The sequence below is a fragment of the Microcoleus sp. A2-C3 genome (genome assembly GCF_036706065.1).
Classification (GTDB): Bacteria; Cyanobacteriota; Cyanobacteriia; order Cyanobacteriales; family Microcoleaceae; genus Microcoleus.
In genome coordinates, this window is sequence record NZ_JAUBVX010000046.1 from 1 (window position 1) to 53017 (window position 53017).

At 46.1% G+C, this 53017-nt stretch carries 47 protein-coding genes and 2 pseudogenes; 18 read left to right on the forward strand and 31 right to left on the reverse strand.

Annotated elements, in window-relative coordinates; genetic code table 11:
* Nucleotides 1-151: 151 nt before the first annotated feature.
* Together QUB66_RS22210 and QUB66_RS22215 are read right to left on the reverse strand one after the other, a co-directional pair.
* Complete coding sequence (locus QUB66_RS22210) at nucleotides 152-1219, reverse strand: NAD(P)/FAD-dependent oxidoreductase (protein ID WP_332969764.1); 1068 nt, start codon at nucleotides 1217-1219, stop codon at nucleotides 152-154.
* 205 nt (nucleotides 1220-1424) lie between these two features.
* A complete protein-coding gene (locus QUB66_RS22215) occupies nucleotides 1425-2186 on the reverse strand; it encodes a class I SAM-dependent methyltransferase (RefSeq protein WP_265234365.1) in 762 nt (253 codons plus the stop codon).
* A 213-nt stretch (nucleotides 2187-2399) separates the two neighbouring features.
* On the opposite strand from QUB66_RS22215, the gene QUB66_RS22220 reads away from it, so the two are divergent.
* The 3 genes from QUB66_RS22220 to QUB66_RS22230 all read left to right on the forward strand — a co-directional run bounded on the left by QUB66_RS22220 (nucleotide 2400) and on the right by QUB66_RS22230 (nucleotide 5164).
* The gene (locus QUB66_RS22220) at nucleotides 2400-2543 is read left to right on the forward strand and encodes a hypothetical protein (protein WP_332969765.1); all 144 of its coding nucleotides are present in this window, start codon (nucleotides 2400-2402) and stop codon (nucleotides 2541-2543) included.
* Between the two features lie 182 nt (nucleotides 2544-2725).
* Nucleotides 2726-3571: a YaaW family protein gene (locus QUB66_RS22225; RefSeq protein WP_265234363.1), complete on the forward strand. Its 846-nt coding sequence runs from the start codon at nucleotides 2726-2728 to the stop codon at nucleotides 3569-3571.
* 36 nt (nucleotides 3572-3607) lie between these two features.
* Nucleotides 3608-5164 carry an O-antigen ligase family protein gene (locus QUB66_RS22230; protein WP_332969766.1) on the forward strand — a complete coding sequence of 519 codons (1557 nt, stop codon included), beginning with the start codon at nucleotides 3608-3610 and terminating at the stop codon, nucleotides 5162-5164.
* 125 nt (nucleotides 5165-5289) lie between these two features.
* On the opposite strand, the gene glmS is transcribed toward QUB66_RS22230, so the two are convergent.
* From glmS to QUB66_RS22245, 3 genes are all read right to left on the reverse strand, one after another.
* Nucleotides 5290-7233, reverse strand: coding sequence for a glutamine--fructose-6-phosphate transaminase (isomerizing) (gene glmS / locus QUB66_RS22235; protein ID WP_265234361.1), 1944 nt, complete (start codon nucleotides 7231-7233; stop codon nucleotides 5290-5292).
* 309 nt (nucleotides 7234-7542) lie between these two features.
* Complete coding sequence (gene psaC / locus QUB66_RS22240; protein ID WP_015175986.1) at nucleotides 7543-7788, reverse strand: photosystem I iron-sulfur center protein PsaC; 246 nt, start codon at nucleotides 7786-7788, stop codon at nucleotides 7543-7545.
* A gap of 599 nt (nucleotides 7789-8387) precedes the next feature.
* Nucleotides 8388-9704 (reverse strand): chloride channel protein, encoded by a 1317-nt coding sequence (locus QUB66_RS22245; protein WP_332969767.1) that lies wholly within the window; start codon nucleotides 9702-9704, stop codon nucleotides 8388-8390.
* 79 nt (nucleotides 9705-9783) lie between these two features.
* On the opposite strand from QUB66_RS22245, the gene QUB66_RS22250 reads away from it, so the two are divergent.
* Nucleotides 9784-9984, forward strand: a complete 201-nt coding sequence (locus QUB66_RS22250) for a hypothetical protein (protein ID WP_332969768.1) — start codon at nucleotides 9784-9786, stop codon at nucleotides 9982-9984.
* Between the two features lie 213 nt (nucleotides 9985-10197).
* On the opposite strand, the gene QUB66_RS22255 is transcribed toward QUB66_RS22250, so the two are convergent.
* Nucleotides 10198-11103, reverse strand: coding sequence for a CoB--CoM heterodisulfide reductase iron-sulfur subunit B family protein (locus tag QUB66_RS22255; RefSeq protein ID WP_265234359.1), 906 nt, complete (start codon nucleotides 11101-11103; stop codon nucleotides 10198-10200).
* Between the two features lie 547 nt (nucleotides 11104-11650).
* Here QUB66_RS22255 and acpP point away from each other — a divergent pair.
* From acpP to QUB66_RS22275, 4 genes are all read left to right on the forward strand, one after another.
* Entirely contained in the window at nucleotides 11651-11905 is a 255-nt protein-coding gene (gene acpP, locus QUB66_RS22260) for an acyl carrier protein (RefSeq protein ID WP_265239487.1), read from the forward strand.
* Between the two features lie 97 nt (nucleotides 11906-12002).
* Nucleotides 12003-13256 carry a beta-ketoacyl-ACP synthase II gene (gene fabF, locus QUB66_RS22265; protein ID WP_265239486.1) on the forward strand — a complete coding sequence of 418 codons (1254 nt, stop codon included), beginning with the start codon at nucleotides 12003-12005 and terminating at the stop codon, nucleotides 13254-13256.
* A 205-nt stretch (nucleotides 13257-13461) separates the two neighbouring features.
* Nucleotides 13462-13839 carry a papain fold toxin domain-containing protein gene (locus QUB66_RS22270; RefSeq protein ID WP_332969769.1) on the forward strand — a complete coding sequence of 126 codons (378 nt, stop codon included), beginning with the start codon at nucleotides 13462-13464 and terminating at the stop codon, nucleotides 13837-13839.
* Nucleotides 13840-14217, forward strand: a complete 378-nt coding sequence (locus tag QUB66_RS22275) for a hypothetical protein (protein WP_332969770.1) — start codon at nucleotides 13840-13842, stop codon at nucleotides 14215-14217.
* Between the two features lie 50 nt (nucleotides 14218-14267).
* Here the strand turns inward: QUB66_RS22275 and QUB66_RS22280 are convergent, their stop codons facing one another.
* The 7 genes from QUB66_RS22280 to QUB66_RS22310 form a co-directional block, all read right to left on the reverse strand.
* Nucleotides 14268-15011 carry a hypothetical protein gene (locus tag QUB66_RS22280; protein ID WP_332969771.1) on the reverse strand — a complete coding sequence of 248 codons (744 nt, stop codon included), beginning with the start codon at nucleotides 15009-15011 and terminating at the stop codon, nucleotides 14268-14270.
* A 126-nt stretch (nucleotides 15012-15137) separates the two neighbouring features.
* Nucleotides 15138-15917: a DUF6816 family protein gene (locus tag QUB66_RS22285; RefSeq protein ID WP_332969772.1), complete on the reverse strand. Its 780-nt coding sequence runs from the start codon at nucleotides 15915-15917 to the stop codon at nucleotides 15138-15140.
* Between the two features lie 225 nt (nucleotides 15918-16142).
* Nucleotides 16143-16553, reverse strand: a complete 411-nt coding sequence (locus QUB66_RS22290) for a ChuX/HutX family heme-like substrate-binding protein (protein ID WP_332969789.1) — start codon at nucleotides 16551-16553, stop codon at nucleotides 16143-16145.
* A 225-nt stretch (nucleotides 16554-16778) separates the two neighbouring features.
* Nucleotides 16779-17732: a PhoH family protein gene (locus QUB66_RS22295; RefSeq protein ID WP_265234820.1), complete on the reverse strand. Its 954-nt coding sequence runs from the start codon at nucleotides 17730-17732 to the stop codon at nucleotides 16779-16781.
* 351 nt (nucleotides 17733-18083) lie between these two features.
* Complete coding sequence (locus tag QUB66_RS22300) at nucleotides 18084-18599, reverse strand: KH domain-containing protein (protein WP_332969773.1); 516 nt, start codon at nucleotides 18597-18599, stop codon at nucleotides 18084-18086.
* Complete coding sequence (gene rpsP / locus QUB66_RS22305; RefSeq protein WP_265234822.1) at nucleotides 18538-18822, reverse strand: 30S ribosomal protein S16; 285 nt, start codon at nucleotides 18820-18822, stop codon at nucleotides 18538-18540. The genes QUB66_RS22300 and rpsP overlap by 62 nt, the downstream gene beginning before the upstream one ends.
* An 81-nt stretch (nucleotides 18823-18903) precedes the next feature.
* Nucleotides 18904-20238: a D-alanyl-D-alanine carboxypeptidase gene (locus tag QUB66_RS22310; RefSeq protein WP_332969775.1), complete on the reverse strand. Its 1335-nt coding sequence runs from the start codon at nucleotides 20236-20238 to the stop codon at nucleotides 18904-18906.
* Nucleotides 20239-20715: 477 nt separating this feature from the next.
* Between QUB66_RS22310 and plsX the strand changes: the two genes are divergently transcribed.
* From plsX to QUB66_RS22335, 5 genes are all read left to right on the forward strand, one after another.
* A complete protein-coding gene (gene plsX, locus QUB66_RS22315; RefSeq protein ID WP_265234824.1) occupies nucleotides 20716-21765 on the forward strand; it encodes a phosphate acyltransferase PlsX in 1050 nt (349 codons plus the stop codon).
* 339 nt (nucleotides 21766-22104) lie between these two features.
* A complete protein-coding gene (locus QUB66_RS22320) occupies nucleotides 22105-23106 on the forward strand; it encodes a beta-ketoacyl-ACP synthase 3 (RefSeq protein WP_265234825.1) in 1002 nt (333 codons plus the stop codon).
* A 519-nt stretch (nucleotides 23107-23625) separates the two neighbouring features.
* A complete protein-coding gene (gene fabD, locus QUB66_RS22325; RefSeq protein WP_265234826.1) occupies nucleotides 23626-24507 on the forward strand; it encodes an ACP S-malonyltransferase in 882 nt (293 codons plus the stop codon).
* 457 nt (nucleotides 24508-24964) lie between these two features.
* A complete protein-coding gene (locus QUB66_RS22330) occupies nucleotides 24965-25138 on the forward strand; it encodes a hypothetical protein (protein WP_332969776.1) in 174 nt (57 codons plus the stop codon).
* A 179-nt stretch (nucleotides 25139-25317) separates the two neighbouring features.
* Nucleotides 25318-25956: a lysophospholipid acyltransferase family protein gene (locus tag QUB66_RS22335; protein WP_332969777.1), complete on the forward strand. Its 639-nt coding sequence runs from the start codon at nucleotides 25318-25320 to the stop codon at nucleotides 25954-25956.
* Between the two features lie 95 nt (nucleotides 25957-26051).
* Here the strand turns inward: QUB66_RS22335 and QUB66_RS22340 are convergent, their stop codons facing one another.
* The 6 genes from QUB66_RS22340 to QUB66_RS22365 all read right to left on the reverse strand — a co-directional run bounded on the left by QUB66_RS22340 (nucleotide 26052) and on the right by QUB66_RS22365 (nucleotide 34925).
* Nucleotides 26052-26621: a GAF domain-containing protein gene (locus tag QUB66_RS22340; protein ID WP_332969778.1), complete on the reverse strand. Its 570-nt coding sequence runs from the start codon at nucleotides 26619-26621 to the stop codon at nucleotides 26052-26054.
* Nucleotides 26622-26910: 289 nt separating this feature from the next.
* Entirely contained in the window at nucleotides 26911-27501 is a 591-nt protein-coding gene (locus QUB66_RS22345; RefSeq protein ID WP_332969779.1) for a YdcF family protein, read from the reverse strand.
* A gap of 564 nt (nucleotides 27502-28065) precedes the next feature.
* The gene (locus tag QUB66_RS22350; RefSeq protein ID WP_265234831.1) at nucleotides 28066-28899 is read right to left on the reverse strand and encodes a GUN4 domain-containing protein; all 834 of its coding nucleotides are present in this window, start codon (nucleotides 28897-28899) and stop codon (nucleotides 28066-28068) included.
* A 347-nt stretch (nucleotides 28900-29246) separates the two neighbouring features.
* Nucleotides 29247-30389, reverse strand: coding sequence for a sensor histidine kinase (locus tag QUB66_RS22355; RefSeq protein WP_332969780.1), 1143 nt, complete (start codon nucleotides 30387-30389; stop codon nucleotides 29247-29249).
* 150 nt (nucleotides 30390-30539) lie between these two features.
* Nucleotides 30540-33212: a GAF domain-containing protein gene (locus tag QUB66_RS22360; RefSeq protein ID WP_332969781.1), complete on the reverse strand. Its 2673-nt coding sequence runs from the start codon at nucleotides 33210-33212 to the stop codon at nucleotides 30540-30542.
* 579 nt (nucleotides 33213-33791) lie between these two features.
* Nucleotides 33792-34925: a glycosyltransferase gene (locus QUB66_RS22365; RefSeq protein WP_332969782.1), complete on the reverse strand. Its 1134-nt coding sequence runs from the start codon at nucleotides 34923-34925 to the stop codon at nucleotides 33792-33794.
* Here QUB66_RS22365 and QUB66_RS22370 point away from each other — a divergent pair.
* Complete coding sequence (locus tag QUB66_RS22370; RefSeq protein WP_332969783.1) at nucleotides 34906-35094, forward strand: hypothetical protein; 189 nt, start codon at nucleotides 34906-34908, stop codon at nucleotides 35092-35094. The genes QUB66_RS22365 and QUB66_RS22370 overlap by 20 nt on opposite strands.
* 167 nt (nucleotides 35095-35261) lie before the next feature.
* On the opposite strand, the gene QUB66_RS22375 is transcribed toward QUB66_RS22370, so the two are convergent.
* From QUB66_RS22375 to QUB66_RS22385, 3 genes are all read right to left on the reverse strand, one after another.
* Nucleotides 35262-35546, reverse strand: a complete 285-nt coding sequence (locus tag QUB66_RS22375) for a hypothetical protein (RefSeq protein ID WP_332969784.1) — start codon at nucleotides 35544-35546, stop codon at nucleotides 35262-35264.
* Nucleotides 35547-35854: 308 nt separating this feature from the next.
* Nucleotides 35855-37006, reverse strand: a complete 1152-nt coding sequence (locus QUB66_RS22380) for an NAD-dependent epimerase/dehydratase family protein (RefSeq protein WP_265234837.1) — start codon at nucleotides 37004-37006, stop codon at nucleotides 35855-35857.
* Between the two features lie 114 nt (nucleotides 37007-37120).
* Nucleotides 37121-37711 carry a chromophore lyase CpcT/CpeT gene (locus QUB66_RS22385; protein ID WP_265234838.1) on the reverse strand — a complete coding sequence of 197 codons (591 nt, stop codon included), beginning with the start codon at nucleotides 37709-37711 and terminating at the stop codon, nucleotides 37121-37123.
* 614 nt (nucleotides 37712-38325) lie between these two features.
* On the opposite strand from QUB66_RS22385, the pseudogene QUB66_RS22390 reads away from it, so the two are divergent.
* Together QUB66_RS22390 and QUB66_RS22395 are read left to right on the forward strand one after the other, a co-directional pair.
* Nucleotides 38326-39516 (forward strand): annotated as a pseudogene (locus tag QUB66_RS22390) (RNA-guided endonuclease InsQ/TnpB family protein).
* 518 nt (nucleotides 39517-40034) lie between these two features.
* Nucleotides 40035-41252, forward strand: coding sequence for a sensor histidine kinase (locus tag QUB66_RS22395; protein ID WP_265234840.1), 1218 nt, complete (start codon nucleotides 40035-40037; stop codon nucleotides 41250-41252).
* Between the two features lie 299 nt (nucleotides 41253-41551).
* Here QUB66_RS22395 and petL read toward each other — a convergent pair whose 3' ends face one another.
* Nucleotides 41552-41653, reverse strand: coding sequence for a cytochrome b6-f complex subunit PetL (gene petL, locus QUB66_RS22400; RefSeq protein ID WP_265234841.1), 102 nt, complete (start codon nucleotides 41651-41653; stop codon nucleotides 41552-41554).
* Nucleotides 41654-41730: 77 nt separating this feature from the next.
* Between petL and aroB the strand changes: the two genes are divergently transcribed.
* Complete coding sequence (aroB, locus tag QUB66_RS22405; RefSeq protein WP_265234842.1) at nucleotides 41731-42825, forward strand: 3-dehydroquinate synthase; 1095 nt, start codon at nucleotides 41731-41733, stop codon at nucleotides 42823-42825.
* A gap of 95 nt (nucleotides 42826-42920) precedes the next feature.
* On the opposite strand, the gene QUB66_RS22410 is transcribed toward aroB, so the two are convergent.
* Nucleotides 42921-43688: a tetratricopeptide repeat protein gene (locus QUB66_RS22410; RefSeq protein ID WP_332969786.1), complete on the reverse strand. Its 768-nt coding sequence runs from the start codon at nucleotides 43686-43688 to the stop codon at nucleotides 42921-42923.
* A gap of 190 nt (nucleotides 43689-43878) precedes the next feature.
* Between QUB66_RS22410 and QUB66_RS22415 the strand changes: the two genes are divergently transcribed.
* On the forward strand, nucleotides 43879-44718 hold the full coding sequence (locus QUB66_RS22415; RefSeq protein ID WP_265234844.1) for an SPFH domain-containing protein: 840 nt from the start codon (nucleotides 43879-43881) through the stop codon (nucleotides 44716-44718).
* Here QUB66_RS22415 and folP read toward each other — a convergent pair.
* The 7 genes and pseudogenes from folP to QUB66_RS22450 all read right to left on the reverse strand — a co-directional run.
* Entirely contained in the window at nucleotides 44709-45572 is an 864-nt protein-coding gene (gene folP, locus QUB66_RS22420) for a dihydropteroate synthase (protein WP_332969787.1), read from the reverse strand. The two genes, QUB66_RS22415 and folP, sit on opposite strands and share 10 nt — an antisense overlap.
* Before the next feature lie 233 nt (nucleotides 45573-45805).
* The gene (gene tpiA / locus QUB66_RS22425; protein WP_265234846.1) at nucleotides 45806-46531 is read right to left on the reverse strand and encodes a triose-phosphate isomerase; all 726 of its coding nucleotides are present in this window, start codon (nucleotides 46529-46531) and stop codon (nucleotides 45806-45808) included.
* Nucleotides 46532-46599: 68 nt separating this feature from the next.
* Nucleotides 46600-46785: a PCP reductase family protein gene (locus tag QUB66_RS22430; RefSeq protein ID WP_265234847.1), complete on the reverse strand. Its 186-nt coding sequence runs from the start codon at nucleotides 46783-46785 to the stop codon at nucleotides 46600-46602.
* 196 nt (nucleotides 46786-46981) lie between these two features.
* Nucleotides 46982-50809, reverse strand: a complete 3828-nt coding sequence (locus tag QUB66_RS22435; protein WP_332969788.1) for a GAF domain-containing sensor histidine kinase — start codon at nucleotides 50807-50809, stop codon at nucleotides 46982-46984.
* Nucleotides 50810-51096: 287 nt separating this feature from the next.
* Nucleotides 51097-51219: a hypothetical protein gene (locus QUB66_RS22440; protein ID WP_265234849.1), complete on the reverse strand. Its 123-nt coding sequence runs from the start codon at nucleotides 51217-51219 to the stop codon at nucleotides 51097-51099.
* A 115-nt stretch (nucleotides 51220-51334) separates the two neighbouring features.
* Nucleotides 51335-52714 (reverse strand): photosystem II reaction center protein CP43, encoded by a 1380-nt coding sequence (gene psbC / locus QUB66_RS22445; RefSeq protein ID WP_265234850.1) that lies wholly within the window; start codon nucleotides 52712-52714, stop codon nucleotides 51335-51337.
* Between the two features lie 162 nt (nucleotides 52715-52876).
* Nucleotides 52877-53017: pseudogene (locus QUB66_RS22450) on the reverse strand (photosystem II D2 protein (photosystem q(a) protein)); the annotation flags it as partial.

The following is a 53017-nucleotide window of genomic DNA, read 5'->3' on the forward strand; positions in this document are numbered from 1 at the left end:
TTTTGAGTAACAGCTTGCCTGCTCTTCAAAGCCAGCTACTTTTAGCTGCGACTATTTTTTAGTCTAAACTACAGTCAATAAATCAGCCAGATAGACCACAATTAAAAGGGTTATTATTGAGGAATTTAATCCCACTAATAACCCTTTTAATTCAGTCAGTTTGAATTAAATTAAAAGGCAAATTCTGCAATTGAAAATTCACCCAAGCAGCCGCCGCCACTCCCGATCGCAAAGCAGCATCAATTTGACCATCCCCGCACAAATCCCCCGCACAAACCAGCGGCAAAGTCCCCTCAGCGGGCAAACAAGAAACAGGCAAAGGATTTCGACAAAAAGCATAGCGCCAGCGGTGAACCTGCAACCATTCCGGCTGATTCAGCCAAGGCATTAAATGTTCAGAAGTGCGATCGAGCAATTCTTGACCGATAATATTTAAATCAGTAGCTTCTAAATAGCGATCGGCAAAATTAGCAGTGCTGTGAACCACAAACACAGGCTGCTGCGGATCGAATCGCTTGCTGCTGTCGAGGCCAACCCAAGCTAAATCAGAATCATCGGGAAAAGAAACCGATTTCCACTGCGGATTGAGATTGCTCAACTCTGAATTTCGTTCCGCAGGATAGCCAGCCATAACTGTAATGCAAGGGTCATATTCTACAGAACGCAATTTGTCAATAAAATCTGGCGACAAACCGATTTCCGAATCCAAAAACATTAAAGCTTGAGGAGCAGGAATTGCTACAACCACAGCCTTAGCAATCAATTCTTGAGGTATCTCTAAATTGTCGTCGGTAACTTCTAGGGAAAGTTGCCACAATTGGTGATCTGTAGCAGACATAGCTTGGACTCGACGGCCATACCAAATGTCTAAATCCTCAGCCAGATACTTACCGACAGCATTCATCCCAGCAGGTGCGACATAACAGGAAGTGGGAATCGATAAAATTTCTCCTTGTCGGAATTCTCCCACACTATCCGTCCAGAGTTTCAGAATGTGGCGATCGAGCAAAACCTCAATTAACCCCTGCACCGCATCTCCCTGCGGCTCCAAATAGCGAGCCCCGTGATCTGCCCTAGTGCCGTGCACACGGCGAGTAGCGACTCGTCCGCCGGGGCCGCGAGATTTCTCCACAACTACCACAGAATAGCCCGCGAGGCGCAACTGCCGAACACAAATCAGCCCCGCCATCCCCGCACCGATGACCGCAACATCGAACATAGTTTAAATTTCAGTTGTTTAGATTTAGTTGAGTCTTGGATACATCAATGCCCAATAAACCTGGTTTTCTACCACACTTAAAGGCCTTAATGCACTTTTTTTGTTTAGGAAAACCAGTTTCTGCGTCCATGACTATAGTTATCAGCTTGAAACTAGATATCAAGACGCGGAATTTTTAGACCAGGTTTTGGCGAACAAAAAACCTTTAGCAAACCCCTAAACTTGGAGTTAGTTTGCGATAGCAACGAGCCGTGATTAAGTGAGGATGAAAAACTTCGATAAAATTAGACTGAAGTTTATAAAAAAATGTGTCTATTGCTTCCCGATCTTCTAGGTGAAAAGGAAATTCTTGATTAAAACCTTTGAAAAAATACCAATTAAGGATCAGTTGTCCTGACGGGGACAGCATCTTGTGAAAATCCAACAACTGCTGACTGGGATTTGGTAAATGTTCAATCACATCTAAACAAATAATCGTATCAAAAACTTCCGTGGGGGATATTTCCAGACAACAGGAAATTTTGTCACTCAATCCTAACTTAGCAGCTCGGCTTTGAACTAAATTGCAATTTATGGGGTTAATATCGCAATAAACTACTTGTTCTACTTCAGGGCAAAGGGCGGCTGCAATAGCATGAGTTCCAATACCGCCGCCAAAATCTAATACCCGACCGCGAGCGATATCGGAGATCAATGTTAAAGTACCTCCTATGTACTCCTGACTTGACAAATGCCAAGCCCCAAGATCGAACAGGTAAGCTTCTCCTACTCGATCGCGATAAAACTCGCTAGCTTCTTCCCAGTCAAAATCCCGATGACCTAGTTCTGCCAAGGATTGTTGACTAAATTCCATCCTTTGTTCAATTGCTTCTGCATCTAAGTTTAAAAAATCCTGTAGATGCTGCTTTAAACTGAAAGCATCTTGCCAATATCCCTGTAAAAAAGACGGTGCGACAGCAGAAGACATAATTTACTAGCTCACAAAAAATCCCCATCTATTATATGATTAACTGACATTCTTTTACAGAAACACACTCCCCACAAAATCCTTCGTTGATAACTAATAAAATAGTGTGGGTTCACGGTGAATTTGGGAGTCCTGAAGAGGCTGGGTTGTAGCTAGCCAGAGGCTGTGCTGCTATGGGGGTTTGGGTGACAAAGCCGATCGATAAATGTTGAGTTGAAAACGAATGATCTCGATCGCGATCGCAAAATCTACGCACAAAAACTAAAGCTTTCCGGGTTCCGCAAGCGGGGCGATGGCTGTAACGATGTTTTTTTGTACAAAAAGCAGGTTTCTGTGCAAGTCCTAATTCTGCCTTGATGCCGAATGCTTTGCCTGCGATCGGCGATCGCCCGTCGCGCCAGGTAGTAGAATAGGGAACAGCACGAATCTACAGGTAAGATTAGTTGAAAAAAAAATGTAGCGCTCGGCAAGTTCCAAAGTGCGCTACTCAGCGACAATCTAAATCTAAAATCTAAAATGGTATATGGGAGGGCAAAATCTTGGACGAACTAAGAGCAGCACTAGAATTGACAACAGAAGAAGAATTGCAGCAACTAACCGAACTGTTGTTTAGCCGCAAGTTTAACCCTTTAGATTACGTGCAAACCCCCGCACCGATAGACGTACAAAGTCGCGATCGCGAAGCATGGCTAGACGCCGTAGAACAGCGGTTTCGGTATCTTGCGGCCGACGGGTTGACGGTACTCAGAGGGCGAACCGAACAAGTAACTTACAGACAAGCACTAATTCAAGTTTGCCGCTATCTCAAAATCCCTTATCCCAAACAATTGTCAACCACCGACTTAGAAGCCGAAGTATTTCTGCACTTAATGGGCCGCGCGTGGAAGCGTTTGCCGGCAGATGAACAGCAAGCGCTGACAGTGCGCGTACAGCGAGCAATTGTTGATTCTAAACTCTCTGAACCCTTGCCAATTTCTGCTGAAAAAGACCCGCTGGGTTTGCTGTTCAAAGGTGGTAGCGCTTTAGCTGTGAGTTCCATCTTAAAACCCATGTTGCTGAAAGTGATGGCGAATCAATTTGCGCTGCATTTTGCCACCTATCAAATGGCCAGACAAGGAGTGCTTGCAGGGACTGTAACCGCAGCAACCCAGTTTCAAAATTATGTCGCAATTCAGACGGCGCGGCGCGGTATGGCCGTGAGTGCGGCTCGTTACGGTGCGACGCGGAGCGTGTTTTCGTTGCTCGGCCCGGTGATGTGGACTTGGTTTTTAGCGGATTTGGGTTGGCGATCGATTTCCACGAACTACGGGCGCATTATCCCGACCATTTTTGCCTTGGCTCAAATTCGATTAACGCGATCGGAATGCGCTTGGGAATTAGCTTAACAATTTTAGATTTTAGATTTTAGGTTTGGAGTGTGAGTGAATATCGAAAATCGGTTTAAATTAGCTGCCAAACAGACAGCCAAAAATCTTAAGTCTCGCCTGCAAAAACATCCCGATCGCCAACTGCAAATCCCTTGGAATTGCACTCAATTGGGGACGCTAATTTTTCCGATAGTTCCGATTTTGGGAGCATTAGGTTTATTCCTGGGATTGGCGGGCACTTGGAAGCAAAAGTTCCGCCAAATTAGCCGCCGCCCGCTGCATCGAGGATTCGCAATTCTGAGCGCACTGCTAGTCATCACTGTGGTTTTTGCCAACAACCGCATTGAGGCTGTTTTAGGCTTGTTTAATTTCTTACCATATTTCATATTGTTTGCTGCTTTCAGCAGTTTAATTCAAACTCCGGCTCAGTTGCGACAATTGTCTTGGATGATTGTAATTAGTTCAATTCCCGTGATAATTTTGGGTTTGGGACAGCAATTTTTAGGTTGGAGTGGCATCGATCAATTGCAGCCTGTTTTTGGCTGGGTACTAGAACCTAAAGGCAATCCCCCTGGCCGCATGGCTTCTGTATTTATGTATGCTAATATTTTAGCTTGCTATCTGACAATTGCTTTTATTTTAACACTGGGATTGTTGATGGAAGAAGGGTTCAGAAGGAAGAAGGAAGAAGGAAGAAGGAAGAAGGAAGAAAGAGGGAATAAGGAAATAATTAATCAATTCCCAATTACCGATTCCCAATTACCAATGCCCAATGCCCAATGCCCAATGCCCAATGCCCAATTCCTATTTTTAAGTTTGGCTGTGCTGGGAAATGCTGTTGCTTTGATTTTTACTAATTCTAGAAATGCGTGGGGATTGGCCGTTTTAGCAGTTTTGGCTTTTGCATTTTATGCGGGTTATAAAAAAATATTAGCTGCGGTATTTAGTGGGGTTGGTGCAGTGTTTTTGTCGGCGTTTGGGCCGGAACCGCTGCGGCAATATTTACGAAGAATTATCCCGGCTTTTTTCTGGGCCAGACTTACCGATGAGATGTTTCCAAATCGGCCGACTGCTACTTTGAGAACTACTCAGTGGGAGTTTGCTTGGTCGATGACTCAGCAGCGTCCTTGGACTGGTTGGGGACTGCGAAATTTTACCTCTCTCTATCAAACTCAAATGCACGAATGGCTTGGTCATCCTCACAGTTTGATATTGATGCTGACTGCGGAAAATGGAATACCCGCAACGCTTTTATTTTTGGGTTTAGTTGGCTGGGTTTTGGCTAGAGGTGTTTTGTTGTTGATGAATTGGCCTGTTTCTGCGGCGGACATCCAACAAGAGCAAATAGCAACAGAGGAAGTAGGGGAAAATGCTTTATTGCTCAATCAAAACTCTCTAGTAATTAGCACAACTCAGGTATTTTGTCAAGAAAAACAAGCGGACGATCGCCTAATTTTCTTCAGTTATTTATTAGCCTTCGCCGCCTGTACGCTGTTTAACACTGTAGACGTGACGCTGTTTGATTTCCGAGTCAATACAATAAGCTGGTTGCTGTTAGCGGCGATTTGCGGTGTTGGCGATCGGGCATCGGGAATTGGGCATCGGGCATAGGGTATTGGTTATTGGTTATTAGAGCGAACAACCAACAACCAACGAATAACTAATGACTAATGACTAATGACTAATGACTAATGATTAATGACTAATGACTAATGACTAATGACTAATGACTTCCTTTATTCCACCGTCACCGACTTCGCCAAATTGCGCGGCTGATCCACATCCAAACCCCGACGCGCTGCAATGTGATAGGCCAACAATTGCAGCGGAATCACTGTCACAATCGGCGACAACAATTCATCCACCAAAGGCACCGGCAAAACGTGGTCAAAAATATCGGCTTCCGCTTCGCCCTGCTTCGGGGTAACGCCAATTAAACGGGCGTCGCGCGCCTTGGCTTCCTGAGCGTTGGAAAGGACTTTTTCGTAGACGCTTCCGGGCATCGCGATCGCCACTACAGGCACTTTAGCATCCAAAAGGGCGATCGGGCCGTGTTTCATTTCTCCCGCCGGATATCCTTCAGCGTGAATGTAGCTAATTTCCTTCAATTTCAGCGCCCCTTCCAAAGCAATCGGAAAGTTAATTCCCCGCCCCAAAAATATAAAATCTTGGGTTTCGGTAAACTGGTGGGACAATTCCTCCACATACTGTTCTTGAATCTCCAAAAACTTCTCAATTTGGCCGGGCAAATGGCGTAAACCAGCAATAATTTCTGCCAATCTCTCGGTGCTGATTGTTTGCCGCTGGTGTGCCAAATCCAAAGCTAAGAAATAGAAAGCCATCAACTGACTGACAAAAGTCTTAGTTGCAGCCACGCCGATTTCTATACCAGCGTGGGTATTTATGACGTGCGGCATCATGTGGGCGATCGAGCTTTCTGTCCTGTTAGTAATGCCCAACATTCGCGATCGAAATTTATCGGTAAAACCCGCGCGGCGCTGCTGTTCCATCCCCAAAGCAGCCAACGTGTCCGCCGTTTCTCCCGACTGAGTTACCCCAATAATTAAAGTATTTGCTGTTAGTGGCGCCGGTGCGTAACGGTACTCAGAAGCGTACTGCACCGCAGTAGGAATATTCGCTAACTGTTCCAACAAATATTTGCCAATTAGCGAGGCGTGCCAGCTCGTTCCGCAGGCGAGAATTGAAATTTGTTCGACATCGGCGCAAAGTTCATCTGGCAAGTTGAGATTGATGGGAGAGCGCAGATTTCCCGGCTGCCAATCGCTGTCTAAATAAGCATCCAAACAAGCTCGGACTACGGCAGGCTGTTCGTAAATCTCCTTGTGCATGAAGTGTTTGAAGCCTTGTTTTTCGACTAAAACCGGACTCCAACCAAGGATGCGCGGGCTTTTTTTGAGCCTTTCCCCTGTAAAATTGTAAACTTCGACTCCCATCGGAGTTAGCCTAGCCAATTCGCCATTTTCTAAAGATAAAACGGCGCGGGTGTGAGATATTAAGGCTGGCGTGTCGGAAGCGCAGAAAAATTCGCCGGCACCAAACCCAATCACCAAAGGAGCTTGCTGTCTGGCAAGAATTATTTCGTCTGGAAAGTCGGCGCAAATAACGGCGATCGCAAAAGCTCCTTCTAACCGATTTACAGCCTTAGAAACCACTTCCAAAAACGACAAATCTGCAAGTTCATCGGCTGTTTGATCTTTTCCTTCTTCCTTCTTCCTTCTTCCTTCTTCCTTCTTCCTTCTTCCTTCTGCAAAAAATTCAGCGATTAAATGAGGAATAACTTCTGTATCCGTATCCGAGACAAATTTATGTCCCTTCGCTGTCAATTCTTGCCGCAACTCGCGATAATTTTCGACAATTCCATTTTGAACTACGGCAATTCGCCCGCTATTATCCATGTGAGGATGAGCGTTATATTCCTCTGGTTTGCCGTGAGTTGCCCAGCGGGTGTGCCCGATGCCGATGGGAGCCGGAGAGTCTATCTCTGCTAGCTTTTCCCGGAGGTTGTGCAATTTGCCCTTGGCTCGGATGCAGGTAATTTCTCCTTCGGAGATGGTAGCGAGGCCCGCTGAATCGTAGCCCCGGTATTCTAGTTTCTCCAATCCTGCTAGCAAAATCTCGCTTGCTGCTTGCGTGCCGATATAGCCAACGATTCCGCACATTTAAGATAAAACTCCTGCTTAGCGATCGTAATTAAAACCCAGTTTTATTATTGAGGACTTATGGGCGATCTGCCAAAAACCTGTTTTTTTTGCTGACTCTTGGTGACTCCACAGACGATTTTTGGTAGAAAAACCAGGTTTCTGGGTAAGTCGTAAATCGAGATTAACCCAGAAAATCTATTTTTAGGGCAAGCTCCATCTTACACAAAGGCCTAGTCCCGCTGGCTGGATGTCGCAGCAAAAAGAGAGGGGGCAATTTAATCGCCCCCTCTCTTGTGCCGGTAATTCGATCGACAATTCGATCGATATTTAGTAAGCTAGACCCATACTGCGAGTGGTTTCGGCTCCCAGGTAAACCCGGATGCTCAGAAAATCGGTAGGACAAGCTGTTTCGCAACGTTTGCAACCTACACAGTCTTCTGTGCGGGGAGAGGAGGCAATCTGAGCTGCTTTGCAGCCATCCCAGGGCACCATCTCCAAAACGTCAGTCGGACAAGCGCGGACGCACTGAGTGCAGCCGATGCAGGTATCGTAAATTTTGACTGAATGAGACATTGAATAAAGGCTCCCAACGAGTCACTAAAAATTTGCTGATTCTGTGAGTTAAAAGATTTGACGGCTTGATGCCACCGCTATAACCTGCACAGAGAATTAAAGGCTAGTCTACCGCAGTGGCTGGAAGCACTTCGCCAAAAAGCGACAAAACTTCACAGTTATTCACGCTTCCACTCCCATAGAAGTAGCTTGAAGAGCGCTGTCCCGACTCGGATACGCGACTGGGGACAGCACTAGGGTATGATTTCGATCGCCGGATTCGGTCTTAACGCGAGATCCCGATGGCACTAGGGTATGATTTCGATCCGCCGGATTGGATCTGAGCAAAAACTCAAATTCTGACTGCAAAACCGCGCCAATCGATCGACTCAAAGCCGAATTCGTCGAAACTTGTATCCGTTTTTAGGCGGACTCGGCGGAAACAGTGGCTTTTGTGCAGATAAAAAACCGCAAACTGACTAATATCAACGGCAAGATATTGTTTGATGCAAACAGTCCATTTGTAATGGCATAAACCTTGAAGCCTTGAGACTCTACACTCGCAATTTGCAAGCATTGCTTACCGCTACATGAGCTATTAGAGGAATTTTACCCGTTTGTCAATCTACTTTACGCTGTGAGGCAATGAAGGGAGATCGGGGAGCCAAGAAGAAACCCACGAGACTAGCAAATAGAATCGGTGTAAAAGTGCTTAACCCTGTCAACTTCGCGAGAAGCAGAGTTGTACTAATTGGAGTGCGAGTAACCGTTGAATTAAGAGCCGCCATTACACAAATCATTGCCAAAGTCTCATTCGATCCGACGGGATTAATGATAGTGATTGCCTTTCCCAAACAGGCTCCTATAAAAAATAGCGGAATGATTATTCCCCCTCGCCAGCCCCCATTGATAGTCACACTAATGGCCAATACTTTAACAACAACTAAAGTCAAGAGAAATGCAAAAGAAAATTTTCCATCAACAATTTTTTCAATTTGATGTTCCCCAAAGAAACGAGTGAGCGGAAAGTAAGCTGATAAACCACCAAGTGCTAGTCCGGCTAAAGTAGTTCGCACATAAATGGGACTGTGTATCGAATCAAACAACCGACCAACACCGCGAAATATAGCGATAAAAAACCATCCCATAATCGCCCCTACGATTCCATAAGCAATCGCTGCGCCAAAGTCATAAAGGCTTTCCACATTGTACTGAGGAAAATTCCATGTAGGCCCAAGCCCAAGCTGAGTAATTGCGACAAAGATGGTGTAACTTGCACAACTTGCCACTACCGCAGGCAATATTGCTTCAAAATACTCTACAACATTCTGATGATGCAGGATTTCTAAAGCAAAAAAAGTACCGCCTAAAGGAGCACCGAACAAAACTGTAAAACCAGATGCCATACCAGCAAGACTCAAAGTTCGTAGTGCTTCTCCGCTTAATTTAAAGCGATCGGCTAACCAGGTACCAATTGAACCTGTGACTTGCACCATTGGTGATTCTGGGCCCGCACTGCCTCCACTGGCAATACTGATTAGCGACGACAGAATCATCGAAGGATTTTCATTCATTGGTAATCGCCCACCCTTGAGATGAATATTGTCAATAATCAACCCAATTTCTCCAGGATTTCCCAGCCAATGAATGATCAAACCGATGAGCAAACCAGCAAGGGGCATGACGATTAGTAGAGAAACTCCACTAAAATTTTCAAATCCCCGCATCAGGTAAGACAAACATATCCAATAACTTGCAGCAAATAAACCACAAATTATTCCTAGCATTGCCCATATTAATACCGAACGTGTGAGATTTATTGGGTTTCGTTTCATTGTTTTTTCTTTGTCTCTAACTAGGAAGTTAGGAAGTATTAAAACTATTTTGTATAATAGTATACAGCTTTTGTGGTCTGCATATGAATCTAACCACCACACTTGCTTTTGAGTGTCAATCTGGCGATCGAATGCGCTCTAGCAATCGCAGTCGCACAAGGGCTTGTAAGGGAACTGAGGCATGGTCGATCGCTCAGTTCGATCGCGCGTGCGTCCTGGTGTCCGCAATCCCGGAGCGGACACCAAAACGCACGCGCGAACCAATCGCGAGATCTGTCAATTGACAGAACATGATATTAAACGCACTTCAACTCTTAGCGGTGTCAATATAGCAATCCTTGCAGGATTTACTCGTTACCAAGAAGAGCCTGGTAACGAGTAGCTAGTAGTCCCACAAATCCTGCAAGGATTGCTATATAAGTCCTAAATTACTCATAACTAAAAATCCCAGCATACCCGATTTTTCGCTCGAAAGGCTATATATCTGCTGCATTCCCAAGCTCTAAATTCCTGAAATCATCTGCGTTGATCTGTGTTTATCTGCCTGAAATCTGCGGTTAAAAGTCATTACTACAAAACCGCGCCAATCGATCGACTAAAAGCCTAATTTTTCTAACACCGGCTTAGTGGAAACAATATGCCGATCGAGTCCCAGTTTTTTGGGCTCCACACCCAAAGCCAAAGCCACCAATTGCGGCAAATGCAGCACCGGCAAACCCAATTTGCGATCGATCGCTTTTTCCACCTCCGGCTGCCGCGAATCCAAATTTAAATGACAAAGCGGACAAGGAGTTACCATACAATCAGCGCCATTGTCAAGAGCATCTTGAATATGTTTTCCAGCCATCTGAAAAGATTGGTTAGTGGCATAACTCGCCAGCGGCCAGCCGCAGCACTGCGTCCGCCCTCGATAGTAAACGGGAGTTGCGCCGATCGCCCGAAACACATTTTCCATCGATTCAGGTTGGTGCGGGTCATCGTAAAGCAGCTTATCCTGAGCTCGCAGCAGATAGCATCCGTAAAAAGAGGCGCACTTCAAACCGGAAAGCTTGCGGGTGACTCGCTTCTGCACTTCCTCCAGGCCGTAATCTGCAACGATCGCCCACAATAGATGTTTCACCTCGGTAGTGCCTTGGTAAGGCGAACAGCCTTGTTTTTCCAGCAAACCGTTGACTTTTTCGAGGTAAGGTCGATCGGTCTTTTGGGATTCCTTGAGGCGATCGTCCACATGACCAATTACGCCTTGACAAGTGCTGCAATGCGTCAGCAAAGGCAGATTCAGTTGCTCAGCCAAGGCAATATTGCGGGCGTTGACAGTATCTTCGAGCAACTGCGAATCTTCCTTAAAAGTACCAGAACCGCAGCAGGAAGCTTTTTTGAGTTCCACCAGTTCAATGCCCAAAGCTTGAGTTAGCGCCATTGTAGACAGGTAAAGTTCGCGGGCCGCCCCTTGGGCTACGCAACCGGGAAAATAAGCATATTTGAGAGTTTGGGATGGCATAGTCGTTTTTTGTGGGAGACAAGGTTCAGGACAATGGACAAGAGCGATCCTCTTCGAGGGCTGCGCTAACGGATTTCATCTCTATAATTACCGTATCAGAGCCTAGCTAGCGGTGAATTGTCAGCTTTTCTCAAGAATTTTGAGACCGATTCACCCAAAAAATGCAACTGTATAAAAACTTAAAACCCATATCCAGCAAGTAATCCCAATCTCAAATCTCAAATCTCAAATGGTATGAGTAAGTTGCTACTACATTGAAATTGTATATTTCGATGACTTGAGCAAAAATCCTCTTCCCATCTCCCAATCTCCCAATCTCCCCCTCTCCCAATCTCCCAATCTCCCAATCTCCCCCTCTCCCAATCTCCCCCTCTCCCAATCTCCCCATCTCCCCCTCTCCCCCTCTCCCCATCTCCATCTCCCCCTCTCCCCATCTCCCCATCTCCCCCTCTGCCTCGTGTCACTTAGAAAAGCGGCAAGCCTTTTTCTTGCAGATCCCCCTTTCGGATAAGATTAGATACGCAGCAACCAATGAGGACACGATGTTATGAGTCAAGACGACATTTTTGCCAGAGTCAAGAAAATTGTGGCCGATCAACTCGAAGTCGATCCGAGCGAAGTCAAGCCCGAAGCCAACTTTGCTAACGATTTAGGAGCAGACTCCTTAGATACAGTAGAGTTGGTCATGGCCTTGGAAGAAGAGTTTGATATTGAAATTCCCGACGAAGACGCCGAAAAAATTACCACGGTTCAAGCTTCTGTAGATTTCATCAGCGAGAAACTTGCAGCTCCAAAAGCATAAAATACCTCTCTTTTCCCCTAAGAGGAGAAAAGTTAAAAAACTAACAACTCCTCTTTTGTTCTGCGTTCTGGGTGTTTAATTTTTTGAAACTGAAATCATGACAAATTTAGAGCGTAAGCGCGTTGTTATCACTGGTCTCGGCGCGATTACACCGATCGGCAATACCTTGTCTGAATATTGGGACGGGTTGCTTGCTGGGAAGAATGGCATCGGCCCGATCACCTTATTCGATGCGTCGCGGCACGACTGCCGGATTGCTGGAGAGGTAAAGGGTTACGACCCACACGACTATTTAGAGCGCAAAGAAGCAAAGCGGATGGATCGCTTTGCTCAATTTGGGGTGTCAGCGAGCAAACAAGCTCTAGCTGATGCAAAGTTTGAGATTAATGACCTGAACGCAGAACAGGTGGGTGTCATTCTTGGCACCGGCATTGGCGGCCTCAAGGTTTTAGAAGACCAGCAAGAAATCTATCTGAATCGCGGCCCCGATCGATGCAGCCCGTTTATGATTCCGATGATGATTGCGAATATGGCCGCAGGCCTGACAGCGATTCACACTGGCGCCAAGGGGCCGAACTCTTGCACGGTGACGGCTTGTGCTGCGGGGTCAAATGCGGTGGGCGATGCGTTTCGCATGGTTCAGGGAGGTTACGCGCAAGCGATGATTTGCGGGGGTACGGAAGCTGCGGTGACACCTTTGTGTGTAGCAGGTTTTGCTGCGGCGAGGGCGCTTTCGACTCGTAATGATGACCCGACTCATGCTTGCCGTCCGTTCGATCGCGATCGTGACGGTTTTGTCGTCGGCGAAGGTGCTGGCATTCTGATTTTAGAAGAAATGGAATACGCTTTGGCACGCGGCGCCAGAATTTACGCAGAAATCGTCGGCTACGGTTTAACCTGCGATGCGTATCACATGACATCCCCAGTACCGGGGGGTGAGGGTGCGTCGCGGGCGATCGCTTTAGCGCTCAAGGATGGCGGTTTAACGCCGGATATGGTGAGCTATATCAATGCTCACGGCACGAGCACGCTTCCCAACGATTCTACGGAAACGAATGCGATTAAAAAGACCTTGGGCGAAAGCGCTTACAAAGTAGCAATTAGTTCTACCAAGTCAATGACTGGTCATCTGTTGGGCGGTTCTGGGGGAATTGAAGCGGTGGCGACGGTAATGGCGATCGCCAATGACAAAATCCCACCGACAATCAATCTGGAGAATCCCGATCCTGAGTGCGATTTGGACTATGTTCCGCATACAAGTCGCGATCTAAAAGTTGATGTAGCGCTGTCCAATTCCTTTGGATTTGGCGGCCACAACGTGACGCTGGCCTTCAAAAAGTTTGTTCCGTAACCGGAAGTCAGAAACTCGCAAGTTAGAAGGTGAAAATTCAAGTTTTCACCTTCTGATTTTTTTAGATCAATTTTAAATTGGGCGCAGTGCGACGAAGAAACCGGGTTTGTTACCAAATCTGCTGGCTACAGCGAATTATTTTCGTCAAAAACCCGGTTTCTGGCCACCCGTGCGTAAGTCATAAATTTGTTGGCATTGGCGGGATATGATTGAGATTACTGCTGAGCAAATACTGCAAATCAAGGCTATTGTCGATCGTTATGAAAACTTTAAATGTGTTGAGTGCGCCACCAATATCAAAGATTACTTGATAAGTCAAGGAATTCATGGAAAGCGCATAAAACTGTACACAGGAGAGGCAATAGGTTGGAACGGCAACATTTATGATGATAGCGTGCCGGGAGAGGCTATTTCAGTAAATGGTCGTCACGAAGGAATCGCTATTGTTATCAACAATGTTGAAACAGTTTTTGACAATCATCACTCTGACGGACTTACGAGAGATGAATGGATAGCAAATCTACAGTTTCATGATAAAATATTGAATAATAAGCAGTTTCAAACAAAGGAGGAAGAGTTCTAAATGGAAACCAGTGTAAAAACAGAAGTTGGTAATCACAAGCCTGAAGTCGAATCAGAATATTTATTGGACTTACTGCAAAGAATTAAACAGAGACCTGGTATGTACTTGGGCAAGTGTTCCATTACCCGCCTGCGTGCATTTTTAGATGGATACGGTATGGCTAGAGCAGAACTTGATGTGCCAAGAAGTCAACAAGAACATGATTTAAACGGATTTCAAGAGTGGATACAAGAAAGATATCAAATTACGTCAACTCACGGATGGGACAGTATAATTCTCTTCTTTTCTGTTGATGAAAAAGATGCCCTCGATAAATTTTTCAAACTATTGGAAGAATTTCTCGATCTGGCTAAGATTGCTGAGGACAAGCACAATTAGTATAGATGTCTCAAATCCTCACTTCACAATCCCTAGAGCTAGATTTCACCTTATTTCTCGGAAGTAATTGCCGAGATCGAATATTTATTACCCGCTAAGCTAGGAAATTTAACAGAAAACCCTTGCACATTTTCCTGATTCAAATTAGCAGCGTAATATTGCTTAATTTTGTCAAAAGTCAACTCGCCTTCTGTCAAATCATTTGTATAAGCTGTTTCAAGTTCCCTCATATACCCCAAAGCTGCTGCAAAGCCTTCAGGATCTTTCTCTGCCTCAATTTGAACAGATAAAGGATTTCCTGAATCGTTTTCGTAAAGTAAACTAACTACTCCTTTTCCTGCCCTTTTCCATTCAAAACCAGTAATTTTTTCCTTATTAATTTCAAGTAAACTATCGCCGTTTCTGACAATCAAATAGTTTTCTACATCAAAAATCATGGGTGGATCAGAAACTATAGTTAGTTCTCCCCATTCCCCAACTCTTAAATAGTATTTGCCATCCGCCCTAAAAAATTCGTCTATATTACCATAATCAATGCTGCCATCGGGATCTGCAATTGGGCTGATGTTGTTCACAACCAAATCGTAGGTTTGAAGGTGGGGGAAATTTACCGTCATCCGCCGATAACAATACTGTTCCGCTGGTAAAGGTTGAGTGTATAGAGAGTGATTCTCAGTGAGGACAGTTTCTAAGAGGATTTGTATAGATGTTTTAGCATTAATGCTGAGTACATAGCTATCCTCTAAATAAATATTTTCAAATCCCGGAAACTGCCAGTAGTTTAAGCGTTCCATTGTTAAATGTCCCAATCGATAGCCGTAGGGTGCGTCGCTGTCAAATTGTCACTCTTTTTTTAGGGATTGTCGATGGCGACGCACCCTACAAATATTGTTGCATGATTTTTGATAAATGGTATTAGCTTATTTGCCCGGTAACAACTCCAACCGATATCGGTACAAAGCCACAGGATGCCCCCCAGCAGCAAAATAATCCGGGTCTTGGGGCGATAAATAAATCGCTGTCACCTGATCCGCTACAATTTTTTTACTCGCAGAATCGCCATTTTCTCCGCCTCCAACTACTCGATAAGCCGTGGTTGTTTCCACCTCGTTTAAATAAATATCAGTCTCTCCCCGAAACACCTGCTGAGAAATCTCTGTAGACATAAATTCATCGGGATTGGGCGTTTCAGTGCCGCGACTGGTAACAATCGAAATTAGTTGGCGATCGCCTTTGAGTATGGTAATCTGGCGGTTGGGATTGTTCGGATCGACTTTCACGGAAAGTACGCCGCCGTCGCCTAAATAGGCTTTGGCGATGTTCAAACCGTTAAAAGTGCGATCGCCCACAATCTTCTTCGCTAGCTTAGATTTATAATTAGAAAAAATACCAGTATCTATTTCCGGTTGAAATCGCACTTGAAATAATACGGGCTGCTGTAAATACTGGCGATTTTTTTCAAATCCAGGCGTGACAATATTTGGCGCTAAAGGAGCGGCTAAATCCACCAAAATGCTCGCAACATTCCAATTTCCTCCCATCCAGTCTGGATACACCAAATCTCCCTTAGCTACAGCGATGGGAGGCTTGCGATCCCAATTGGGAAAACTGGAAATGCGATCGGCCAAAACCCCCGCCCTGGCAGCCCCACCCCACAGCAGCACAGCCAAAACCAAACAAAAACCCCAAATCACTCTCATACCAAATTACATTCAAACAGCTAATTTTTTCTTTCTCTTCTTTCTTTTATGCGTTCTCAGCGCCTCTGCGATTAATTAATCCATAAGTACGCAACACATTAGTTAAACCTCATATTTATAGCATTTTCAGAAGCAGGCAAGATGCCTGTTTCACAAAAATAAATTTGCCGCTTGTGGGGTGGGCATCCTGCCCGCCCCAAATATGCAATTTCAAAGTCGAAAAGCCTATTTTTCAAGTGTCTCAACAGGTGCGGGTTCCCAAACGTCCCCGTATTGTTCCTTCAATTCTTGCCAATTTTCCACCTGTCCCGGTTCATATTCCCCCGGCTTTCCCCACTGCAAAAACGCGCTCAAAGCAGCCTCATTTTGCTCGTCGAGGAAACGAATTGCATAAGTTGTAAAATTGCCTCTTTTCGCCTCCCCAGTCTCGAACTTCACCTGTTTGATTTTGTCCATATTCAGGTGAAACTCAAATATTTCGGCGTGCATATTTGCATATTTACCCTTCGGTAACTCCGCATAAAACAGCTTGTGAATCGAACCGCGTACTTCCAGGACAGCCGCGCTGCTAGTCACAATTAAACGCAGTGTACCCAATTTTTCGCAAGCTTCTAAGAATTCTTTCAGATTAGGCATAATTTGGTAATTGGGAATTGATAATTGGGAATTGATAATTGGTAATTGGGGATTGGTAATTGGTAATAACAACCCAAAACACCAAATAACTAATAATACCCCATGACAACTGACAACTGACAACTGACAACTGACAACTGACAACTGCCCACTGACAACTGACAACTGCCCACTGTCAACTGTCAACTGACAACTGCCCACTGTCAACTGTCAACTGTCAACTGACTACTTTTCGTGCAGTTCGTAAGCAGCGACAATCCGCTGCACTAGGGGATGTCTCACCACATCCGCCTGATTGAATTCACAGAACGCAATGCCCTCAACGTTGCCCAGAATTTGTTGGGCAACTGACAATCCCGATTGTTGGTGTGGTGGCAAATCTGTTTGAGTGATATCGCCTGTCACTACCATTTTCGATCGAAAGCCCAGACGAGTCAACACCATTTTCATTTGAGCAGGCGTTGTATTTTGAGCTTCGTCCAAAATTACAAAAGCATTGCTGAGAGTGCGCCCTCGCATATAAGCTAAAGGAGCTACTTCGATCAAGCCTCTTTCCATTAAATCGGCCATTTTTTCGGGGTCGATTATTTCTTGGAGGGCGTCGTAAAGCGGACGCAAATAGGGATCGACTTTTTGCTGCAAGTCTCCCGGCAGAAATCCTAATTTTTCCCCAGCTTCTACGGCTGGCCTGGTTAAAATCAGCCGTTCGTACTGCTTGCTTAACAGCGCTTGCACGGCTAAAATAGCTGCTAGAAATGTTTTGCCAGTACCCGCAGGGCCGATGCAAAATGTCAAGTCGTGCGTGCGTACTGCTTGGACGTACTGGCGCTGTTTGAAGGTTTTGGCTCGAATTTCTTCGCCGCGGCGGGTTTTGGCGAGTACGTCTCGCTGTAAGTCTTGCAAATCGCCTTGGCGGTTGGTATCCAATGCGTAGCGGGCCGTCTGGATTTCTACTCCGGTGATGGTTTTGCCGGATTTCCAGTAGTCGGAGAGCGATCGCACTAATTTATGGCACAATTCTACTTGAGTTTTTGTGCCGGAAATCAGTAGTTCCTGGCCTCGCATTACCAGGTTAGCTCCGGTTTGCTTAGAAATAATTTTCAGGTTTTCTTCTTGATTGCCGGCTAGCGACATGGCGCTTTGAGTGCTCGGTAACTCGATTGTTAGTTTTTCAGTCATGCTAGCATGAGCCCCTCCAAATAAGCAATTGAATGTTAACAATTAACGGTTAAATTAGCCCTACTTTGCGAACAAAAAAACGCCAGATACTAGATTTTACCTAGTATCTAAGCGTCTTTTCTGTTTAACTCGCCAATGAGTTTGGTGCTTGAGGCACAAATCAAATCTCCCTTCTTTGAAGTGAGGTAACTTTAGATTTGAGATTTGAGATTTCAGATTTTAGATTTACCTGATCCCGCTGAGATTTCAGATTTTAAATTTTACATTTGTGTCCGATCGCAAAATCGGCAATCTAAAATCAAACGATACAACAGGCAATCTAAAATCTAAAATTCTTGCTGGGTTCTTCAGTTAATAACCGGGAGTATTTCTGCTCGTTCTAAACGTAGGTGTGTTAGTACGGCGAGGTTGCTCTCTCGGAGTTCTGCTAGGTAAGGGAGTCGGCGATGGAGGCGCTGTCCGGGGGCGGAAATCGCCTCGCGGCTCGCGCGTGCCACGATCTGGTCGATCGCGATCCGGGCGATCGCCCCTAGGCGGCAAGGAGTTGCGATCGCCCGCTTCGACATCATATATGTCTAAGTAGAGAGACTGACCAGCAGTTTGCGCCACCGCTTCGAGGGTAGTTCTAATCGCCTGAATATTGCGTCCGCCCCTACCATAAACCCGGCCCTTGTCAGGATCTTCAAAAGCGAGACGAACCCATACCCGCGATTGACGCGGGTGCAGTTCGCAATCAACCCGCAAAGACGCGGGGGTCTCTAAAAAAGGCCCAATTAAAAACTGTACGAGTCCAGCGTAGTTAGGACTAGCTGACTGCTGCTGTGCTGGATTCAACGTTGGCTCCGGCTCCGACTTGTTCAAATACATTCGCTTTTCTCAGGATGTCACGCACGGTGTCAGTTGGCTGAGCGCCTTGTTGTAGACGCTTGACAATCGCTGGAACATCCAGCCTCGTTTCGTTATTTCTAGGGTTGTAGAAGCCGAGTTCTTCTAGGGGACGGCCGTCGCGGCGGGTAGAGCTGTTCATCGCTACAATCCGGTAGCTTGCCTCGCGTTTCTTTCCGTATCTCTTCAATCGCAGTTTGATCATCTTCTTGCAGAATAGTCCTGTTTCAATTCTAAACTATTATGTCGGTCGTCTTTCGGCGAACCCCAACTCAACCCCTATTTCTTAACCTCCCAGCAAAATATCGCTGCGATTTGCTGCCCCCAAAGCTGGTCTAGCACCGTCAATGTGCGGTGTAATTGCTAGCGGCAGGGCCGATGCAGTTCCCCACTGCTGCACCAATTTTTGCAAAAATATATCTTGCTGCGCTCTCAAAGAGTCCCAATCGGTGCCGCGATTGATAATTGCAAACCAAACTAAACCCCGATCGCGCGTGGGTATCGCTCCAGCCAAAGCAATCACCGTGTCCAAAGTACCAGTTTTCACCACAGCTGATCGCGGAATGTGCCGATGTTCCACAGTTCCCTTATCGCGCCCAGACACCGGAAACAAGTCAGCAATTGTCAGCCCAGTAGTCTGAAGGTTGCGGGCGATCGCCTGCATCATCCCGCAAGCCGCCCTCGGAGACATCTGATTTTCGACTCCCAAGCCCGAACCGTTAATTAATTGAAGTTCCGCCTCCGGCACCCCCGCCGCCCAAGTAGCTTGCTGCTGGACTATTTTTGCCCCGCCCAAATTGTCCGCCAGCATTTGGGCAATTTCATTGTCGCTGTGGACGTTCATCTGCTTGAGAATTTCGGGTAAAGGGAGCGATCGACGCTTCAGCAGTAAATGCCCCGAACTAGCAAATTTCTCAGCAATCACGCTGCCGGCGATCGTTACTTGCGACTTTTTAGTTCCCGGAGCCATCTTAGAATACATTGACAGCACGTCCTGCGGCCAACTACGGCTATCAAGTGCCTGTCGCAGACCCTCCCCCGCAGCCACAGGATCGGACTGGTAATTCATGCGGAAATTGCCTGTCACGACCAAATTGCCAGCCACGCGATCGATACCCATTTGATTGAGAGCATTGCCAACGGCGATCGCCTCCTCCCAAACAAACAGCGGATCGCCCCCGCCACTGACCACCAAATCTCCCTGCAATACCCCATTCCTAATCGGCCCCGTTCCCCAAAACCGCGTTTCAAACTGATAATCCACGCCCCAAGTTTCCAGGGAAGCCAGAGAAGTCGCAATTTTCGTCAGCGAAGCCCCAGGCATCAGCACCGTTCCCTGCTGACTTACCAGTGGCTGCATTCCCGCTTGCACCCAAACTCCCTGATTGCCGTCAATCAGATGCTTCGCCTTCAAATCTTTTAAATATTCCTCCACCGCCGCGGATGCCGGCAAGTCTGAATTTGCCGCATCTATTCCCCCAAAAGCCAGCTCTTCGGCTATCACTAACCCGGGTATCCCTCCCCGCCAAGCCAGTACCGACACAGCGTTGGGCGCGGCACTGCGTACCCCAGCCATGTCCAGCCATAGAGACATGATTCCTGAGCTAAATAAATCCAGCATTTTTTACTCCTAAAGTCAGTCGATTTTAGATTTTAGATTTTAGATTTACTCCGCTGATGAATCTGGGAGATTGAACTTTGGTCTAAAATTTGGGGGCCGAGTCACGACGAGTGTCGGAAACTTGTACCCGTTTTTGGGCGGGCCCACTGTAAACTATTCCATTGAGTTTTTCAATTGGCAGTCAAAAATAGTAAAGTAGGGACAAACTCTATCAGATTAGTCGTCAATGACAATTGTCCGATCGGGCGCGAGCAGATTTGAGTTATTTATTCCCACTTCTGGATTCAGACTCCAGACAAGCAAGAAACGGGTACAAGGCCCAGACGCTCTTGAGTGGATGCTCCCAAAATTTTAGACCAAAGTTCCTGCTCCCAGATTCAATGCTGCAAGTCAATCTCAAATCTCAACTCTCAAATCTCAACTCTCAAATCGACTGAGTTCCTGGTAGAATTTTTAGTGTTTCTCAAACATTGGTCAATGGGATCGACACGCGCAAGAATTGCAATAGACGCTATGGGTGGGGATCATGCCCCCGCCGAGGTTGTAGCTGGAGCGCTTAAGGCACAAGCAGAATTAGGCGTAGAGATTTTGCTGGTGGGCGACCCGCAGCAAATAGAAGACTCGCTACGTCTTCAAGACGCGATCGGCCGCGTCTGCAAAGGTCAGCTAGAAATCGTTCCTTCAGAAGGAACGGTGGAAATGCACGAAGAACCTCTAAGTGCCCTCAAACGTAAGCCCAACGCTTCGATTAACGTAGCGATGAACTTAGTCAAGCAGCAGCAAGCTGATGGTGTGGTGTCCGCCGGTCACTCCGGCGCGGCAATGGCTGCTGCCCTGCTCAGGTTGGGACGCTTACCTGGAATCGATCGCCCTGCGATCGGTGCAGTTTTGCCGACAATGGTACCTGGCACATCTGTACTGATTCTCGATGTTGGCGCTAATGTGGACTGCCGCCCCAAATATTTGGAGCAGTTCGCTCTGATGGGAACTATTTACAGCCAGTGCGTCCTGGGCGTAGCCGAACCTAAAATCGGTCTGCTCAACATTGGCGAAGAACCTTCTAAGGGCAACGACGCGGCGGTTCGCACCCACCAGTTATTGGTGGACAATCCGAACATTCCTTTTGTGGGGAATGCTGAAGGCCGCGACGTGCTGTCGGGGAACTTCAACGTAATTGTCTGCGACGGGTTTGTCGGCAACGTGTTGTTGAAGTTTGCCGAAGCGGTGGGCGAAGTCGTGGTGCAAGTGCTTAAGGAAGAATTGGCCGCCGGACTCAAAAATCAAATTAGCGCTCCCCTCTTGCAAGAAAGCCTCAAGGGGTTTAAGCAGCGGGTAGACCACGTTGAACACGGCGGCGGTTTGCTGTTGGGCGTTGCTGGAGTTTGCATTATCAGCCACGGTTCGTCTCAAGCTGCCTCGATTTTTAATGCTATTCGTTTGGCGAAGGGGGCTATTGACAACCAAGTGCTGGAGCGAATTCGATCGTGCAATCGCGAAAGTGCTTTGGAACAAGAAGCTGTGAAGTAGAGGCATTCAGTTGACAGTTGACAGTTGACAGTTGACAGTTGACAGTTGACAGTTGACAGTTGACAGTTGACAGTTGACAGTTGACAGCTACCTCTCCCGGTCAGGAAGAGGATTAGAGTAATGAATAGTCTTCTTTTACTTTCTCCCTACAAGGGTTCCGGCTTTCAACCAATTCTTTCTGGTAAGTAGAAATTAAAAATTGAAAATGTCCAATTAAAAATGTCAGCTTAAATACTCTGTTTTACTTAAAAAAAAAGTAATTTCAGCAGTTTAAAAAGAATTTTAATTTGTAGTTTTTAATTTTTAATTTCTCGACAGAACGCTCATAAATGGAGAGGAATGTTGCAGCAATCAGGGTTCGGCATCGCCGTCACGGGTAGCGGTTCTTGTACACCGCAGGTTTCGCTTGATAATAACGGTTTGAGTCAGATAGTAGAAACGTCTGATGAGTGGATTGGGGCGCGAACGGGTATTCGATCGCGCAGGCTGGCGGACGATCGCACTTCTTTGTGCGATTTAGCGTCCGAGGCATCCCGAAGGGCGATCGAAATGGCAGAAATTTCGCCAACAGATATCGATTTGATTATTTTGGCTACATCGAGCACTGATGACTTGTTTGGCACTGCCGGCAAAATTCAATATCAGTTAGGCGCGACAAAAGCTGTGGCTTTTGATTTGACAGCAGCTTGTTCGGGCTTTGTGTTTGGTTTAGTTACAGCCTCCCAGTTCATTCGGACAGGAGTTTATCAAAATGTTTTGCTGATCGGAGCAGATATTTTATCTCGCTGGGTGAATTGGTCGGATCGCGGTACTTGCATTTTATTTGGAGACGGTGCAGGTGCGGTGGTATTGCAGGCTTCAGAAGTCGATCGCTTTTTGGGATTTGAAATTCGCAGTGACGGCACGCAAAATTTGTCTCTAAATTTGGCTTACAAAGCCGAGTCAAAAGAATTAATTGAGGGCGTGAATATCGGACAAGGTGGATTTCAACCGATCACAATGAATGGTCAAGAAATCTATCGCTTTGCCGTGAGAAAAGTGCCGGAAGTCATAGAAAAAGCGATGTTTCGGGCAAATATTAGCGTCGCAGAAATTGACTGGCTGCTGTTGCATCAAGCCAATCAGCGGATTCTCGACGCAGTTGCCCAAAGGCTCAAAATTCCCCCGGAAAAAGTAATCAGCAATTTGGCAAATTATGGCAATACCTCAGCAGCTTCAATTCCGCTTGCCTTAGACGAATCCGTGCGTCTGGGTAAAGTTAAATCTGGTGATACTATTGCTGCGGCTGGTTTCGGTGCAGGTTTGAGTTGGGGGGCGGCGATTTTTCAATGGGGAAGGTAGTACGATTTTAGATTTTAGATTTGAGATTTTAGATTGGGGAATTACTGATGAATTATGGGTTGGGATCGCGGGCCGGCGGTTTCATTTTTTTGGGGAACTGGTATAATATTTGGCATATTTCAAATTGCCAAGCGTGATTGTCGGGAGTGTAACCCTTGAAAAATAAAAATCCTTTAACACGCACGCCATCATACATAGGGTAAGGTGCGCACGGAGGGGTGCACCTGGAGGACAGCAGTTCTGGACAGGCTCATCCTGAGATGAAAAATTCTCTATTGTTCGATCGACTTTCCCCGGCCCGAAGGTTGAAAATCGGGCTACGGCTATTCAACTGATTAAATTAGCCTAAAAAAATATAAACGTCGTAAAAAACGCATTTATATGTTAGGATTATGAGTCGCGAGTAGATAGTTCGTTAACAAAAAGATAGCGGATACCAGCCACCGAACTTAAAAGCGGGAAACAAAGAATTTTTGCAATCACAAATTAGCAACCACCAAATAGCAGATTACCGGAAAAATGACTAAAACAGCATGGGTATTTCCCGGACAAGGTTCCCAGGCGATCGGGATGGGTGCAGACTTATTAAACTTGCCGACAGCCAAAGCTAAATTTGAGCTAGCCAAAGAGATTTTGGGTTGGTCTGTCTCGGAAGTTTGCCAAAAAGAAGAAGAAAAACTTGCTCGCACTCTCTACACTCAGCCTTGCTTGTTCGTAGTAGAAAGCATTTTGGCAGACTTAATGCGAGAAAAGAGCGATCGACCTACAGTAGTTGCAGGTCATAGTTTAGGAGAATACGTTGCCCTGTACGCAGCAGGTGTCTTTGACTTTGAAACGGGATTGCGCTTAGTAAAACGCCGCGCCGAACTGATGGAGACTGCCTCTGGCGGGCAAATGGTGGCTTTGATCGGGTTCGACAGGCAGGAATTAGAACTGCAAATTCAGTACAGCCGAGATGTGGTACTGGCAAACGACAACAGCGAAGCACAAGTCGTGATTTCTGGAACGCCGACAGCAGTAGAAGATTTGCTGGCTAAAATTAAAGTCAAACGCGCCGTTAAATTGAATGTTTCCGGTGCGTTTCACTCTCCGCTGATGGCATCAGTGGCGGCAGAGTTTCAACTAGCCCTAAAGGCTGCAAGGTTTTCCGATGCTAAAATGCTGGTACTCTCGAACTCAGAACCGACAGCGACTACTAGCGCAGCTACTTTAAAACAGCGGTTGAATTATCAAATGACTAAAGGCGTGCGCTGGCGAGAAATCTCCCTGCAATTGCCGCAACAAGGAATCGATCGCGTAGTGGAAATTGGCCCAGGCAAAGTGCTCACTGGTTTGATCAAACGGACTTGTCCAAATTTAGCGCTGGTAAATGTTAGTAGTTTTGCCGATTTGCCTGCTTAATCTCTTGTTAAACGGTGATTCAGCCGCCGGCCCTAAAATTGAGTTAATTGGCTTGAACATTGCCCAAAAATGAATGGCACAACAGGCAAATCCGAATATGGCTTGTTGTGCAAATTGGCGATCGACAATCCAGACAGGTAGAAAATCTCGATCGGCAAATCCTGATGTAGACTAAGCTTCAGTTGACAGTTGACAGTTGACAGTTGACAGCTACCTCTCCCGGTCAGGAAGAGGATTGAAGCAATGAATAGTCTGATTTTAATTTCTCCCTCAAAGGGAGAGGCTTTAAACCAATTCTTTCTGGTAAAAATCAAGATATCTTCAAGGAAACTGCTCAAGACTTGTCAAAAGTCGGCGGCCCGGCAGGCCCGATTAAAGTCATTAAGAGACCCGCAATTAGTGGCACTCACCAAGCATTTAAAGACCAAGTGCTCTGAGATGGCGAGTTTGGTACGGGGTGCGAGTTGTCCCCATAGACAGTGCGACGCCAGATGCCCCCAATTATCGCTATCAGCGGCAGTTGTACTACGCTGACAAAAATCCCCCCAGCCAAGCGGTTAAGGATTTCTTGGGCTACGCGACTTCCGATGAAGGAAAAAAACGATGCTGGCCGGAAATTAACAGAACTTAGTTAGTCCTAAAGTCTCGCGGGTGCGTCGCTGCGGGAATTTTCGCCACTATTTGAAATTATGCGATCGCCACGCACCCTACATCATTACGTTATGCGTTTTTTTCATAAGTCTTAGTTAATTTTCCAGAGCTGAACTGATAGGCTAATATTCGGTGTAGTTTAAAATTTAAGGTTTTTCCGTGAGCAAAAGTCGCGAACCAGTCGAGAGTTTACTTCTCTATTATTTATTCAAGTGGTCAATTGTCAGCCCGATGCTGCACCTTTACTTTCGGGGCCGCATCTACGGTGCAGAAAATGTTCCAGCAGAAGGGCCAGTGGTGATAGTCAGCAATCACGCCAGCGATTTTGATCCGCCGATTTTGTCTAGTTCCATGAGGCGACCGGTCGCATTTATGGCGAAGGAAGAGTTATTTAAAGTTCCAATTTTGAAGCAGGCAATTACGCTTTACGGCGCTTATCCTGTGAAGCGAGAAAGTGCCGATCGCAGTGCAATTCGATCGGCTATCAAATCTTTGGAAAATGGCTGGGCGACTGGTGTATTTTTGCAGGGAACTCGCACGCCCGACGGCAGAATTACTGACCCGAAATTAGGGGCGGCGCTGATCGCTGCTAAGGCAAAAGTGCCATTGTTACCTGTGAGTTTGTGGGGAACTCATGCAATTTCGTCGAAAGGTTCGGCAGTGCCGCGTCCGGTGCCGCTGACGGTGCGAATTGGTAACTTAATTGAAGCGCCCGGTTCCTCGGATCGCGAGGAGTTGGAAGCGCTGACTCAAAGATGTGCAACGGAGATTAATGCGATGCACGATTTGGGCCGCTGATGCAGCTTGGAGGATGTTTTTGTAGAACTTACGCAGGTTCTATCGTTCGGACTTCACTCCTTCTTTTCTGAGGACTAAAGTCCGAACGATCAAACCTATTTTATGGCGGTTGTGCGTGAAGCGAAGCTATCCCCTAGGGAATCGCCCCTAACAAAAGCAACAGCCAAGGGCGAAATTTTTTCTGTAACTGCTGCGATAACTTGGCGATCGAAGTCAGTCCAAACTCTGGGGCGATCGAAAATACAAGGCTGCAAAACCCCCCATAACAAGCCGTCAGCACAAAGGTGAGCGTGAATCAAAGCACGATGTCCGAACTCTTTTGCCTCAAAATCTTTGTTAACAACTTCAGGATTTGCTGTTTCAACATCCTCCACAAAAATTGAAGGTTCAGTGCGCAAAGCCGCAGCAAACAAAGGGTCTTCGTCTCCTAAAGATTCCGGTTCTTTTTTCCACTGGACACCGCTAACATCGGGATAGTTCGAGTTGCGACACCAGCAGTAAGGTGTTCTGCCCGTTTGGGTTTCAGGATTGCGGAGGTAGAGAAAAACGCGATCGCAATTTAACACCTCGCCTAAAGCCGGCACCAAGGCCGAAAAAACAGCATCCGCAGTCTTGCTGTCACTCAAAATTTGCTCCAGAACTTGCGGCAGAATTTGGTCTGTCATTAACTTTCGGTCTTTAAGTTCACCTACAGATTTTAAACTACTAATCTTCTTATCTGACGGATTTGTCATCAGCCTCTTCGCGGTTTGTGAAATCGCTATCAAATACAAGTTTTAAAAATTTGGGGAAGGGAAAAAGATTTTATCGCAACCGCACCCGACCTTTAGGGCGTTCTTAATTGCACAAATATGAGATTTTCTTCCTGTTGCTTTCTTCTTTTTGTTGCTTCCTTCTCCTGATGACTAATGACTACTGACTACTGACTAATGACTAATGACTTCTTCCCTTTGTTTATTGAATTCTGGCATGGGTAAAGTCAGCACCCGTATAACCAGTTGTCAGCCACATAATAGCTCTAGCACCGTCGCGAACAGCTTTTTGCACCGGTTCGGGGGTTCGCCCAGACGGAACTGCCACAGGCTTAAAACTAATCCCTCGACTGCCGAACACGATTTCGCCGATAATCTGAGCTCGCCGCATATGATCGTCAGAAGTGATCAGATACACGCTCTCAATCCCTTTAGCTTTCAATTCATCTACCAGCGTGGTAAAATTTGTTACCGTATCCACCGCTCTGTAGTCTAAGTGCAGGCGATCAGACTTAATTCCCGCTTCTGAAAACACCCATTCCGCGAACTCAGGATTGCTGCCAGAAGACACCCAAATCGGCAATTGAGGGTGCTTAACAGCAAATTTGGCAGCAAACACCTCTCGCTCCGTAGCCCCACCTAGAACTAACAAAGCTTGGGGTGTCTGAAACTCGCTCTTAACCTGCTGATAGCCAAACCAACAGGCCATCAAAAGCCCTACTAGGAACCAAAAATTGAGTGAATTCCTCAAACGCTTGTAACGCCGCGTGTTTGAATTGATTCTTAACCACATCTAAACCCTATAAAAATTTTGTATAGCTGACAAAGGAACCATAACAAAAAATACTGCACGTACAGCCCACTAACAGGAATTAAAAATTTTAAAATGGTGAATTCGTTAGCGGATATACAAAACAAAAGGGCAAAAATTAGGCTTTGCCCCTCTGCTTTTATTGGTTCTCGATTTTAACGGGACTGGCCGGGTTCGAACCGGCGACCTAGCGCTTCAGATTTGTGTGAGTTTCCCCACTCTCCGGACTATTCCTTCACCGTGGGCTTTGCAGCCTTTAGGTGGCGGCCGTATGTTTAGGAGGTTTTATTGTGTTTACTTCCTAAAGCCAGTCTCTGCACCTTCCTTACCTAAACAATGTTCAGATAAAGCTTGGCTCAAGATTACCGTATCTGTCGTCAGACTTAGGCTTCCTTGAGTTTGACCACATTCACTCCCAGAGTTTCCTCGCAGGGTGCCCGATTCTTCAGGAGGCGCTTGCTCTATCCATCTGAGCCACAGCCCCAGTTGCTGAACCGTTTTGATTATAGCAGTTAATGTCGATTTTGAATTTTTTATTTTGGATGATTATCGATCGCCCGTGGCAAGTCTCGCACCGATACCGGCAAAATTCTCTGCTGCTGTGAGTGTGCCGGCACCATAACAGGCGCGCCGTCGCCATGCAGTGACAGGGAGGTGTCCAGGGGGAGCATTTTCGCCCCATGAGAGCTCGTTGTAATATTTCCAATTTTCCTTAACTCGCCAGCCGACTCGATCGCACAATTCAGTATAATTGCCCCCGGTACTTTCCCAAATCTGCTGCTGCACTGTCAACCCGAACCGCCCGCTGCTGTATTGTTGCCAAAGTTGGTCGATCGTGCGAAGGTCTGTAAGAGGAAAACTGTCAATATCCGCCGCACTTAGCCACCCTTCCTCTTCTCGGAGAGTTATCTGTAGCAAAATTTCCCAAGTATGTTCGTCAGCTTTGCGCCATTTTCGCATTTGTAACAGCTTTGTCAGTTGTCGGTAGTCCATCCCAACTTCAGACATCGGAGGAGTTTGGTCAGGTATGGCGCCTATTTTCTCTTCCAGTCGCAGTAGAGTGCTGGCAATGAATTCGGGGTTTAGTTGTTCCAGGCGGTACAGAACCCATTCTAACTGCGATTGCAGGTATGTGCGGGCGATCGCGCCTTGCTGCAATTCCTGTTGCAACTCATCAAATCGGGCTGACCAATTTTGTTGATTGCGGGCCGATTCCCACATTTGTTTTGCCCATTGCAATCTAACTTGTTCTTGTTTTAAATAAGTTTTGGAAGGCTTAGCACGCGGCGGGTAGGGAGTCAAATCCCAGCCACAAATTGAGCAACACAACTCTGCTTTTTCTTCTATGTAATCAGCGCCGCACACTGGACAGTTAGACATATTGCCATAAATTCGGTTGCCAACCAATTATATAATCTAATATGCTCCTAGGATAATAGACGAGCAATTGCATAAATTTTTGATAAATACCAAAACCGCAGATTTAAGACAGATAAACGCAGACAAACGCAGATAAATTTAAGACACGAAAGCGATTTTTGTAATCATGTTCTCATAAGTTAGCGGTAGGGTGCGTCAGTTTAGTAATTTTTAATGAACGCCGACAATCAAATTCTGACGCACCATCTAAGCTGTTGAGCATTTAAATTGCATATTCGGGACGGGCTATAAGCCCATCCCACAAGCATTTTATTGACTTTTGACACACAATTTAAATGTAGAACAGCTTAACAAGGCAAGCAAATAGTAAACAAGCTGCCTTTACCCAACTCAGATTTTGCCTCGATCGTGCCGCGGTGAGCTTCGACTATTTGGCGGCAGAGGTGCAGTCCCAAACCTGTGCTGGATTTCTTGTGAGTTCCCGATCCAAACCTTTCAAATAACTTGGCTTGTTCGGCGGCAGAAATGCCCGCGCCGGTGTCTTGGATTTCCATAATTACCCAAGCCAGCGGTTGGTTTTTGAAGCTGGTATAAGCAGGGGAATTGGCAGCTTTTAATCGGACATCTATGGAGCCGCTGTCGGTGAATTTGATCGCATTTCCGATTAAGTTTGTCAGCAAGCGGTGCAACTCCAGACGATCGCCCGGATACTTGGCAATCGGAGCACTTTCTGCACTTTCTGTCAAGTTTAAATTCAGCGACAAATTTTTAGCATCGGCTAGGGGAGCGAGTTCTTCGGCTACCTCATGAATGAGCTGTCGCAAGTCAACGGGAGCGAAACTTAGGGATTTGCGCCCTGCTTCGTAGCGGTAGACTTCCAGCAGCATATTTACCATCGCGATCAGGTTTTTGTTGCTGCGAACCATTGTCCCGAAAGCGTCCCCCATCTGAGGCGAGATTTCTCCCAAAGCTCCCTGCTGCATTAAGGTGAGCATTCGATCGGCTGCTACGAGGGGCGTCCGCAAGTCGTGAGCAAGTCTGGAGACAAAATCTTCGCGCTGGAGGGCGATCGAATTGCGCTCGTCTACGCTGTGTTTTAGGCGCAGGAGCGATCGCACCCTCGCCAGCAGTTCGTCCATTTCTACGGGTTTGCGGATAAAATCGTCTGCACCCATATCCAGTCCCTGGACTACGCTCGCGCTGTCGTGAGCTGTGATCAGCAAAATCGGGATAAAGGGCAATTCCTTATTTTGTCGCATTCGCTGGGTGACTTCGTAACCGTCCATTCCCGGCATCATTACGTCTAGCAGTACCAAATCGGGGGTTGATTTGTCAATTTGGCTTAAGGCCGAAAAGCCGTTCTCGGCCGTGCTAATTTCGTAACCTTCTTCTTCCAGGATTGTCTGCACCAACAAAACATTATCTGGTGCGTCATCTACAACCAGAATGCGATCGGCTTTTGTGGCATTCGGAACAGATAAATAGTTCATTTAATTGTTGGCGTGGAAATAAATACTAACTTTAATCGGGCATTCGATTTATGTTTTCACATTTTTCTACTTGTTAACTCTGTCATAAGGAAGATCTCAAAACTTTATCCAATCTTTTTATTTTGGGGCACTTATATGTGATAAAATATGCTATTTGGTCGTCATAGTATGAACGCCGTCCCAATCGTCGGGCGGGGGTACTTCCAAATAGCTGAGTGTTCGCTGTAGGTGAACTTCCACCGGTCGATCGCTCGGTCGCATCGCTAAAGCCGCCTCAAAACAACTAATAGCTTTCTGAAAATTTCTCTTGATATAAGCATCCCGACCTTTACTGTAAAGTTCCAAAAACCTTTCGGTTTCTCCATCAAGGGGATCGGAACTATTTTGCAGCAACTCGTAAATGCCGATCGGTTGATTTTTGCCCTTAACCCGCACCTTGTCCAACTCTCGCACCCAAATTCCTTCGCGGCATAAATTGTAGGTAAACTCGCTCAAAATGATATCGCAGCCGTACTCTTTTGTAAGCTGTTCCAAGCGCGAACTCAAATTCACCGCATCGCCGATTACCGTGTAATCCATCCGTTTTTCCGAACCAATATTGCCCGAAACCACCTCTCCAGAACTAATCCCAATTCCGAAGCGAAACGGATCTTTGCCGGGGCGAGAATCATTAAACTCTTTCAAACGCCGGCGCATATCTAAAGCCGACTGCACCGCCATCCAACCGTGACTTTCCGGGGGATTGAGTGGCAGGGGCGCGCCGAACACGGCCATTAAAGCATCGCCGATAAACTTGTCTAAAGTACCTTCGTAATGGAAAACGGCCTCCACCATCGTCTCAAAATACTCGTTTAGCAGGGATACCACCTCCGATGCTCCCAGATTTTCGGTGAGGGTGGTGTAGCCGCGAATGTCCGAAAATAAAATAGTAACGTCTTTGCGTTCGCCCACCATCAGGGCCCCTTCGCCCAAGGCCATGACTTTATCTACGACTCCGGGAGTCAGGTAGCGGTACATCGTATTTTTCATCCGCTTTTCGCGGCTGATGTCTTCGAGTACCACTAAACCGCCGCGCACGCCGCCTTCTGGATTGATTAGGGGGTTGACAGTTAAATTCAAACTGCGTTCAATTACTTTAATTTGAGATTTCTGGATTGGTAGCGGACAATAAGGGTGATACCGGGCAGAATTCGGCAGCGAAAATAAAGATTGGGAATTAGCTAATTCTGCCCGCGCTACTTCTTCTGTCCAGGCACTGTTTTCGCCCCAAGCGTAATATAAATTCGGGTCTGTGCGATCGGGCACGGCCAAAATATAAATTTCTTCTGCTGTTTCTTCTGCTGTTTCTTCTGCGGATGCTGCGGAACAAAACGTTTTTTCCACCAACAGTCCCACAGTTAAACTTTGTTCGGGAACGTAATGTCGGGCTGCATGGTTGAGACTATCTTCGAGTCGAAATTGCAAATTATCGATCGGCAAAACTTCCCAAACATAGCGATCGATCAGTTTTTCTTCCCAAATCTGGGGATGGTGTTTGCCTTTAGTTTGATTTGGGGGACAGCCCAACAATTCCAGCGCTGCTTCGTTAATCGTGACAATTCGCCCCTGCAAATCGGTGGAAATCACTGCATCTGACAGACTTTGCAGCATATCTTTTTGATACTGCTTTTCCACCATCACGTTTTGAAACAGTTGAGAATTTTGCAGCGCCATTCCAGCTTGGGAATTAAACGCTCGCAAAAACTCTTCGTCGGAAGCAGTGAAAGTGCCTTGATTCTTATTAATTAGCTGAGTTACCCCGATCAGCTCACCTTTAGCGTTATGCACCGGCATACACAAGACAGTCTGAGTGCGGTATCCGGTTTGCTGGTCTGTAGATGGGTCAAAGCGGGGATCGTCGTAAGCATCTGTAATATTTAGGGGTTGACCGGTCGAAGCCACGTAACCGGCAATTCCTTTATTGGCAGGAATGCGAATTTCGACGATGGTTTTACCGTCGGCTTTGGCGACTTTTGTCCAGAGTTCGTTGGTTTCCCGATTTAATAAAAATAGCGTGCTGCGATCGGCCTGCATCAAGTCGCGAGCTTGATCCATGACTGCGCGCAAAGTTGTTTCTAAGTCAAGACTTTGACCTAAAGTTGTGGTTGCTCTCAAAAGCGCGGCCACTCCTCGCTGATTGCGGGCGACAACGTAGAAAGATTGACAGCTTTCGAGAATAATCCCGATCGAATCTGCAAAAGCCTGAAACTGCTGTTCGTCTTCCTCGGTAAAGGGGGCATTGCCAGCTTTATTTAACAGTCTGACCACCGCTACGGGTTCGTTTTGGCTCTTGCTGCTAAAAATCGGCATACAGAGCATGGTCTCGATTTGGTACTCCGGCGGTTCGTCTACTTCGGAATTAAAATGCTCGTGCGATCGAGCTTCCGCGACATTTATCGATTTTCCAGTAGTTGCTACGTAGCCTAAAATGCCTGCATCCATCGGCAAGCGAACTTCTACATCTTCGCCCGTGAGCGCGTGGGCTGTTTTGTACCAAAGTTGATTTTTGCTGGGGTCAACCAAAAAAATTGTTGTCCGGTCTGCTTGCAGAATTTGACCAATTTTGACAGTGAAGGCATCTAACAGTTGCTCTAAGAGAGTTTCGAGTGCGTCATTGTTAATCAGGTCCATCGCCCGGATAAATTGCTGAAATTCTGCCGTGATAAAGTCCAGCAGGCACACTAATTCAGGAACTGGCAGGCTCTTAACACGCGAGGTTAATGCCCCCATAAAATTTACTTGAGTCAGTGTAGCCAGAACGCTACCAGCATTGGAGAATGTCATGATTAACTGCTTGCTCAGAGGGTTGACAGACCTGCTGGTCGATCGGTGCTAAATTCTGCGGCGGTGCCAACTTTTAAGTTGTTTGCAGGAATTGCCTGTACTTGCTTGTAGCTTTGAGGGATCGTGAGTTTATTTTTTCGCCGCAACTTCAGTTTGCTTTTTACATATGCTCGATCGATCGTTTTTTTTACAACATCGATACGGATCCTGGTTCGTGAATTAAAGCTGAACTTGAGTTCGGAACACTGCCCGCCTGAAAATTAATTTGCAGGCTGGTGCGATCGATCGCGGGCAATGTAGATTTGACGCTATGTCAGGAGGCTGCTACGCAATCGGACTGCTTTAGCGCCTTCGGCTACCGTATCCGGTCTACTGAATGGCGGTATTTTGTCACGGGCGAAGCATTCCAAATGCTACTCATAAGTTTAATGGTAAACGCAACAACACGATAGCTACAGCAATCTAAGCAGCAAAAAATTTCGATCGGTCTTTGAGGACATCCATCCCCGCTACAAACCGAAGTATCGCGCGAGACCAGCGAAGCTGTCAGTGCTGTTTAAAGGCACGACATCCCGGCATTTAGGCAGCAGAAGGCATGGACTGAGCAAATATCACCGATTGATAGTAACGTCGCAGTTGTGAGGTGGCGGCGGCCCAACCCCAGCGTTCAGCTTCTTGGCGAGCGTTTTGGCGCAGGGTTTCCCGTTCTTCGGGATTCGCAAACAGACGCTGGGTGGCAGCCAGAGCTCCGGCTTCGTCGGCGGGGTCGAATAAATATCCGTTAACACCGTCGGTGACAATATCGGGAATTCCGCCACTGCGCGCCGCGACTACGGGCGTCCCCGCAGCCATCGCTTCTAGAAGCACTAAGCCCAGGGTTTCGGTGCGGGAGGGAAAAATGAAGGCATCAGCAGATGCGTAAGCAGAAGCCAATTCTTGCCCCTTCAGGTAGCCCACAAAATTGGTGGGGGTGCCGGCAAAATATTGTTCGAGGGTTTGTCGGTGCGGCCCGTCTCCCACAAGGGCGAGGCGGGCGTTGGGAATGGCTGCGAGGACTGGTTTAATCGACTCGATTTCTTTTTCGGCACCGAGGCGGCCGACGTAGAGGAGTAAGGGGCTGTCTGGGTTATTTTGAGAAAGGCGCGATCGCATTTCTGGACTTGCCAATTCGGGGACAAACATTTCGGTATCAACGCCCCGCTGCCACAAGTCTACCCGCTCAATGCCGTGAGTTCTCAACTCCTCCACCATTGCTGTGGAAGTACACAGATTCAATTCAGCTTGATTGTGAGCGCCTTTGAGCAATTCCCACAGCAAAGGTTCAAGCATTCCAAAACCGTAATGGTGCAAGTATTTAGGCAAATGCGTGTGGTAAGAAGCCAAAATCGGAATATTGAACTTTTTGCCGTAATATATACCGCCCAATCCCAAAATAGCGGGATTGACAACATGAATAATATCCGGTTTAAACTGCTGTAATTGTTGACCGATCGCCGGACTGGGCAGTGCCATTTTCAGTTCCGGGTACATGGGCAAAGGCAAACCCTCCACACCGTATACTCGCGCGCCTTTGTATTCTGTAATCCCGTAATCTGGAGAAAAGATCAGAACTTGTGCGCCCGATCGCTGCAAGTGATCTACAGTGTGAATCAGCCGAGTGACAATGCCGTCTATTTTCGGCAGGAAAGTTTCAGTGAACAGAGCAATTTTCATAAAACGAAGGAAGAAGGAAGAAGGAAGAAGGAAGAAGGAAGAGGGAAGAGGGAAGAAGGAAGAAGGAAGAAGGAAGAGGGAAGAAGGAAGAAGGAAGAAGGCTGTAGTTATTCTTTATATATTATTGAGGGAATCGATATTTCCATTTTTTGGCAAATCTGGCGGTTAGTAACAGGATTCACTATTTAATTAAGGATCTAAAACTTAATAAATTAAGCACCTCATACAGTCTTCTCTCCTGTAAGTTGCGATATCAAAGAAGGCAGAGCCTCCGAATCTGCATTACCAGGCAGAGCCTGGTAACGAGCAATCGCTTAAGTTATTAAATTTTCATTTTTAAGTGCGATCGATAGGTTTTGGGGGTAAAATACAAATTCCCTGAATACCAATTGATACAATTATTCCACCTAAAAGCAATCCCACACCTTCAGCAAAGCAGTTAATTCGGTGAATTTCCTGTGCAGTTTTGGCGATTAAGATTTCCTTTTCTGTAGCATTCGGCGATTCGCTAACACGGCGGTAATTTTGATAACTCGCCGTCAGTGCAGCCCATTCCGGCACCAAATAATAAGCACAAACTGCACTAGCCAAAAATCCCGGCACAACAACTAAAAGCAACAAAATGAGAATTCGACTTTTCACGGTATAGAAGGAAGAAGTTCGGCAACGGATTTTGTAACGGATGTAACGGATGGAAGAAGGAAGATGGAAGAAGGAAAAAGGAAGAAAAAATCGACCGCTTATGTTTCAGCAATTAAGAACGTCATAACCATCGGGCGCGGTTGCTATATTTATTCCCAAACAAGCTAGCAGTTCTTCTCTTCCCTTTTTTTCTCTTACTTCACGCCCTAGCGCTTACGCGCGGCTTCGCCTAACGCGCCTTCGCGGTTCGTTAAAAAAAACTCTCTCCCGCAGCTAGACAGCCAAATTTACCTGTGCCAAGAAACCTTCGGCAAAATCTGGTTTTTATCGACGCGGTGCTGATATTTTGTAGCAAAATTCAACAGAGAATCGAGCAGGGAATCTGAGAGATAGTGCGGCTGCAAGCCTAGTTCTAGCAAACTGGTGTTTTTGGCATTGAAATAATGTTCTTCTTTCTCGACTCTGGGATTTTCGAGGTGGTTGATTTCTACTTTTAATCCCATTGCCGTGCCTGCTTTTTGCACCAATGAGGCTAAGTCGCCGACGCTGAATTGTTCGGTGAATTGGTTGAAGACGCGGAATTCTCCGGCGGCGGCGGGGTTGGCGATCGCCAATTCGACGCACCGCACGGTATCCCGAATGTCCAAGAAGGTGCGGGTTTGTCCGCCAGTTCCGTAAACCGTCAAAGGATGACCGATCGCAGCTTGGACGCAAAATCTGTTCAATGCCGTACCGAATACTCCGTCGTAGTCCAAACGGTTGATTAACAGTTCGTCCATGCCTGTTTCTTCTGTGAGCACGCCGTAGACTACGCCCTGATTTAAGTCGGTGGCTCTTAAACCCCAGATTTTGCAAGCAAAATGGATGTTGTGGGAGTCGTGGACTTTTGACAGGTGGTAGAAACTGCCCGGTTGTTTGGGATAGGGTAGTGTATCTTTGCGGCCGTTGTGTTCGATCGTAATGTAGCCTTCTTCAATGTCAATATTCGGCGTGCCGTATTCGCCCATTGTCCCCAATTTCACTAGGTGACAGTCGGGGAAGTCTTCGCGGATGGCGTACAGCAGGTTGAGTGTCCCGACGACGTTATTGACTTGGGTGAGGACTGCGTGTTCGCGATCGATCATGGAGAAAGGGGCCGATCGCTGTTCGCCAAAATGGACGATCGCCTCTGGTGCAAATTTTCTCATGCTTTTGCTGAGAAAATCGTAGTTAGTGATGTCACCGACGAACAAGTCGATCGACTTACCCGTTAAATCTTGCCATCGCTGGAGTCGTTGCTGAATCGGTGCAATGGGAGTGAGGGTGTCGCTGCACAGTTCCAGATCCCAGTGCCGTCGCACGAAGCTGTCGAGGATGCCAACTTCGTGACCTTTTTTAGAAAGGTAGAGCGCGGTTGCCCAACCGCAATAGCCATCGCCACCAATAACCAGGACTTTCATAAAACAACGGTGAATCTTGCTTGCCAATACTGGGTTAATGTACCAGGTAATGGTGCATTGTGAACCTTTAATCTGCAAGCGTGTTCGCCCAGGATGGACTCAGTTTTTTTTGCATTAAACCTGAATTTCGTCGGCGAAGCTGGCCCAGCGGGTGAATTCAAAGGGGCCGGCTTGAGCTCCCCAGACGTGGGCATCGGTTTCTGGGTCGCGTCCGCGATCGTGGCTGACAAATTTGTTACCATCAATCTCGAATTCGCTGTCTAGATAGGTTTTTTTGCCCTTTCTGACTACGGCACAGCCTTTTCCTGGTTCGACGCGACCTTTGAAGCTGTTGCCCGTCCAGTGGGTAAAAAAGGTGCATCCGGGGAGCAGTTTCAGTTGTGCTGTTTTGATTTCTTGCAGCCGTTGGGGTTCGCGGGAAGCGCCGTAGAATTGTGCTTCGTTTTCGATCGCATAATTTTCGATGTCGATGCGATCGTCCGCCGGGACTAATTTTAACACTCGCACTCGGTACGGAGAGTTGAGTTCGATGTCGTAGGCTTGTTCTAGATAAAGACTTACTCCGTCCAATATCTCCACGGGTAATGGTCTCATACAGACGCGGATGTGGGCGAAAAAAGGCGGATTTTCAAAGGCTTGGGCTTGATTGCTGAAGTCGGCGGCCATCCAGCGGGCGAGGGTGACTATATCGGTGGAATGGGTCATTTCGATTTTAGATTTTGGATTTTAGATTTTGGATTGAGGGAGTAGAAATTATTTTAGATTAAAGCGAGAGCGATCGATTGGCGATTTTAGATTGGGGATTTTCGATTGAGGGGAACATAAGTTATTTTAGATTAAAGTGAGAACTATCAATTGGCGATTTTGATCTCCCACTTACTTTACAAAGTTAGGTTTATGGATTTTCTGTTTTTTCAGGAAGTCTTAATCAATCAGTAAATCAATGAAACACAAGACTTGAGTTTGTATAAATTTCGATCTAGCTTTTAACCGCAGGTTTCCCCAGTACAGACACAGATGGACGCAGATGATTTAATAATTATTTGAAAGCGATTGAGTACAAATCGAGTCTAAAATACAATAAAACTTACCCACGGCTGTCATCATCTTTGTTTTTTTTCCGAAATACTATCGGGGATCATCTGTAGTTTTACAAAAAAACTAGCGGAATGCGGAAAGCGAGCGTGACTTTAGTGCGCTCGATGAAAGCGGGCGGGGACTTCAGTCCCCTTCAGTCTTTCTTGTAAAGTATTGTCACAGACTGTATTTGTTTTACACCAACTTTGCTGTTGTAAGTATATCGTGATCAGGTCGAAGTCATGCTAGTTTTTGAATTCAAAATATACGGAAAGCGACAGCAGTTTGATGCTGTCGATCAAGCTATTAGAACAGTACAATTTATCCAAAACAAAGCAATTCGCTTGTGGATGGATGGCGAAAAGATTGGTAAAAACGATCTAAGTAAATACTGTGCATTATTAGCAAAAGAATTTTCGTTTTGTGATGAATTGAACAGCATGGCTCGACAGGCGAGTGCAGAAAGATCATGGTCTGCAATCTCCCGATTCTACGATAACTGTAAGAAGAAGGTTCCCGGTAAAAAGGGATTTCCACAGTTCCAAAAAGACAACCGCTCAGTCGAATATAAGACTAGCGGTTGGAAATTGGCAACAGATAGGAAATCCATCACCTTTACCGACAAACAGGGGATTGGGAAGCTGAAACTAAAAGGGACGCGCGACTTGCATTTCTACCAAGTCACTCAAATTAAACGAGTCAGGTTGGTAAAACGTGCAGACGGCTACTACGTTCAGTTTTGCATTCAGGTTGACCGTTCCGAAGTCGTAGAAATAACTGGAAATACCATTGGACTAGACGTAGGATTGAAAGAATTCTAGACCGACTCCAATGTAATTGCAGTAGAGAATCCACGATTTCTCCGCAAGGGAGAATGTAGACTGAAGAAGTCCCAAAGACGGGTATCAAGGCGCGTCAAGGGTTCCAACAACAGAAAAAGAGCCAGAGTGACTCTGGGAAAACGCCACCTCAAAATAAGTAGACAACGTAAAGATTTTGCTGTGAAATTAGCAAGATGCGTAATTCAGTCTAACGACTGCATAGCTTACGAAGACTTGAGGATTAAGAACATGGTGAAGAATCACTGTCTAGCGAAATCGATTAACGACGCATCTTGGTATATGTTCCGAGTTTGGATGGAATAGTTTGGCAAAGTATTCGGAAGAATTACGATTGCCGTTTCACCCAATGGAACCAGCCAAGAATGCTCTAGCTGCGGAACGATTGTTAAGAAGAGTCTATCAACACGAACTCACGTTTGTAGATGTGGATGTGTTTTAGACCGTGATCACAATGCAGCTAAGAATATCCTAAGTCGGGGATTAAGTACGGTAGGGCATACCGGAACTTGGGGTAACAATACCTTGAACGCTTGTGGAGAATTGACCGCTACCGATGTTGAAGTAATTCTGCATCGGCAAGTCGATTCATAGAAGCAAGAATCGAGCGTGGCGTTGACTCCCGCTTGAGTGTCAAATTTGTAGTGCTGTGTTGCGATCGAGTCTTGGATAGCTGTGCTGTGCGAGACAGCACTCAAAAAAAATGCTTTGCGACAGAAATGAGATGCTCCCTACTCTCGTTAAAAGCCACTTCAACGACAAAAATCCGGTTTCTTAGGTATTGATGCGTAAGTCATATACAATATCGAGATCCACTCACATTTTATTGTCCAGTCTGCTTGCGGTGCTTTGATCACCAATGTTACAAATATAAATATTCAGTTCGCTAATTTTGCTAATTTAACCAAGCTTCGCAGATGTTTTCTCATTAACTTAGCTCCGCTCTCATTAACAACTCTGTGGTAGTGAAATATCAATTGTATCTATAGCAATTATTAAAAAAGAAGTGAAGAGTAATGACGATAGACCATTGATTACCAATTGCCCAACCAGTATTTATTACTTAAATACAAGTAATATAGACTTTTTTATAAAAAGAATAATTTAATTCTATGAACATCGATATTTTATTGTTGATTTCATTATTATTGATTGCGTTGGGAGCAGGATTTATGCTCTTGTCAATCATCAAAACTCAAAAAATTTTAGATTTACTAAAAGAACACAGTGGCTATCTAGCTTGGAAGATACTGCGGTTTTTGATGGTGTTTTTTCTACTGGGATATTGCCTAGCTTTATTCTTACTTATTAATCAACAGTGGCAATTCCTTCCTATTTTGATTGGCTTAGTATTTTGCCTGGGTTCACTATTTGTTCTGCTTAACGTTAATATCTATCATTACACGTTCCAGCAATTATTAGCAACACAAGTTACTCAAGAGGTTTACCGCCGCGCTCAAATCGCAACAGAGACTACCTTATTTGAGCTAAAAAAAACCCAAGCAAAGCTGATTCATAGCGAGAAAATGTCCAGTCTCGGACAAATAGTGGCAGGTATTGCCCACGAAATTAACAATCCCATTGGTTTTATTCACGGCAACCTTAGACATCTGGAGGAATACACTCAAATAATACTGCATCTGATACAGCTTTATCATAAATACTTGCCACACCCTCCTACTGAAATTAAAACTGAACTAGAGGCGGTGGATTTTGATTTTGTGAAAAAAGATATTAGCAAAATATTACAGTCTATGAATGTCGGCACTACCCGAATCAAAGATATTGTATTATCGTTACGTAACTTTTCTCGTTTAGATCAAGCTGAGTTTAAAAAAGTCGATATTCACGAAGGAATTGATAGCAGTCTGCTAATTTTAAGTCATCGCTTGAATGCTACTTCTACCCGCCCGCAAATTTCGATCGTCAAAAAGTATGAAGCGCTGCCAAAAATTGAGTGCTGTGCGGGACAATTGAACCAAGCATTTATGAATATTATCGCTAACGCTATTGATGCAATTGATGAAAAAAGTGTTATAGACAATACTAATCAACTTGAAACAAAGGTAGGTCAGATTACTATTCGGACATCTGTAGTCGATAGATTTATTAAAATTGCGATCGCCGATAATGGATGCGGTATACTACCATCGATTCAAGGGCAAATATTCAATCCATTTTTTACCACCAAGCAGATCGGTAAAGGTACAGGAATGGGACTATCTATTAGCTATCACATTATTTGTGAAAAACATCACGGTCAGCTAAATTGTTCCTCAATTCCCGGAAAATTAACGGAGTTTACAGTTATGATTCCAATTATAATGTGAGGGTTGGTCTGTCGTAATATAGCCTTTATCAAAAAGGTGAGGAGTTGAAAATTTAGATTTTAGATTCTTCGACTTCGTTCGCGAAGCCGAAAAACTTAAAACTTGTACCGCGAAGCCGAAGTATCTATATTTTTTTTGACAAAGGCTATATTAAACCTCTTGTCGAATTCTTCGATCGACCGAAGTATTGGCGGGCTAAATCTAGAGGAAAAATTCAAGATTTTTTGCAGAAATACTTCGTTCGATCGCACGTTTGACCAGAAATTTAATGTTCTGGTTTTTACATCTAAGTTAGTAAATTAGATGAGTTTGACAGCCCGCAGACCAAACATCAGCACTGTCGCCAAGGCGACCATGCCTCCGAAAATCCCAAAATAAGCTATTGCTCCGCTAAGAGTCATGGCAATTTCTCCAAAATAATCAATAAAAAGACCTATAAGAACTATAATCTAAAATCTATAATCTAAATTAGATAAATATGCAATCGATAATTAAAGTTGACTTGGGCCCACAATCTTACAATATTTGCGTGCGATCGGGCGGCTTAGACGATCTCGGCACGCTGATGGGCGATTTAAGTTTGGGCAAAAAGGTGCTGCTGGTCTCGAATCAGTCGATTTTTCGGCAATATGGCGAAAGAGCAACAGCATCCCTCGAATCCGCTGGGTTTGAAGTCAGTACCTGCATCCTACCACCGGGAGAACAGTACAAAACGCTAAATTCGGTGCAGAAAATTTACAATGAGGCTTTGGCAAACCGCTTAGAACGTTCCTCAACAATGGTGGCTTTGGGCGGCGGGGTGGTTGGCGATATCACCGGTTTTGCGGCCGCGACTTGGCTGCGCGGAATTAATGTGGTGCAGGTTCCAACTTCGCTGCTGGCGATGGTTGATGCTTCTATTGGCGGCAAAACGGGGGTCAATCATCCTTCTGGGAAGAATTTAATCGGGGCTTTTCATCAGCCACGTTTGGTTTTGATTGACCCGGATGTACTTAAAACTCTGCCGGCGCGGGAGTTTCGTTCGGCGATGGCGGAAGTCATCAAGTATGGGGTGATTTGGGATGCTGAACTTTTCGGGAAGTTGGAGAATTGTAAGCGTTTGGATCAAATGCGCTATGTGAAGGCGGATTTGTTAGCTGAAATTTTGATCAGGTCTTGCCAAGCTAAGGCTGAGGTGGTTAGCAAGGATGAGAAGGAATCGGGTTTGCGGGCGATTTTGAATTATGGACACACGATCGGTCATGCTGTAGAAAGTTTGACTAATTACAAGGTGATCAATCACGGGGAAGGTGTGGCAATCGGTATGGCTGCGTCTAGCCGCTTGGCTGTGGAGTTGGGAATGTGGGATGCTGAGTGCGATCGCCGCCAATCTGCTTTAATTACCAAAGCTGCTTTACCGGCTAAGTTGCCGGCAGGTGTCGATGTTGAGGAGATTTTGAATACTTTGCAACTGGACAAGAAGGTGCAGGATGGCAAGGTGCGCTTTGTGCTGCCGGTGCGCTTGGGCGAGGCCGCTGTGAGCGATCGCGTGGATGGAGATGTGATTATACAAGTTTTGAGGGAAATGCTTTAAATTTTCGTTCTTGGGGGTGTTGAACCGCTCTACAAGGTCGATTAATGCCGATCGCCAATGATGTTTTTCTGTCAATGTTCGATCGGCATTTCAGCTTAGGAACTACTGGACTGTGAATTCATTTCTTCCAAAATTTTATCTACTCTAGTAGCAGCTTGAGTTCTACCCTGCTTGATAAATAACTCCTTAGCTTTTTTGAGGCTGGCTACTGCCTCCGCTTGGTCTTCCTTTGCACCTTGTTGGTACAAACCGACTCCTAAATTATTTAAAGCATCGGGATATTGGCTGTTAATTTTAACGGCTTGTCTCCATAGCACAATCGCCTCTGGCAACTTCCCTAGACTTGCCATCGCCACGCCCAAATCGTTGTGAGCTTTGGCGTGCTGCGGGTTGACTTCAATGGCTTTTTGGAATTGGACGATCGCATCGCTCATTTTACCTTGTCCTGACAGCAGACTTCCCAATTTATAATAAACATCGGCTTGTTTGGGATAGCGAGCGATTATTTGTCGGTACAAAACTTCGGCATTGACCAGATTTCCTTGACCGTAAAGGTCGTTGGCAGTTCTCAAACCCAGGGTGTAACCTTTGCCTACAACTTCGCACTTTTTCTCGGAGTTGCCTTGCTGCTTGCAAATCTTGAGTTCGTCTCCCTTCATCTCGTAGGATAGAACTTCGCGAACTGCCGGCCCCGGGCGCGGTGGCTGCGAGTTTTGCGACTGCAAGTTTGGGGAAATTTGCACCGTGGTTGGTTCAGCTTGTACAGGTGGGACAACTGCCAATGCGCACATTCCAGCCGCCACAATGCTTGGGCCAATCCAGGTAAAAGGTTTGAAAGGGCGAAACTCTCGATCGTTTTTCATGTCTTTTGTGGAAATGTGTTGTTGATATGCTGGGTTTCACTGCTTCGCCGTGAGAGTCCAAACACATGGCGACTTACTATTGAACTTGTTATTGACAGTCGAGACATTTTAGCACGCGATCGGCAGATTTTGAGTTAAATTAGAGTATATTCCCGATCGATTCTCAGTCAACCTTAGCAGGAAAGTAGAAATGGGGCAGTCTATTCTCACCATGCTGTTTGCGCTCATCCTCGGCTACGCTGTTAACTCAAGCGTGAAAATAGTCAGCGGTGGCGACGAAGCTTTAGTCGAACGTTTGGGTCAATACAAGCGCACCCTCAAGCCGGGATTCCACTTTATCAGTCCCCTGGTCGAAAAAGTCGTCTGCGTGGACACAAGCCGCGAACGAGTTTTAGACATTAAACCTCAATCAGCAATCACGGGCGATAATGTGGCCCTAGAAGTCGATGCCGTTGTGTATTGGCGGGTTGTGAATTTGCAGAAAGCTTATTATGGAATCGATCAAATTGAAAATGCGATCGCCAACTTAGTTTTAACTACGTTTCGCGCTGAAATTGGTCGATTGCCCATGCAAGACATCTTGAGTTCCCGAGATGACATGAATAAAAAGTTACTTAAGAAATTGGACGAAGCTACCGAAACTTGGGGCGTTAAAGTAATTCGCGTAGAAATTCAAAGCATTACACCTCCGAAAAGGGTGCAAGAAGCTATGGAAGAAGAACGCGCCACCAAGAGCGAATGGCAAGCAATGGTCAATAAGGCGATCGGCACTAAGGAGTATATGAGGCTCCTCGTTGAAGCTTTAGACTCCCATCCGAATAGCAAGCAAGTTTTGAATTACTTAGTAACCGAAAAATACTTAGAGGCTCAACAAAAATTAGGCGAAAGCGACAATGCCAAAATTCTGTTTATGGACCCGAAGAATATGTCAGAAGCTCTCAACAATTTGATGGATTCTATGCCGGATGTCGAGCCGCATACTCACGGGGGAGAACTCCAAGCAATCGACCAATCAACCGCTCAAGATTGATTTCTGAAGATGGCGTCGGCAACCAGACAAACATCGTGCATTTCTCTGACATCGTGAACTCGCAAGATATCTGCCAAATTTGCGATCGCACCTGTACAAGCCGCCGCTGTCCCCCAAATTCTTTGTTTAGCTTCCGGCTGCTGCAAAATCTGACCGATGAAGCTTTTGCGGGATACTCCGACTAAAATCGGACAGTCCAAAACACGAAATTTTGGCAACTGTTGCAGAATTTCCAAACTTTGACTGTAAGTCTTAGCAAAGCCAATACCGGGGTCGATAATTATCTGAGATTTGTCAATTCCCGCAGCAACTGCCGCTGCAATTCGACTCTGCAAAAAGTCCCCAATTTCCCCCATTAAATCCTGATAATCTGTGAGTTTTTGCATCGTCTGGGGAGTTCCCCGAATGTGCATCAAAATTATTGGTACTTGCAACTGGGCAACTGTTGACAGCATTTCCGAGTCAAAAGTTGCTCCCGAAATATCGTTGACAATATCAGCCCCCGCGTCAACCGCAGCTTTGGCAACCTGCGCTCTGGTAGTATCGACCGAAATCGGAACTGAGCCAAAAATATCGGCTTTTTGCCTCAGCATATTGACAACAGGTATAACGCGATCGAGTTCCTCGGCTAAGGATATTTCCGCTGCACCGGGCCGAGTAGATTGACCGCCAATATCAATAATATCTACCCCCGATTTTACCATATTTTCAGCTTGCGCTAAAGCAGATTCTATGGTATTGAAATCGCCGCCGTCGCTAAAACTGTCAGGAGTTACGTTCAAAACGCCCATTAAATAAGTGCGTTTCCCCCACTCGAAAGTTTTATTTCTAATGGTTAATTTGCGATCGTTCATCAGTTATTTTAAATAGCTATAAGTTATTAGACAAGATTGCATTCATTTGCAAACCATCTTGAAATTATCTGCGTTGCATCTGCCTTGTATCTGCGGTTGACAGGCTCGCATCAAAGATTTATGTAATCTTGTCTAATATTCGGGGCGGGCTAGAAGCCCACCCCACAAGAGTTTGATTATTTCTTGATATTCAATTGCAATGCTGAGCGATCTTACCAATTACAAATTACCAATTATTTATAATTGACAATTTTATCGAAACTCGCAGCTTCCAAACTCGCACCGCCTACCAAAACGCCATCAATCTCAGGCATCGCCATAACTTCATCAATATTCTCACCTTTGACAGAGCCGCCGTACTGAATTGGCACGTCAGGATTAATCAATTTACTCCGAATCAAACCAATAACTCGGTTAGCTTCCTTCGTTTCGCAAGTATCGCCAGTGCCGATCGCCCAAATCGGTTCATAAGCTATTACTAAGTTATCTTGATCAACACCAACCAAATCCTGAGCCAACTGAGATAAGATGTGAGATTCAGTTTCTCCGGCATCCCGCTGCTGCTTCGTCTCTCCCACGCACAGAATCGGAACTAAACCAGATTTCTGAGCAGCTTTCAGCCGCAAATTCACTGTTTCGTCAGTTTCGCCAAAATATTGCCGTCGTTCGCTGTGACCCACTATGACGTAGCGAACCCCAAGTTCTGTCAGCATTTGCCCGGAAATTTCGCCAGTATAAGCTCCCGACTCCTGCCAGTGGACGTTCTGAGCACCGAGTCTGATCCGGCTTCCGTGCAGGTTTTTCGAGAGGACACTCAAATCTGTGAAGGGAACGCAAAGCACGATTTCCCGTTCCTCTGGGGTTTCCGTCAGACAGGACATGAATCCTTGAAGAAACTCTAGGGATTCTGCCCTAGTTTTGTACATTTTCCAGTTGCCAGCTATAACTATTTTGCGCACTATTTTTTTAAATCCTTGTCCTTACAACGCATTTTATAGTCTAGAGCTTTAGGGTACATTTCGATCCCTTATTGCCCAAACTCGATGCGAGCTTGCTCAACTAGGTCAACTGTGATGACTTCGGTTTCGGCTTCGCGGGCTAGCTGCTCAATGCGGACGCGAGCTTGTCCCCGGACAAAATAGGGAATATTTTTGAGCTTGGTTTTGGCTTCGGGTGTCCATTTTAAATCGTTTGAGAATTCGGAATCTGGCATGGTGTATCGGTCGATCGACTACAAGCGCTCAGTTTTCAATTTTGACAAAAGTCTGTCTGATTATTGAATTTACCATGTTTTGGGGCGATCGGGCGATCGAACTAAACTAAACTAAAACGGCGGTTGAAACCGCGCCTAGACAAACTTGCGTCTTCAACCCGCGCACCATCCGGGTTTCGTTTGTGTAGACGCGGTTTCAACCGCCGAATCTTCTAATCGGAATCTCGATCGCCAACTCAGTACCTTTCCCTAATTCCGAACTACACTTAAAAACACCACCGTGTTTCTCTACCACAATTTGGTAACTAATTGACAGTCCCAATCCAGTACCTTTGCCCACCGGCTTAGTCGTGAAAAAAGGGTCAAATATGCGTTCTCTCATCGATTCCGAAATTCCAGAACCGTTGTCAGAAATCCGAATCACCGCGCTAGGAACATTGCCATTAAGTTGACCGACAGCAGTAGAGATTTTAATTTGAGGACTCACTGATTTGCGATCGACCAACTTGTCCGATTCCAAAGCATCGATCGCATTTCCGATGACATTCATAAACACCTGATTCAACTGTCCGGCATAACACTCAACCAGAGGCAAAGTGCCGTACTCTTTAACTAGCACAATGGGTGCACTGTCGGGATTAGACTTCAACCTGTGCTGCAAAATTAACAGCGTGCTGTCAATGCCTTCGTGAATATCAACCGCCTTCATTTGACTTTCATCCAGACGAGAGAAATTTCTCAAAGACAGAACAATTTGACGGATGCGATCGGCTCCCACCTTCATAGACAATAGCAACTTCGGCAAATCTTCGAGCAGAAATTCCAAGTCAATATTTTCGGTCAATTCAGCAATTTCAGGACTAGAATCGGGATATTGCTGCTGGTAAAGTTCCAGCAAAGTCAGCAAATTTTCAGTATAATCACTAGCGTGATTGAGATTACCGTAAATAAAATTAACGGGATTGTTAATTTCGTGAGCAATGCCTGCCACCAGTTGCCCCAAACCAGACATTTTTTCAGTCTGAATCAATTGAGCTTGAGTTTGCTGCAAATCCTTTAAATTTTGAGCAATTTGTGCTGATTGGTTTCTGGTTTGAGCCAGCAAATCGGCTTGTTGAATAGCTACACCTAACTGATTGGCAACTTGAGCTAAAAATTTAACTTCTGAACTTTCCCAGCAGCGCGGCCCAGAATGTTGATAAGCTGCCAACAAACCCCAAAGTTCTTGTCCCACAAAAATTGGTGCGATCGCATAAGCCTTCACCTGAAATTGCTCTAAAATACCGACGACACACTCCGAGTGACAAACTTGATAGATATCCTCAACGGCTAGAGTTTCATTATTGCGATACCTGCCGCCTCGGTGTTGCTGCAAATAAGTATCCTCCCAAACCGTATTGATATCTTCCCCTACCAATTTTTTCCAGCCATCTTTGACAAACTCAGCAACATATTCGCCGCCCCAATCAGAATTGAAGCGATATACAGCAATTCTATCAACTTGCATAAACTGACAAACTTCTTGAGTTGCTGTCTGAAAAATCGCGTTAATATCGAGAGATTCTCGAATCTTGACCACCACTTCAAACAGTATCCGCTGTTGCTCGGCAGCCCACTGGATATCGATCGTTTGCTGCCGCGTTTTGGCGAGCAAATCTGCTTGTTCTAATGCAACGCTCAACTGAGCTCCAACTTGCGTCACAAACTGAATTTCCGAACCGTTCCAATTGCGCGGACTGTCGCATTGGTGCACGCACAGCAAACCCCAAAGTGCGCTGCCATTCATCATTGGCATAATTATTTGCGCCTTAATTTGAAATTGAGCTAAAAGAGCAGTGTGGCAGTCTGAGAGTCCCGCATTTTCGATGTCTGGCAGCACTTGAATTTGTCCCTGACTGTATTTTTTTGCATACTTTTCGCTAAAGAAACGATCGTAAACTTTTACATTCATTGCTGAATCAAAAGCTGGCAAAACAGCTTCGGTAATAAATTCACCTTCATTAAAATTCAAATCAGGATCGAAGCGATAAATTCCAACTCTATCTGCATTTAAAATTCGCCGCAGTTCTGTAGTTGTCGTGCAAAAAATTGTATCTAAATCGAGAGATTGTCTAATTTTAGCAACAACCTCAAATAGTATCCGCTCCTGCTCGGCTGCCCGCTGCAAATCAACTGCTTGCTCCTGAGTTTGAGCGAGCAAATCTGCTTGTTCTAGGGCGATGCTGAGCTGAGCGGAAATTTGGGTAGCAAACTGAATTTCGGAAGATTCCCAGTGGCGGGGAGCCGAACACTGGTGCACGCACAGCAACCCCCAAAGGTCGTTGCCTTTCATCACCGGTGCAACTAAAGTAGCTTTCACCTGAAATTGCTCCAAAATTCCCCGAAAACAATCTGGCAGTCCCACTTGTCTGATGTCGGGCAGTGCGTGAACTCGCCCCCTAGAGTATAGCTGGGCGTATTTTTCTCCAAAGCAATGATCGTGCACTTTCACAGCCATTGCTGAGAGAAAATCTGGTAAAACATCTTCGGCAACGAATTCGCCATCCTTAAAATTCGATGCGGGATCGAAGCGGTAAACCCCAACGCGATCGGCATTTAAAGCCTGCCGCACTTCCTGGGACATTGTGCTAAAAATCCTGTTCAAGTCCAGGGATTCTCGCATTTTTGCCACCACTTCAAACAGCACTCGCTGCTGTTGGGTCAACTGCTGTAGTTGAGCTGTCCGCTCTTGAACTTGATTTTCTAAATTAGTGTTAAGTTCCTCTATTTGTTGGTCGAGTTGGTAGTGGTTAATTGCCTTAGAAAAATGGCTGCCAAAAGTTTGTACGAGTTCAATTTCTTCAGCATTCCATTCGCGAATCTGAGCGGTTTTTGACTCTTTCCACGCTTCAAAAGATATCCGAGATTGGGCGAGCCGCCCGTCGGCATCAAACTGTCCTGCCCAGAGAGTTTCGGTGTCAAATTCTTCTCTAAAAATGCTCAAATAACCGAATATTTGCTGGCGGTTTCTGAGCGGTATGATTAAAATGCTGCGAATTTTTGTCGATCGAAATGCAGGTTGCAGGCTTCTCAAACTGCTAATTTTGTACAAGTCGGGAATTGCCCAAACCTGTTGCTCGCCCGACTTAAAATATTCGGGCCAGACGCTGTATTGCTCTACCTGCTGGTATTTTGCCGAAACTTGCATCCTCGGCCCTGATCCGCAAGTGTAGACTTTGGGTGCGCGAGTGGAATTGTCGGAGTTGGGTTCTAAACTGGTGACTTTGTTGCTGTCAAAAATGCACAGCCTGCCACCGGCTGCGTCTAGTGCAGCTACAGATTCTGCCAAAGCTGCTTGCAGTTCGATCGCGGGCTGGGAGTGCAGGGCTGCGGCGACGCGGTTGACGGCAGCTTCCCGCTGAGCTTTCGCTCTCGCGCGCGCCAGGAGGGTTGATTGGGCTATGGCGACGCCGAGGTGATCTGCCACCATCTGAACGCCTTGCAATTCGTCTTCTGGGACACTCCGGGACTCGGAGTGGTGAGATACCAACAACCCCCAGAATTCTTCGCCATGAAAAATTGGTACTGCTAAGGAAGCCTTGACGCCGAGTGCAGTCAAGTATTCAGCGTGGCAGGAGTCGATCGGCCTGTACCGCACTTCGTCGGGCAGCAGTTGGCCGGAAACCGCGTCGCGGCGGGGACTTTGGCCTAGCTGCCCGGAATCGATATCGGCGATCGATCGCACTTGTACTTGCGCGAACAGTTGGCGGGCGTGAAGGGGAATATCGTCTGCGGGAAAATGCAGCCCCAATAGCGATGGTAAGCGGTTGCCGTTAATTGATTCGGCAATCACTTCACCACTGCCATCGCTATGGAATTTGTAGATTTTTACTCTGTCTGTTCCCAAGAACGATTGAACTTCCGCTGCTGTGGCGCTGAGAATTTCTGGCAATTCTAGAGAGCGGCGAATGCGGTTGGCGATGCGATCGAGTAAATTTACTCGATCGTACATTACCTTGACATTTTGGATCTTTAATGAGTCCATTATTAATCTTTTGCTTTCCCAGCAATAATATTAAGTGGCTGAAAAGTCTTGTGCCTGTTACAAAAATAGACAAGCACAGGCATTTAATAAAATATGAATATCCAGTAGGGCGATGGTAGATGAGTTTTGCGCCGCTAGGGATCTGCCTTGACACTGCAACTTCCCATTGCAACTTTCAATTTTGTGTGATTAAAACTTTTCTACTCTCAATATAAACTTTGTAGAGCGTGCCTTGCAAGCTCTTTACCCGAACAAATTAAAATTGTCAAGTGTCAAGACTTGCAGAATCATTCAGAGAAAGGTCGATCGACTTTTGAGCCATTTTTTCCAGATATACCAACCTGACAACTAGAAAGTTCTTGATTTCCCAAAGCCACACAGTCTATTGCTTTTTTTATTCTTCCTGACATCCGTTATATCCCGTACATTGTTCGTTGCCGAACTTCCTTCTAGCCTAAAAAAGCTCCCGCCGTTAAGCAGGAGCCTTTTTAGATTAGACCATCAAATCAGCAAAAGCGCGATCGATTAGTCCAAATCAGGCATAGACAGCACAGCTTCATTTTCGCGATTGATACCTCTTTCAAAGCCAGCGACAGCCGCGCGAGCGCGACCAGCGTGCCACAAGTGGCCGACCAAGAAGAAGAAACCCATCACAAAGTGGAAACAGGCCAACCAAGAACGGGGAGAAGTATAGTTAAAGGCATTAACTTCAGTTGCCAAGCCGCCCACAGAGTTCAAAGAACCCAAAGGAGCGTGAGTCATGTACTCAGCAGCTCGGCGAGCTTGCCAAGGCTGAATATCGTTCTTGATTTTGTTCAAGTCCAAACCGTTAGTACCGCGCAAGGGTTCCAACCAAGGGCCTTGGAAATCCCAGAAACGCATCGTTTCACCGCCGAAAATGATTTCGCCAGTAGGAGAGCGCATCAGGTATTTACCCAGACCGGTAGGGCCTTGTGCAGAACCGACGTTAGCACCCAAGCGTTGGTCGCGGATCAGGAAGGTCAAAGCTTGCGCTTGAGAAGCTTCCGGGCCCGTCGGGCCGTAAAATTCGCTAGGGTAAGCAGTGTTGTTGAACCAGACAAAGCAGGCGGCGATGAAACCCATAAGGGACAAAGCGCCCAAGCTGTAAGACAGGTAAGCTTCACCAGACCAGATTAAAGCGCGGCGAGCCCAGCCGAAAGGCTTGGTCAAAATGTGCCAAACACCGCCACCGATACAAATCAAGCTGAGCCAGATGTGACCGCCGATGATGTCTTCCATGTTGTTGACGCTGACAATCCAGCCTTCGCCACCAAAAGGAGAGCGAGTCAAATAGCCAAAAATCACAGCGGGGTTGAGGGTTGGGTTCGTGATAATACGCACGTCGCCACCACCTGGAGCCCAAGTGTCATAGACACCGCCGAAGAACATGGCCTTAGCCACCAGCAGCAAGCAACCGCCACCCAATAAAATCAGGTGATAGCCGATGATGTTGGTCATCTGGTTCTTGTCTTTCCAGTCGTAGCCGAAGAAGGAAGAGTATTCTTCGAGAACTTCTGGGCCGCGAACGGCGTGATAAATGCCGCCCAAACCGAGAACAGCAGAGGAAATCAAGTGCAGAACACCGACTACGAAGAACGGGAAGATATCAATAACTTCACCGCCGGGGCCGACGCCCCAACCCAAAGTAGCGACGTGGGGCATCAAGATTAAGCCCTGTTCGTACATGGGTTTTTCTGGGATAAAGTGAGCGACTTCAAACAAAGTCATTGCACCAGCCCAGAAAACGATCAAACCAGCGTGAGCGACGTGTGCGCCCAGCAGTTTGCCTGAGAGATTGATTAAACGAGCGTTGCCTGACCACCAAGCGAACCCGGAGGATTCTTGGTCGCGACCGCTTGCGTAGGAATTAGAGAGCGTTACCACGCGGTAGAACCTCCAACGATGTTAGGTTTAGGTTTTGGATTTCGGTTTTTTTGTTCCCCAGTAGGGTACGGGAGTACCGCGCCTGCGCTGGGGAATAGGGATTTGGATTTCAATTTGAATTTAAAAAACTTAAATTAATCTGAAATCCAAATCCTGATTTTTTTAAAGTGCGTTACCGCGAGGCAGAACTTCTTCTGGGAAGATGAAGTTTTCGTGGGGTTGGTCGGTCGGAGCCATCCAAGCACGGATGCCTTCGTTAAGCAGAATGTTCTTAGTGTAGAACGTTTCAAACTCAGGATCTTC

Bases quoted from the DNA above. Each gene is read 5' to 3' on its own strand.
- QUB66_RS22210 (WP_332969764.1), bottom strand. From the start codon at position 1,219: ATGTTCGATGTTGCGGTCATCGGTGCGGGGATGGCGGGGCTGATTTGT.
- QUB66_RS22215 (WP_265234365.1), bottom strand. From the start codon at position 2,186: ATGTCTTCTGCTGTCGCACCGTCTTTTTTACAGGGATATTGGCAAGAT.
- glmS (WP_265234361.1), bottom strand. From the start codon at position 7,233: ATGTGCGGAATCGTTGGCTATATCGGCACGCAAGCAGCAAGCGAGATT.
- psaC (WP_015175986.1), bottom strand. From the start codon at position 7,788: ATGTCTCATTCAGTCAAAATTTACGATACCTGCATCGGCTGCACTCAG.
- QUB66_RS22250 (WP_332969768.1), top strand. From the start codon at position 9,784: ATGGTCGATCGCTCAGTTCGATCGCGCGTGCGTCCTGGTGTCCGCAAT.
- QUB66_RS22255 (WP_265234359.1), bottom strand. From the start codon at position 11,103: ATGCCATCCCAAACTCTCAAATATGCTTATTTTCCCGGTTGCGTAGCC.
- acpP (WP_265239487.1), top strand. From the start codon at position 11,651: ATGAGTCAAGACGACATTTTTGCCAGAGTCAAGAAAATTGTGGCCGAT.
- fabF (WP_265239486.1), top strand. From the start codon at position 12,003: ATGACAAATTTAGAGCGTAAGCGCGTTGTTATCACTGGTCTCGGCGCG.
- QUB66_RS22270 (WP_332969769.1), top strand. From the start codon at position 13,462: ATGATTGAGATTACTGCTGAGCAAATACTGCAAATCAAGGCTATTGTC.
- QUB66_RS22275 (WP_332969770.1), top strand. From the start codon at position 13,840: ATGGAAACCAGTGTAAAAACAGAAGTTGGTAATCACAAGCCTGAAGTC.
- QUB66_RS22280 (WP_332969771.1), bottom strand. From the start codon at position 15,011: ATGGAACGCTTAAACTACTGGCAGTTTCCGGGATTTGAAAATATTTAT.
- QUB66_RS22285 (WP_332969772.1), bottom strand. From the start codon at position 15,917: ATGAGAGTGATTTGGGGTTTTTGTTTGGTTTTGGCTGTGCTGCTGTGG.
- QUB66_RS22290 (WP_332969789.1), bottom strand. From the start codon at position 16,553: ATGCCTAATCTGAAAGAATTCTTAGAAGCTTGCGAAAAATTGGGTACA.
- QUB66_RS22295 (WP_265234820.1), bottom strand. From the start codon at position 17,732: ATGACTGAAAAACTAACAATCGAGTTACCGAGCACTCAAAGCGCCATG.
- QUB66_RS22300 (WP_332969773.1), bottom strand. From the start codon at position 18,599: ATGTATTTGAACAAGTCGGAGCCGGAGCCAACGTTGAATCCAGCACAG.
- rpsP (WP_265234822.1), bottom strand. From the start codon at position 18,822: ATGATCAAACTGCGATTGAAGAGATACGGAAAGAAACGCGAGGCAAGC.
- QUB66_RS22310 (WP_332969775.1), bottom strand. From the start codon at position 20,238: ATGCTGGATTTATTTAGCTCAGGAATCATGTCTCTATGGCTGGACATG.
- plsX (WP_265234824.1), top strand. From the start codon at position 20,716: ATGGGATCGACACGCGCAAGAATTGCAATAGACGCTATGGGTGGGGAT.
- QUB66_RS22320 (WP_265234825.1), top strand. From the start codon at position 22,105: ATGTTGCAGCAATCAGGGTTCGGCATCGCCGTCACGGGTAGCGGTTCT.
- fabD (WP_265234826.1), top strand. From the start codon at position 23,626: ATGACTAAAACAGCATGGGTATTTCCCGGACAAGGTTCCCAGGCGATC.
- QUB66_RS22340 (WP_332969778.1), bottom strand. From the start codon at position 26,621: ATGACAGACCAAATTCTGCCGCAAGTTCTGGAGCAAATTTTGAGTGAC.
- QUB66_RS22345 (WP_332969779.1), bottom strand. From the start codon at position 27,501: ATGTGGTTAAGAATCAATTCAAACACGCGGCGTTACAAGCGTTTGAGG.
- QUB66_RS22350 (WP_265234831.1), bottom strand. From the start codon at position 28,899: ATGTCTAACTGTCCAGTGTGCGGCGCTGATTACATAGAAGAAAAAGCA.
- QUB66_RS22355 (WP_332969780.1), bottom strand. From the start codon at position 30,389: ATGAACTATTTATCTGTTCCGAATGCCACAAAAGCCGATCGCATTCTG.
- QUB66_RS22360 (WP_332969781.1), bottom strand. From the start codon at position 33,212: ATGACATTCTCCAATGCTGGTAGCGTTCTGGCTACACTGACTCAAGTA.
- QUB66_RS22365 (WP_332969782.1), bottom strand. From the start codon at position 34,925: ATGAAAATTGCTCTGTTCACTGAAACTTTCCTGCCGAAAATAGACGGC.
- QUB66_RS22380 (WP_265234837.1), bottom strand. From the start codon at position 37,006: ATGAAAGTCCTGGTTATTGGTGGCGATGGCTATTGCGGTTGGGCAACC.
- QUB66_RS22385 (WP_265234838.1), bottom strand. From the start codon at position 37,711: ATGACCCATTCCACCGATATAGTCACCCTCGCCCGCTGGATGGCCGCC.
- QUB66_RS22395 (WP_265234840.1), top strand. From the start codon at position 40,035: ATGAACATCGATATTTTATTGTTGATTTCATTATTATTGATTGCGTTG.
- petL (WP_265234841.1), bottom strand. From the start codon at position 41,653: ATGACTCTTAGCGGAGCAATAGCTTATTTTGGGATTTTCGGAGGCATG.
- aroB (WP_265234842.1), top strand. From the start codon at position 41,731: ATGCAATCGATAATTAAAGTTGACTTGGGCCCACAATCTTACAATATT.
- QUB66_RS22410 (WP_332969786.1), bottom strand. From the start codon at position 43,688: ATGAAAAACGATCGAGAGTTTCGCCCTTTCAAACCTTTTACCTGGATT.
- QUB66_RS22415 (WP_265234844.1), top strand. From the start codon at position 43,879: ATGGGGCAGTCTATTCTCACCATGCTGTTTGCGCTCATCCTCGGCTAC.
- folP (WP_332969787.1), bottom strand. From the start codon at position 45,572: ATGAACGATCGCAAATTAACCATTAGAAATAAAACTTTCGAGTGGGGG.
- QUB66_RS22430 (WP_265234847.1), bottom strand. From the start codon at position 46,785: ATGCCAGATTCCGAATTCTCAAACGATTTAAAATGGACACCCGAAGCC.
- QUB66_RS22435 (WP_332969788.1), bottom strand. From the start codon at position 50,809: ATGGACTCATTAAAGATCCAAAATGTCAAGGTAATGTACGATCGAGTA.
- QUB66_RS22440 (WP_265234849.1), bottom strand. From the start codon at position 51,219: ATGTCAGGAAGAATAAAAAAAGCAATAGACTGTGTGGCTTTGGGAAAT.